The following is a 57,671-nucleotide window of genomic DNA, read 5'->3' as shown; positions in this document are numbered from 1 at the left end:
TGAGCGGCTGGCCAAGACTGAGGTAGCCGAGCCCGACGTCGGCGAGCCGGCCGAGGATGGCGTGCGCGGCCGGCGTGCGTGCCTCGCCCGCGCCGAAGAACTCCCTGGCCTCGGTCACCGACATCGCGAGCACCTCGCTGATGTCGCGGCCGCCGAGGTGGTGGTCCAGCACCGATGCCTGGAACCGCTTCCCCTCGCACTCCTCGCAGATGGTGGCGACGCCGGCCATCATCGCCAGGTCGGTGTAGATGACACCGGCGCCGTTGCAGGTGGGGCAGGCGCCCTCGGAGTTCGCGCTGAACAGCGCGGGCTTCACGCCATTGGCCTTCGCGAACGCCTTGCGGATCGGGTCGAGCAGTCCGGTGTAGGTCGCCGGGTTGCTCCGTCGCGAGCCGCGGATCGCGCCCTGGTCGATCGACACCACCCCCGCACCCGCGGGGATCGACCCGTGCACGAGCGAGCTCTTGCCGGAGCCCGCGACGCCGGTGACGACGACAAGCACCCCGAGCGGGATGTCGACGTCGACGTCGCGCAGGTTGTGCGCCGTCGCGCCGCGGATCTCCAGCGTGCCGGTGGGCGTCCGCACCGTCTCCTTGACAGTGGCCCGGTCGTCGAAATGACGGCCGGTGACGGTGCCGCTGGCCCGCAGCCCCTCGACGGTGCCCTCGAAGCAGACTGCGCCGCCCGCCGTACCGGCGCCGGGGCCGAGGTCGACGACGTGGTCGGCGATCGCGATCGTCTCCGGCTTGTGCTCCACCACGAGCACCGTGTTGCCCTTGTCCCGTAGCCGCAGCAGCAGGTCGTTCATTCGCTGGATGTCATGGGGGTGCAGGCCCGTGGTCGGCTCGTCGAAGACGTAGGTGACGTCGGTGAGTGAGGAGCCGAGGTGGCGGATCATCTTGACGCGCTGCGCCTCACCGCCCGACAGCGTGCCCGACGGCCGGTCGAGCGAGAGGTAGCCCAGCCCGATCTCCGTGAACGAGTCGAGAGTCTGCTGCAGCGTGGTGAGCAGCGGCGCCACCGACGGATCGTCGACGCCGCGGACCCAATCGGCCAGGTCGCTGATCTGCATCGCGCAGGCGTCGGCGATGCTGATCCCCTTGATCTTGGAGGACCGGGCCGCCTCGCTGAGCCGGGTGCCACCACACTCGGGACAGGAGGTGAACGTCACCGCCCGCTCCACAAAGGCCCGGACGTGCGACTGCAGCGCCTCCTTGTCCTTGGACAGCATCGACTTCTGGATCTTCGGGATCAGGCCCTCGTACGTCAGGTTGATGCCGTCGACCTTGATCTTGGTCGGCTCCTTGTAGAGCAGGTCGTGGAGCTCGGCCTTGGTGTATTCGCGGATCGGCTTGTCGGGGTCGTAGAAGCCGCAACCGCTGAAGATCCGGCCGTACCAGCCGTCCACGCTGTAGCCGGGGATCGTGAGCGCACCCTCGTTGAGCGACTTGGAGTCGTCGTAGAGCTGGGACAGGTCGATGTCGGTGACCCGGCCCATGCCCTCGCAGCGCGGGCACATGCCGCCGGTGACGGTGAAGTTGCGCTGCTCCTTCACGCTCTTCCCGCCGCGCTCGAACGAGACCGCGCCCGATCCGCTGATGGAGGCGACGTTGAAGGAGAAGGCCTGGGGCGAGCCGATGTGCGGTAGGCCGAGCCGGCTGAAGAGGATGCGCAGCATCGCGTTGGCATCGGTGACGGTGCCGACCGTTGAGCGGGGGTTGGCCCCCATCCGCTGCTGGTCGACGATGATCGCGGTCGTCAGCCCTTCGAGTACGTCGACCTCGGGCCGCGCCAGCGTCGGCATGAAGCCCTGCACGAAGGCGCTGTAGGTCTCGTTGATCATCCGCTGCGACTCCGCGGCGATCGTGCCGAACACCAGCGAGCTCTTGCCCGAGCCGGAGACGCCGGTGAACACCGTCAGCCTGCGCTTGGGGATCTCGACGCTGACGTCCTTGAGGTTGTTCCCGCGCGCGCCCTGCACGCGGATCAGATCGTGGCTGTCGGCGACGTGCAGCGTAGGCGACTGCGTCTCCGTGCTCATGGCCGTGCTCATAGTGTCTCCATCCGTTACGCGGGGCCGCCCGCGGTCTCCATCGGCGTCGCCTGCTCGATCTAACCAGTTTTGAGCAGTATGTCTGCTGCTTTGCTGTGCTTCAGCCCATGGATCCGCTGAGCCTCGGCCACGCGGCGCGCCCGACCGAGGGCGTCAAACCGGCCGGCGGTCGTCGCGCATCGGCTCCCGGCCGGGCATCTCGTTCACCTCCCGCCGGGCCAGGAAATCGACAGCCCGATCACCCTGGATGCCGATCTCGCCGTTGGCCGTTCGTCTTCAAGCCCGACGGTGGTGATGTCCACGGCGGCTACCCTACGTACGGCTCCGTGACCCGTGCTTCTCGATTCCTGACCGGTCCGGTCACCGTTGTGGGTCACCGCGAACCGGACCGGATAACGCCGGGCATGGGAACGGGCTGCCCCTCGCGGCGTCGCAGGTCGCGGGGACAGCCCGTCAGGATCGAGCTACTTCGAAAGTGGTTATCTCAGGCCCGCGTCGACGGCGCTGGTCAGGGTGCCGGGGTCACCGGACATCTCCCAGATCATCACGCCGAGCAGGTTCTTGCTGCGGAGCCACGCGGTCTTCTTGGCGATCGTCCACGTGTCGTCGAAGGTCCACCACTGGCCTCCGTTACCGGTGTAGCAGTAGGTCGCGACCGCCTGCTCGTCGTGCTTGATGGTGCATCCCGGCACGCTGGCCAGCAGGTTGCTGTACCCGCGGGTGCCCGCCTCGTCCTGGAACTGGCCGGGCGCGGCGCCGGTGGCCGACTGCCACTCACCGGACTTGCCACCGTCGGCGACCCCCTGCCAGCCACGCCCGTAGTAGGCGAGACCGATGGCGATCTTGCGGGGGTTCACACCTGCATCCAGGTAGGCCTTGACCGCGTTCTCCACGCTGAAGTGGAAGTTGTACGGGTCGTCGACGTCGGCGTACAGGTTGGCCTGGTGGCCGGCCCTGTTCGGCTCCCACGAGTTGTCGCTGCCCGAGCCGTGGAAGTCGTAGCCCTGGACGTTGAAGATGTCCATGGACTTGGCGACCTCGGCCAGGTCCCAGCCGGCCTGGATCTTCGCCGGGTCGGCGGGGGTGAACGCGGTGAGCTGGTAGCGCTTGCCGGTCTCGGTGGTGAGGGCGTCGAGCTGCTTGCGGAACTCGGCGATCAGCAGGGTGTTGTTCTGCTTGTCGTTGGCGCCGATGTGGTTGCCCGCGTGACCATCGGAACCCGGCCACTCCCAGTCGAGGTCGATGCCGTCGAAGATCCCGGCGGCGCTGCCGGGGCCACCGGCGGCGTTGTAGGTGGGCAGGTTGCCCTTGATGTAGGTGTCGATGCAGGAGGCGACGAACTTCTTCCTGGAGGCGTCGGTGGCCGCCACGTCGGAGAAGTACTTGGAGTAGGTCCAGCCGCCGAGCGAGATCAGAACCTTCAGGTTCGGGTACTTCGCCTTGAGCTTCTTGAGCTGGTTGAAGTTGCCGCGCAGCTTCTCCCAGCCGGTGTCGGCTACGCCGTCGACCGACTGGCCCGCGCTCATCGGCCTGCCGTAGTCGGCGTCCGCGTCACCGGAGCCGTCACCCTGGCTCGGGTCCTGCGGGTTGCCGGTCGTGCCCTTGGTCACACCCTGCAGACACGTCAGGTTCACCGGGTCGATGTTGCCGAAGGCGTAGTTGAGGTGGGTCAGCTTCGCCGCGGCGCCGGTGGTGTCGAGGTTGCGGACGAAGTACTGCCTGCCGTAGATGCCCCACTGGACGAAGTAACCGACCCGCGCGTAGCCGCTGCCGATGATGTCGTCGGTGGTGACCTTCACCGCGTTGCTGGCGTCCGAGACGTTGTCGTAGGTGTCGCGGGCCTTGACGGTGAAGGTGTACTCGGTGGACGGCGACAGGCCGGTCACCGTGGCCGTGGTCGAGATCGAGGTGGTGAGCAGGGTCGAGCCACTGTAGATCTCGTAGTTCGCGACTTCCTTGTTGTCCGTCGAGGCGCCCCAGGTGAGGGTGACGGTCGAGGAGGACTTCGCGGTGCTGCGCAGGTTGCTGGGCGCGGTCGGCGGCTGGGTGTCGTCACCGGCGTTGTTCGTGGTGACCTTCAGCGCGGTGCTCGCCGGAGAAAGAGTGCCCTTCCTGTCCTTGGTCTTGACGGTGAAGGTGTACTCGGTGTTCGGGGTCAGGCTGCCGACGGTCGCGGTCGTCCCGGTGACCGTGGCGGCGAGGTTGGCGCCGTTGTAGACCTGGTAGCCGACGATCGGGAGGCTTCCGGGGGTCGCGGCGTCCCATGCCAGCGAGACGGTCTTGGTGGTCTTGACCGGCGAGCGCAGGTTGCCGGGAGCACCGGGCGCCGCGTCGGCGGAGCCGTCACACTTGATGTCGTTGATCCGGCAGTTCTCCGGCTCGGCGGAGGCGCTGCTGATCGTGAACGTCGGGCTGTAGGGCTCGGTCGAGCCGTGCGCGGCGACGTTGGTGTTGTAGTGGGCCGGGCTCAGCGTGACCGAGCGGCCGCTCTGGCTGATCGAGCCGTTGTCCGCGGCGCTCGCGGTGACACCGGCGGGCAGGTCGAAAGTGATCGACCAGCCGTTGAGCGCGGCGTCGGTGTTGTTGTTGACCACGAACTTGCCACGGGTCCCGCTGGCCGAGTAGGTCGCGGTCACGGGGGCGTCCGGCGGCGGCGGGTCGCCGCTGCCGTCACAGTTGGCGTTGTTGATGGTGCACTTGGTCGGCTGAACAGCGGAGCTCAGCGTGAACGTGGGGCTGTAAGGCTCCGTGTTACCGTTCGCCTTCACGGTGTTGATGTAGAAGGCGGGCGTCAGCTTCACCTTGGTGCCTGTTTGCGAGGTGGTCGCATTCTGGGCACCACTGACGGTCACACCGGCCGGAAGCTCGAAAGTGATCGACCAACCGGTCACGGCGGTGCTGTTGGGGTTGCTCACCACGAACTTGCCCTGAGTGCCGGTGAGGGAGAAGGCGGCGGTCAGGCGGGCGGCGGCTTGGGCGGGAACCGTCAGGGCGGCCATTGCGGTCGCCATGGCGAGAACCACCAGCACAGAGGCTAATCGGCGCATACGGATGCTCTTTCCTTTAGGAAAGTTTCCTAATAATTATGCGGATAGTAACCCTGACACCCGGTGTCTACAAGACCCAAAACCGCTGTAAATGATCGGGCGCGAGCGTGCGGAGCGCGGCCCCTCCCCCAGCGCTCCCGTCACGTTCCGCCGCCGTCGCAGGTGCCCGCCGTTTGGACCGCTCCTCCGTCACGCTCGTCGCCCGCCGTGCCCGCCCCGGCCGTACCCGCGTCCCCGGGCAGCCCCCTCCTGCGAGGCATGACCAGTACGGCGAGCACGCCGAGAACCGCGACGACCAGCATCGCGAGGAAGACGTGGTGCACGGCCGACGCCAGGGCGTCGCGGGCGGCCCGCGCCTGCGGCCCGTCCAGTGCCGCGGCGACCTCGTCCACCGACGACACCGTGCCCGAGGACAGCATGGAGGCACTGGCGACCACCGCGAAGACGGCCGTGCCGACCGCGCTGCCCGCGCTGCGGAAGAACACGACCCCGCCCGTGACAACGCCGCGCCGCTCCCAGCCGACCACGGACTGCGCGCCGACCAGGCAGGAGACGGACAGCAGGCCGAGACCGAAGCCGTTGACGAACGCGCAGGCACCCGCGTAAACCAGCGGCGAGGCCGGGGACAGCAGGACGAACATCACCGACGACACGACGATGAGCGCCAGCCCGGCGAGCGCCGTGTCGCGGAAGCCGTACCTCAGGTAGAGCCGGTCGGCCAGGGCGGCGGCGAGCGGCCAGCCGATGGACTGCGTCGCGAGCGCGAACCCGGCCGCGATCGCGCCCGCGCCGAGCACTCCCTGGGCGTAGGTCGGCAGGTAGAGGGAGGGGGCTATCAGCACCATGCCGACGGCTCCGCTGCCGAGGAAGGCGCCGAGCAGCATCCGGTCGCGCCAGATCCACGGCGGCACGACCGGCTCTGACGCGTGGCGCTCCCAGCGGAAGAAGGCCGCCAACAGCGCGAGACCGAGCAGGACGGCCCACCAGAGCGCCCCCTGCAGTCCGATCATCACGGCGACGACCCCTGCCGACAACAGCGCCGTGCCGAGCAGGTCGAGGCGGTGCGGGCGCCGCTCGACCGACTCGCGCAGGAACACCGTGACCATGGCGAGCGCGGCGACCCCCACCGGCAGGTTCAGCAGGAAGATCCAGCGCCACAGCCCCAGCTCCGACAGCAGGCCGCCGAGGGTCGGCCCGAGCAGCGCCGACGTCCCCCACACCGTCGACAGCAGCGCGGAGATCCGCCCCCGCTGGGCCAGGGGGTAGATGTCGCCCGCGATCGTCTGGGTGACCGGCTGGATCGCTCCCGCGCCGACGCCCTGCAGGGCCCGCGCCGCGATGAGCGCGGGCATGCTCCAGGCGAAGCCCGCCAGGAGCGACCCGGCCAGGAAGATCGACATACCGACGAGCAGCATGGGCCTGCGCCCGTAGACGTCGGCGAGCCGCCCGTAGATCGGGGTGCACACCGCCTGGGTCAGCATGTAGATCGCGATGACCCAGGGGAACAGGGAGAAGGAGCCAAGGTCCCGCACGATCGCCGGGACGGCGGTGGCCACGATCGTGGCGTCCATCGCGGCCAGGGCCGTACTGAGCATGAGCCCGGCGACCACCGGTCCACGTCGCGTCACCGTCGGTTCCTCCTCCTGGGCCGGTCAGGACGACCGCTGCCCCTCGTCTGTGGCGTCAAGCCTCCTCACCTTGATCCGCCAGGGTCTCGACGACCCTGCGGCGGTACTCCGCCAGGTAGTCGCGAAGCACCCGCTCCGCGCCGTCGGCGTCGCCGCGCGCCGCCAGCCTGGCCAGCTCACGGTGGTAGCGCAGGCCGTGAGCCACGTGCCGCCCGACCAGGTAGCGGTTGACGACGTTGCGCAGGTCCTCGATGATCCCGATGGCGAACGGGTTGTCCGCCGCGTCGTAGAGCTCCCGGTAGAAGGCCGTCCGCTGCTCGTGCAGCGTGCCCCTCTCATGGGGCCCGTCGAGCGTCTCGCCCAGCTCACGCAGACGCGCGGCGCGGGCGGAGGTCATCCGGGCGATGGACTTGCGCAGCGCGTGCGCCTCGACCAGCTCCCGCAGCTGGTAGATCTCCCTGACCTGCTCGACGGTGAGCGTGCGCACGACCGCGCCGCGGTGCGGGTTGAAGGAGACCAGCCCCTCGGATTCGAGCTGCATCAGAGCGGTGCGCACCGGGATGCGGGAGACCCCGATGCGCTCGGCCAGATCCTCCTGCCGCAGGTGCTCGCCCGGCGCGAGCAGCCCGGTGATGATGCACTCGCGGATCACGGCGTAGGACAGCTGCCCCGCGGTGCGGGCGCCGTCCGCGGCACGACCGAGGATGTCGGCGAAGGCGGCCTCCTCAGCGGAACCGTGCGTGTGGCCCACCGCCGCCTCTCCCTTCCCGCTGCCTTGATCGTCTTTTCCTATCAGATCGGATCGAAAGACCCATCACAGCACATGCCTGGCTGTTCCCTCGGGCAGTGCCTCGACGATGATCTCGATGTCGACCTGGCTGCCGATGGCGAACCCTCCCGCCTCGAGCGCGCGGTTGAAGGTGACGCCGAAGTCCTCACGGTTCACCGACCCGGTGGCGCTGAACGCCAGCAGCGGCACCCCGCCGTCCGAGTGCGTGCCGAGGTAGCGCGCGGCCAGCTCGACCGGGCGGGTGATCCCGCGCACGGTCAGCTCGCCCACGATCGTGAAGGCCCCGTCCTCCTCCAGGCGAATCGCCTCCGAGGTGTAGGTGATCGTGGGGAACTCCTCGACATGGAGGAAGTCGGGCGAGCGCAGGTGGTCGTCGCGGCGGGCGACGCCGCTGCTGACGTTGGCCGACTCGACGCTGACGGACAGGCGCGACCCCTCCGCGGGGTCAGCGACCTCGAAGCTGCCCGTCGCCCCGTCGAAGCGGCCCCGCACCTTCGCCACGACCAGGTGCTGGATGGTGAACTGCACGCTGGTGTGCCGGGGGTCGATCTCCCAGACTCCGGCGGGGGGCCAGTTTCCGGTCGCGCCGTCCGTGATGCCGTCTGCGGTCGTGGTCATCGTGCTTCCCTTTCGATCGGTGATCCGACGATGCTGCCCCACTCGGTCCACGAGCCGTCGTAGATGCGGACGTGGTCCCAGCCGAGCAGTTCGTGCATGGTGAACCAGAGCAGGCTGGCCCGGTGGCCGAGCCTGCAGTAGGCGACGACCTGCGAGGTCTGGTCGGGCGCCGCCCCCGCGGCGCGGAAGACGCGCTCAAGCTCCTCGGGCGGCCTGATGACGAACCTCTCGTCGAGCAGGTCCTTGAAGAAGAGGTTGACGGCGCCGGGGATGCGGCCGTGCCGTTCCGCCCCGTGGTCGAAGCCCGCTCCCGGCTTGACCCGCTCGCCGCGGTACTCCTCGGGGTAGCGGCCGTCGAGCAGCAGGGTCTCCGGCGAGCCGACCAGGCCGAGCAGCTCGTCGCGGCCGATCCTGCTGGTGTCGTCGCGGGCCTCGCGCACCGGCTCGTACGGCACCGCCGTCACCTCGGGCTCCTGCGTGGACAGCTCGAACCCCGCGCGGGTCCAGGCTCCCCTGCCGCCGTTGAGCACCCGCACGTCGGCGTGGCCGTTGAGCGTCTTGAACACCCAGTAGCCGTAGGCGGCGAACTGTCCCCGCCCGCTGTAGAGCACGAGCGTGCTGTCCGGGCCGACGCCGAGCCCGCCGAGGATCGCGGCGGCCTGTTCCGGGGTGACGAACTCCCGCTCGTCGGGGTCCCAGTAGAGGTCCTTCCAGAAGACGTGCCTGGCGCCGGGGACGTGCCCGGCGGAGTACTCGTCGATGTCGGGCTCGTACTGCACCTCGACGACGACGGTCTTCGGGTCGTCGAGCCGTTCGGCGAGCCACCGGGGGTCTACAAGGGCAGCCATGCGCGCCGCCCCTCCTTCCTGGTCACGTATCCGAGACCCGGATGGGGGAAGTGGCCGAGCCCCACGAGGGTCCGGTCCTCCTCCACCCGGGCGAGGGTGCTCTCCCGAGTGGCGACGGCCAGCTCGGGGTCGAGGTCGAAACGCTGCACCCAGCCGGTCTCGTCGAGCACCACGGGGTGGTGAGCGAGGTCGCCGAGCAGGAACGCGTCGCGGTCGCCGACCACGTAGCCGGTGTGCCCCGGCGTGTGGCCCGGCAGGGCGACGGCGCGCAGCGAGGGGGTGACCCGGTGCCCGTCGTCGATGAGCTCCAGGACGCCGAGGTCCTCAAGCGGCAGCGCCTGCTGGACGATGTTGGGGTGCATCTGTTCGAGGGCGCGGTAGTGCTCCCAGTCGGCGCGGGGCACGAGGTACCTGGCGTTGCCGAAGCGGGGACGCACCGGCTCCTCCAGGACGAGGTTCCAGCCGACGTGGTCGGGGTGGAGGTGAGTGAAGACGACCAGGTCGACGTCGTCGGGGGTGAACCCCGCCTCGGCCAGCTCCGACAGCAGCCCCGCCGGGGCGGCGAGCCCGCCGGGCGGGCCGAGGTACGGCCCCCAGCCGGTGTCGACGAGGACGACCTTGGAGTCGGCGAGCACCAGATAGCCGCCGAAGTTGAGCGGCCTGCCGTCCTGCCCCTCCCACGCCTGCGCCGGCACGTCGGGGAAGTGCCACTCGCGGTTCAGCGGGTGCTCGCCGTCCCGCAGCGCGACGATCTCCGCCGCGCCCGCGCTCACACGGACAGCCATGCGAACCCCTCCCCCAGGTACGGCTCCCGCCGCACGCGCCCGGCCCCGCTCGCGGCAACGGCCCCGGTCACAGCGATGGTCACAGCGACGGCCACGCGAACCCCGCCCTCTCGCACAGTTCCCGCAGCGCCTGCCCGGCCCTGGCGGCGAGCTCGGCCTCGTCGACGCCGGTCAGCCGTCCCTCGCGCTTGAGCACGCGCCCGTCGACGAGGACGGTGTCGACGTCGGCGGGCTGCGCCGAGTGCACGACGGCGACGGCCGGGTCGGCGACGGGGGCCAGGTTGAGACGGTCGGTGCGGATCAGCACGATGTCGGCGCGCTTGCCCGGGGTGAGGGAGCCGGTGACCCCGGCCAGCCCCAGAGCGTGCGCGCCCTCCAGGGTCGCGGTGCGCAGGATCTCGCGCGGAGTGATCGCCTCCGCGTCCCCCGCCTCGGTGTTGGCCAGGCCGAGCGCGACCCGCATCGCCTGGAACGGGTCCGCGCTCGCCGCGATGGCGGTGGTGTCGAGGGAGAGGCTGGCCCGGACCCCGGCCTCGCGCAACCGCAGCAGCGGGGGCAGGCCCATGGCCAGCCGCAGCTCCGACAGCGGGCTGACCGTGATCGGGATGCCGTGCTCCGCGACCCTGACCAGGTCGGCCTCCGGCAGGTGCAGGCAGTGAGCCAGCAGCAGGTCGGGGCCGAGGAGCCCGTCGGAGTCGAGGAGCGCAACCTGGTGGATGCGCTCGACCTCGGCGCGGGTGCCCGCGCAGTGCATGGCCAGCGGCAGTCCGAGGTCGCGGGCCGCGGCGAACTCGGCGCGGTAGACCTCCCTGGCCGAGCGGGCCGGGCCGCGCACGTTCACGCCGATGGAGATCAGCGGGTCGGCGGCGTACTCGTCGCGCAGCCGCTTCACGTCGGCGAAATCCATGGCCTCGTCGAAGCCCTTGCCCCGGTCGCCCATCAGACGCCGCATCTCCTCCGCGGAGATCGAGGGGTGGGCCGAGGGGGCGCCGTAGGAGTAGTGGGCGCGCAGGCCGAGCTCGCGCAGCGCGCGCAGGTCGGCGTCCGCGTGCTCGGGGCCGAGGACGTTGTGCGCCCAGTCGTGGACGGTCGTGACGCCCGCCGCGATGCCCTCCGCCGCGGCGAGCCGTACGCCGAGGTGGGTGTCGTCGGCGGTGAAGTACGGCGCGAGTTTGCCCTTGCGGGCGAACCAGCCGTTCTGCGGGCCGTCGCCGATGACACCACGCAGCAGGGTCCCCCACAGGTGCCAGTGTGAGTCGACGAAACCCGGGATGGCGATCATGCCGGTGGCGTCGATCACCTGGGCGCCCGGCGCGTCGAGGCCGGGACCGATCGCGGCGATGCTCCCGTCGCGGACCTCGATGTCGGCCCCTTCGAGGTCGCCGAGGTGCTCGTCGACGGTGAGCGCGGTCACCCCTCTGATGAGCAGGTGGTCATTCGGAGAAGGCATTGGTGTCCCCCTTGAGCAGGCGCCAGATGTCGTGGCGCAGGTCGGTGAAACGGGAGTCGCCGCGTACGGCGTGCTCGTCGCGCGGGTAGCCGAACGGCACCTCGAACTCGGCGGCGACGCGTCCCGGCCTGGCGGAGAACACCGCGATCCGCTGGGACAGGAACAGCGCCTCGTCGACGCTGTGCGTGACGAACACGACGGTCTTGCCGGTGAGTTCCCAGATGCGCAGCAGCTCGATCTGCATCAGCTCGCGGGTCTGGGCGTCCAGCGCGCCGAACGGCTCGTCCATCAGCAGGATGTCGGGGTCGACGGCGAGCGCCCTGGCGATGCCGACCCGCTGCTGCATGCCGCCGGACAGCTCATGCGGGTGATGGCGCTCGAAGTCGGCCAGGCCGACCATCTCGATGTGCCTGCGGGCGATCTCCTCGCGTTCGGCCTTCGAGGAGACGACGCCTTCGAGGGGGAAGGCGACGTTGCCGAGCACGGTCCGCCAGGGCAGGAGCCTGAAGTCCTGGAAGACGAAGGCCCGGTCGCGTCCCGGGCCGGTGATCGGCACGCCGCCGACCCGGATCTCGCCCTCGGTGACGGGGACCAGCCCGTCGAGACACTTGAGCAGGGTCGTCTTACCGCACCCGCTCGGTCCCAGCAGGCTGACGAAGCCGCCTGAGGGGACGCTGAGCCGTACTCCGGACAGGGCATCGGTCCGCTTGCCCTTCCCGGTGTAGGACTTGCCGACACCGTCAACCTCGATCGCGGTCACGTGGTCACCTCCGGGCGCCAGGCGGACAGTCTGCGGCCGGCCCAGCCGACCAGGGCGGTGAGCAGGGCACCGACGGCCAGGGCGACGAGCGCGACGGCGAAGACCTCGTCGGCGTCGAGCCGGGCGCGGGCGTCGCCGAGCAGAGTCCCGAGGCCGGGATGGCCGACGAGGAACTGCCCGACGACGACCGCCATCAGCGCCCGCTGCACGCTGATGCGCAGCCCCGCCGCGATGTACGGCAGGGCCCCGGGCAGCACGACCTTGAGCAGGAAACGACGCCCGGTGACCTGGTAGGCGCGGGCCAGCTCGCCATAGGCCCGCACGCTCTCCCTGGTACCGGTCGCGGTCGGGAAGACCAGCATGATCGCGGTCGCGAGCACGATGGTCGCGAGCAGGAAGCCCTCGCCGATGCCGAACCAGATGATCATCAGTGGCACCAGGGCGATCAGCGGAACAGAGTAGAGCGCGACGAGGTACGGCTCCAGCGCGACGGCCAGCAGCCGGTAGCGGCCGATCAGGAACCCGGCGAGCACGCCGAGCACCGCGGCCGCCGCCCAGCCGACGAGCAGCGTGCCGACCGTCCCCGCGACCAGGGAGAGCAGGTCGCCGTCACGGGCGAGTCGCAGGAGCTCGGCGGCGACCAGGGTCGGCGACGAGGTGAAGTCCGGGCGGACCGCGCCCGCGACCTGCCATCCGGCCAGTGCCAGCGCCACCCCGGCCACGTGGAGCGGCCTGATTCCCGTGGCTCTCGCCGGGGAGGTCCAGGCCCTCTGCGAGGGGGCTTTCACGGTCTGGGAGAGAGTGGACGCCGCCTTCATCGCGTCACCTGCCAGGGGGTGAGTCGTATCTCCAGACGCCGCAGCCCGACGTTGACCGCCAGGCCGACGACCATCACCGACAGCAGCGCGGCGATGAGCTCCGCGGTGCGGAAGGCCGCGCCGAGGTTGTAGATCAGGCCGCCGATGCCGCTGGTCTCCAGGAAGAACCCGGCGAGCACCACGCCGACCAGGGCGTGCACGAGGCCCAGGCGCAGCCCGGTCAGCACGTACGGCCTGGCCGCGGGCAGCACCACGGAGCGCAGCGTCCGCCGGGGCGGCACGCAGTAGGCGCGGGCCAGCTCGACGTAGGACCGCTCGATGCCCCGCACCCCGTCGCGGACGGTGAAGAAGACCTCGAAGAAGCCGAACGCCAGGATCAGCACGATCTTGGCCAGGTCCTGCAGGCCGAACCACAGGGCGATGAGCGGGACCAGCGCGATCCTCGGGGTGAGGAACAGCGCGCCGAGCAGCGGGGACAGGAGCTGGTCAAGCGGTCGGTACCAGCCGAAGAGCAGGCCGAGCCCGACCCCGGCGACCGCGGCCACCGCCATGGCCACGGCCACCTGGACGGCGGTCTGCCCCCACGCGCGAGCCAGCTCGCCGCCGGTGAGCAGGTCGCCGGCGGCGGCGCCGACCCGGGCCGGGGTCGGCAGGATCGCCGCGGACATCCGCTGCGCGACCTGCTGCCAGATCAGCAGCAGGACGGCGAGGGTCGCGATCCTGACCGCCCAGTCACGGGCCGGGGCCATCACTTGGCGCCGAGGAAGGCGACCGCGGCCTTCTGGTAGTCGAAGGTGACCAGGTCGGCGCAGGCGTAGGCGTTCTTGATCACGCCGAACTCCTTCGAGGTCGCCAGCGTGTAGTCGCACATCTTCTGGTCGAGGCTGCCGTTGACCGGCCAGTCGTCGAGCTCGGTGACCAGGGTCTTGTAGTTGTTCTCCGCCGCCTCCGCGGACAGTCCGTCGATCTTGGCCTGAGCGAGGGCGAGCCAGCCCGCCTTGTCGTCATGGGTCCAGCGGTCCGCCTTGATCTCGGCGATGGCCAGCGCGAGGGCGAGGTCGGGGTTGGCCGCGAGCCACGAGCGGTTGACCGCCCACACGTCGTTGAGCTGGGGGTTGGCCTCCCAGCCCTTGCAGAGCACCGTGTAGGCCCCGGGCTTGGCCAGGTCCAGTTCGGCCTGCCGGAACGTCGCCGACATGCCGCCCTCGATCTTGCCCGCCTCCAGCGACTCGACGATCTGCCCGATGTTGGACAGGTGCAGGAGCTGGACGTCCTTCTTGACGTCCAGCCCGGCCTGGGCGAAGCACTTCGAGGCGGTCTGCCCCACGATCGAGGTGAGGTTCTGGGAGACCGCGAACGACTTGCCCTTGAGGTCGGCGAGGGAGGCCGCCGGGCTGCGGCCCGCGACCAGGAAGGCGTTCTTCTGGTCGTTGCCCGCGATCGCCACCAGGTCGGCGCCCGCCTCCTTGGCCGCGGCGAGACCGCCGAGCGAGACGTGGCCGACCTGCACCTGGCCGCCGATCAGCGCGGCGTTGAGCGGGGTCGAGTCCATCAGCCGGAAGTCGGCCTTGATCCCGAAGTCGCTCTCCAGCAGCTCGACGACCTTGTAGAGGCCGGTGAGGGTGGGGTTGGGGAAGGCCGCGCTGGCGACGGAGATCTGCTTGCCCTGGACCTTGGCCCGCAGTTCCTCGATCGAGGCGGGCGGCTGGACCTGAGCCTGCTGGGCGGAGGCGGTCCCCGCCGGGCTCGCCGTACCCGCCTCCGGGCCGGGAGAGGCGGGTACGGCGCCCACGTTGTCCGCGCATCCCGCAAGCAGCAGGACCGACAGGGCCAGCACGGCGCCGTGTGTTAGGCGATGGGCTCTACGCCGCATCGGTACCTCCGGGGGTGTTCTTGATCTTCTGGATTGGATACAACAGCGGCGCCGACACACCGCTCCGCCTACCCACTAAACAAGTAGGGAAAGTGCTATTACGATGACACAGATCTCCGGAAGATCGCAAACAGGCCGAAAAAATCAGACAATCAACGCAAAATCCGGCGCCAGGCGATGGGAAGGACGACCGGAAACCGAGACGAGGGGGCGCGGGTGCCCGGGAAGAATTGGATCCGATCTACCGGCGTACCGGCCGGTCGAGACCGTACCGGTACGCCGCGGCACGGTGGGTTCGCGGCCGGCCAGCGACGAACGGCCCTTGCGGAGGTGGCGGCAAGGACCACGGCTCCGGCCGACAGACGGCTGGTCTTGAGGAGCGGCGCGACGGCGGCGACCGGCCCCCTGCACAACGGCCACCGGGGAACGGCCACCGGGGGGACGGCATCGTCTTTCTCACTGGCACCCCTTGTGGAGTGGTACAGACGATTGGTACGTTCCAGATCTGTAATGCCCGGCATCTGGCGGAGTTTCGGGCTGTGGCTCTAACGTGCGCATCATGACCACCGATGGGCGCTCGACGCACATTCTCGATGTCCTGATCACCGAATTCGGTGACTCCATCAGGCGTGACCCCGCCGCCTTCCGGCGCAAGTTCAGGAAGATGGCCGCATCTCCCTTCGCCTTCTACCGTGGCAGCGCCTGCCTGTTCTATGCGGACATGACCGGCACGTTCGCCGACACGGCCTTCCTCGACGACCAGACGAGCCGGGTGTGGATCCACGGCGACCTGCACGCCGAGAACTTCGGCACCTACATGAATGCCTCCGGCGTCCTGGTCTTCAACGTCAACGACTTCGACGAGGCCTACGTCGGCCCCTACGTCTGGGACCTCAAGCGGTTCGTGGCCAGCGTCGCGCTCATCGGCTACGCCAAGGCCCTGTCGGACGAGGCGATCAGCGGGCTGGTGACCGAGTTCGCGCACGCCTACCTGACCGAGCTGACCGGCATCACGGAGGGCGGGGACGAGGCGATCGGCTCGTTGACGCTGGAGACCACCGCCGGCGTGCTGCACCGGGTGCTGCAGGTCGCCAGGCTGAACACCAGGGTCGCGCTGCTGGACGCCGAGACCACGATCGACAACTTCGACCGCAGGTTCGCCATCATGGACGGCCGCTACCCGGTCGACGAGGAGACCCGGCGGGCCGTCGAGGCGGCGTTCCAGGAATACCTCGTCACGCTTCCCGCCGTCTCCGACGTCGAGCACAAGATCAAGGACTTCGCGCTCCGCCTGGGGGTCGGCATCGGCTCCGCGGGGCTGCCGTCGTACAACATGCTGCTCGAGGGCCACACCCAGGCCCTGGAGAACGACGTCATCCTCTACATGAAGCAGGCCCAGGTCCCGGCTGTGGCCCGGCACATCACCGACGAGAAGGTGCGCGGCTACTTCAAGCACCAGGGCCACCGCACCGCCGAGTCCCAGCGGGCCCTGCAGGCCTACGCCGACCCCTGGCTCGGCTACACCACGCTGAACGGCGTCGGCCAGCTCGTCGCCGAGGTCTCCCCCTACTCCGCCGACCTCGACTGGGGTGACGTCAACGAGCCGGACGAGCTCGCCTCCGTGATCCGCGACCTTGGCCGGGCCGTGGCCCGCATGCACTCGGTCGCCGACGACGAGTCAAGCCACGACCTGGTCGACTTCTCGACCGAGGACGCGATCGTGAAGGTGATCGGCGGCGACACCGACGGTTTCACCCGCGTGCTCGTCGACTTCGCCCACGCGTACGGCGCGCAGGCCAGGACCGACCACCAGCTGTTCGTCGACCTGTTCCGCAACGGGCGCCTGCCGGGCCTGTGAAGGCACGTCCCGCACGGTCGTCGTGAACGCCTGACGGGACGGCGCGCCCTCGCCCACCCTCGGTGAGGGCGCGACCGGCACGGCATCGGGCTGTGACATGCACGGCCCCCTTCGCGATGGGGGACTCCGCGGAACCGGCCCCGTACACGTGCGCGCGTGCGGTCAGAGGGCATCCGCGAGCGCGCGGGCAAAGGTGTCCGCGGCGCCCGGCGCGTAACGCAGGAACAGGTAGGGCTCGGTGAGCTCGACCTCGATGAGGGCCGGGGAGCCGTCGGCCAGGCGGACCAGGTCGACACGGGCGTAGAGCACCTGGGGGAACTCGACGAGCACTCGCTCGGCGAGCGCGAGCTGGTCGGCGTCCGGAGTGCGGAGCTCGGCCCTGGCGTTGTCGGCGTCCGGCGCGGCCGCCTTCCCGGCGAGCATCGGGTTGCGCCGTACGGCATGGCTGAACCGTCCGCCGAAGTAGAGCAGCGAGGTCTCCCCCTCGGCCTCGACCATGTCCAGGTAAGGCTGAATCATCGCGGTCCTGCCCTCGGCCGTGAGCCTGGCGGCGTGCGCCACAGCCTTGTCCCGGTCGCCGGTCCTGATGGTGTCCCTGGCCCCCGCCGAGACCGAGGGCTTCACCACGTACTCGTCGAGGACGGGGAAATCGGCTGCCTCGCCGGGCGCGGCCCAGTAGGTGGGGATGGTCGGCACCGTCAGGCCCCGCAGATAGGTCTTGTCGGTGTTGTGCTCCAGGACGGCCGCCGGGTTGAGCAGCCGGGTGACGGACTCGACGTTGCGCGCCCATCGGAGGAACTCCGCCCGCCTGGCCACGTAGTCCCAGGGGGTGCGGACCACGACGGCGTCGAACGCGGCCCAGTCGACACCGGGATCGTCCCAGAGGACGACGCGCCCGCTAACACCGGCCTCGGCCCAGGCCTGGACGGCGATCTCCTTCTCGTCGTCGGAACCGTCCAGATCCGCGAAGGTCACATACGCCGCTGAAGCCTTCATTCATGCCCCCATGTCAGCACCAATTGAACATAAGGGACATTACACAAGTGCCCTCCCTCACCATCACCCCCGGCACGGGCGGCGGACAACGGGGCGCGGGTTCATCTCACGGTGAACCGACACCGGAGGCGAAGGGTCAGGCGGGGCGAACAGCGGAGACGCGGATCCGTCACGCAGTGAACCGACAGCGGAGCTCGGACCCGTCGCGCAGTGAGCCGACAGCGGAGGCGAAGAGTCAGGCGGAGCGGACGTGCTCGGGCTCCGGGGCCGCGGCGAGCAGCTTCGCGACCGCGTCCGCGACCTCTGCGGGCTCCCAGCGAGCCCCTCTGTCGATCTTGGGACCGCGTCTCCATCCGTCGGCCAGCGAGATGACCCCGCCCTCGACCTCGAAGACCCGTCCCGTGACGTGCGCGGAGCCCGCCGAACCGAGCCAGGCGACCAGCGGCGCCACGTTCGCCGGGTCCATGGCGTCGAACCCGTTCCCCGCTCCGGCCACCGTCGCGGCGCCCCCGCCCCCCGGCCCTGCCATTACCGTGCCGTCCCCGCGCCCGTCCCTGCGCCCGGTCGATGTGGCGGCGGGTCCGCCTGCTGGGTCGACCGCCGTGGCGGCGAGGGCCTCCTCGGTCATCCGGGTGCGCGCGGCGGGGGCGATCGCGTTCACCGTGACGCCGTAGCGGCCGAGCTCGGCCGCGGCCACCCGGGTGAGCGCCAGGACGCCCGCCTTCGCGGCGGCCTGGTTGCCCTGACCGACGGTACCGAACAGCCCCGCAGAGGAGGAGGTGTTGATCACCCGGGCGTCCACGGGGGCACCGGATCTCGACCGCTCGCGCCAGTGGGCCCCGGCGTGCCGCAGCGGCAGGAAGTGGCCCTTGAGATGGACCCGGACCACCTCGTCCCAGTCCTGCTCCGTCATCGACAGCAGCGTCCGGTCACGGAGGAACCCCGCGTTGTTCACCAGCACGTCCAGCCGCCCGTACGCGCTCAGCGCCATCTTGACCAGCCTGGCCGCGCCGCCCCAGTCGGCGACGTCGTCGCTGTTGGCCACCGCGTATCCGCCCAGGTCGCGGATCTCCTCGACCACCTGGAGCGCAGGACCTCCGGTCCGCCCGTCTCCCTCGCGCCCCGTGCCGAGGTCGTTGACCACGACCCTCGCTCCCTGCCTGGCGAACTCCAGGGCGTGTTCCCGTCCGATGCCCCGCCCGGCCCCGGTCACGATCACCACACGCCCGTCGCAGATCCCACCCATGCCAAGGTCCTTTCCGCCGCGATCCTGCAGAGTTTTCCTGGAGTTCACACGCCATGTCCAGACAAACCTCGCCGTCGTTCGGGGCCCGGCGTCGCCGTACCGAAGATCCCGGGGCGACGGCTCAGCCGTGCTGTCGGGTGCCGCGACCGGGAACGTTCACCAGGTCGCGCACCACGCACCGGCGCCGATCAGGCCCGCGTCACCACTCGCCATACCGGCGCCGTGAAGGCCCAAACATGGCGGAGGAGATGAGACGAGATCCTGCCGCCGAAAAGCAGAGGCGGCGGCAGAGATCCAGCCACCGAGAAACAGGGACAGCGGGAAGGGAACCCAGCCGACAGAGAACAGAGGCGGCGGGAGAGGTCCAGCCGCCGAAGAACGGAGACGACGGAAAGCGATCCAGTCGGCGGGAAACGGAGACCGCGGGAAGGGAACCCGGCCAGTGGGAAACAGAGACGACAGGAAAGGGACCCAACCAGCGGAAACGGAGACGGTGAGAAGGGGATCCGCTGGCGGGAAACGGAGGCGGGGGGAGGGAGGGTTGGGTCGATGGGGAGGCGCAGGACGGGGTCCGCTTCCGCTCGCGGGCGGAAGCGGGACCCCGTACCGGACGTCAGAGCTGGACGTCTCCGGCCAGAACCTCGGCGGCGGCCTGGCCGCACACCTTGGCCGACCCGTGGGTGGCGATGTGGATCGCGCCGAGGTCGGAACGGCCGGGCAGGCCCATCTCGACCACGACGGTGTCGGGACGCGCGGCCAGGAGGTGCTGCAGGGCGTCCATCTGCCAGGGGTGACGGTGCGCGTCGCGGACGACGGCGACCAGCGGGCGATCGGCCGCGGCCGCCAGGACGGCCTCGACCGCGCCGCCGGTTGCGGCCGAGGCACCCAGGCGCGTCACCGTGGTACCGGGCAGGAGCTTGCCGAGCGGCTCACCGACGCCCCAGGGCGTGTCCTTCTCGATGGCCAGATTCATCTCGGGGGCCAGTTCGAGCACGTGGGGCGGGGCGGACAGGGGAAGGGCCGCGGTCGCCGAGCGACGGGTGATCCGCAGGGCGCGCCTGGCGGCCTCGAGGCCGATGGACACCTCGCCGGGAATCGGGGGCACGGAGTCACGCCGCTGCGCGGCCGACGCCGCCCAGAGGGATAGGGCACGGACCCGCTCGGCCGCGTCGGCCAGCCTCTCCTCGGGGAGCCTGCCCTCGATGACCGCGTCCACGATCGCGTCGCGGACATCGACGGCGGTCTGCTCGTCGGCGTTCTGGCCGCCGATGCAGATCGCGTCCGCGCCTCCCGCGATGGCCAGCGCCGAGGCGCCGCCGATGCCGTACGGGCCGGAGACGGCCGTCATCTCGATGCCGTCGGTGATGATGACGCCCTCGAAACCGAGCTCGACGCGGAGCAGGTCGTGCAACACGCGGCCGCTGAGCGTCGCGGGCACGCCGGGGTCCAGCGCCGAGACCAGCAGGTGGCCTGTCATGATCGAGCGCACGCCCTCGGCGATGGACGCGCGGAAGGGCCGCAGCGCGATCTCGTGCAGTTCCTCCATGGTCGCCGGGACCAGCGGAACGCTGTGGTGGGAGTCGACGGAGGTGTCGCCGTGCCCGGGGAAGTGCTTGGCGCAGGCGGCGACGCCCGCGGACTGCAGACCGCGGATCCAGGCCGCGGTGTGCCGGGACACCAGATCGGGATCGGCGCCGAAGGACCGCAGACCGATGACCGGGTTGTCGGGATTGGAGTTGACGTCGGCCGAAGGCGCGAAGTCGAGGTTGACGCCCGCGAGGGCGAGGTCGCGGCCGAGGTCGGCGGCGAGTTCCTCGGTGAGCGCGACGTCGTCCACGACGCCGAGGGCGAAGTTGCCGGGGCGTGTGCTCCCCGCCGCGGCCTCCAGCCGCGTGACCTCCCCCGACTCCTCGTCGATGCCGACAAGGACCTGCGGGTTCTCCGCGCGGAGGGCCGCCGTGAGGTCGGCGACCTGGGAGGGAGTCGCGATGTTCCTGGAGAAGATCACCACACCGGCCAGACCGTCACCGAGACGTCTGCGGATCCAGTCAGGTGGCGACTTGCCCTCGAATCCCGGGAGAACAACCGTGTCCGCCAGACGAAGCAGCTCTTGGCCGCGCTTCATGCACCCTCCTCGCCTCACGGCCGGCCGGCATCTCATGCCGAGGACACGCGGACAACATGTTGTTTTTCAGGCGCCTCGGGAGGAAGCGCTCCCATAGGCTTGGGCGCAAATCTAATAGGAAACTTTCTTTATCGCTAGGGGTCTGACCATGGGCCTTTCGCCCAGAGCCTGCACTCTGGAGTGGCACGTGGTGCATGGGAGCGCTCCAGCGACATCAGGGGGGCGGTCATCGGGGGCCACGGGACGCGCCAGGGGGCGTCACCGCGACCGGCCCGCCAGCGGAACCAACCGCGAGACGCGCGACATCGAGGCCGTATCCGTCACGAGAGGGGGCGGCGAGAACATGCGCTTCAGAAAGACCATAGGACATGTCCAAGGAAGTGACGATTATGAGTTTTGTCGGTAAGAGGCAAGCCTCCACGCCGTTTTGTGGAAACCCGAAACCCGGCATAGGCACAGGATGACGGCCCGGCCCCAGAGGAGACCGGTCACGGCCATCAAGTCGACGCCCGCCCGCCGGCCCCCTCCCGTGCACCCCGCGCCTCCCCCACCCTCGGGCACACCATGGGCCGGGCGAGAACAACCAGGCGAGAACGCTGGACACCAGACGGGGACGCTGGACGCGGGCGAGATCTGCGGCCGGGGTCACCGGCCTTCTCCAACATTCCAAACAAACGCTTGGTAAGCAATAAAGGCCGGGATGAGCTGGCGTGTTCACACGAACAAGCGATTGCGCAAAGACTCATAATGGAAGGCGTGAACACGCGAAAGAACTCCGGCGGCACGACCACCCCCGTCAGACGCCAGGGCACGACGAAGCGCGCGGCCCCATCCGGCTCCGCCTCCGAGCGTCGCGACCACCTCGTGAAGCTCGCCGCCGAGCTCTTCGCCCGCAAGGGCTTCCAGGCGACCACCGTCCGCGAGATCGCGGAGGAGGCGGGCATCCTGTCCGGGAGCCTGTACCACCACTTCGACTCCAAGGAGACGATCGTCGACGAGGTGCTGACCACCTTTCTCGACGACCTCGTCGGCCGCTACCGCGCGGCACTGGAACAGGGGGGCGAGCCCCGCGCCATCCTGTCAGAGATGGTCCGCATCGGGTTCAGCACCCTCGAACCACACCGCGCGGCGATCACCGTCATGCAGAACGACTGGAGCTACCTGCGTTCCCTCCCCGGCGGCCGTTTCGACTACCTGGTCAAGACCGAGGACGAGGTCGAGCGCATGTGGGTCGGGCAGATCAAGCGCGGCCAGGCCGTCGGCCAGCTCCGGTCCGACGTCGACCCCAAGCTCACCTACCGCATGATCCGTGACAGCATCTGGGTCACGGTCCGCTGGTTCAGGCCCGGCGGCCGTCTGAACACCGCGGGCCTCGCCGAGCACTACGTCACGGTCCTCTTCGACGGTCTCGCGACCGGCGAGCGGACCACCCAGAAGGGATGACCCCCCTTCACGGCGCGGTGCGGGCCGCGCTCACCGAGGTGGCCGACCCGGACAAGGCTCCGGCCATGCGTGCCTACATGAAGTCGGACATGCCGTTCCTCGGAGTCCAGGCCACGCCCCGCCGTACGGCGCTGCGGAAGGTCTTCGCCGGACACCCGATCGACGACGCGGCGCAGTGGCGCGACAGCGTGCTCTCGCTGTGGCGGGAGGCCGGATACCGCGAGGAGCGCTACGCGGCGATCGAGCTGACCGGCTTCGGACGGTACCGGGGATTCCAGACCCCCGAGACCGTCCCGATGTACGAGGAGATGATCGTCACCGGAGCCTGGTGGGACTACGTCGACGAGCTCGCCATCCACCGCGTCGGCGGCCTGCTCGCCGCCTTCCCCGGCACGATGCGCCCCCTCATGCTGGAGTGGGCCCGCGACGACGACCTGTGGAAGCGCCGCACGGCCATCCTCTGCCAGAACAGGTTCAAGTCCGGCACCGACCTCGGCCTGCTCTACGCCTGCATCGAGCCGAGCCTGGCGGACACCGACTTCTTCGCCCGCAAGGCGATCGGCTGGGCGCTGCGCGAGTACGCCTGGACCGACCCCCACGAGGTGCTCCGCTACGTCGACCGTACGGGCGTCACCGGCCTGAGCCGCCGCGAGGCCCTGAAGAACCTGCCCGCCCGCGAGACCGCTCCTCGGTGAGCCCGCCCGGCACCGTCACGCCCGGCACCGTCACGCCCCATGCCGCCGCGTTCGGCCGCCACACCCGATGCCGCCGCGTTCGAGCAGCCCGCGCCAGGCGTCCCCGGGCGACCACCGTGAAGGTGCCCCCCGCCGGAAGTCAGCCGTCCGGGCCGTCCGCCGCCGGGGGGCGAGACACTACTTGATCGTGTAGGAGTCGCCGTAGACCTTCCAGGACAGCGGCGTGTTCAGGTCGAGGTTGCCCTTGTTGAGAAAGACCCGCTGCTCGGTGTCGACCCGGCTGGTGTTCTCGTGCTCCGGCTCGGCCTTCATCGCGACCTTACGGGCGTCGAGGAACGCGTGGAGATACTTGACCTCGTCACCGCCCTGCGACGGCGGCTTGGCCTTCTTCAGGGCGTTCTTCCTGATCGACCCGAAGCTGAGCGAGTCGTCCCCGTTGCCGTGCATGACGATGGCGTCGTAGTAGATGAACTGGCCGAGGGTGCGCAGGCCGTCCTTCTTGGCCTGGCTCACCGCGGGGTTGAAGTACACCCGGTCCCGCTCGTCGTCCTGCGCCTTCTGGAAGACCTTGTCCTTGGCCGCGGTGGCCCAGTCCTTGGTGTAGTTCGGGTCCAGTCCCTTGTGCGAGTCGGTGCCGTTGACCTTGCGCAGGGCGGGCAGATACTTGGCGAGCACGTTCTGCGGCGCGCGCCGGGTGTAGAGCTCGACGAGGTCGAGCATGTCCCCGGTGCCGGAGCAGAACCCGATGATCCCCGCCGTGTAGCCGCGGTCGTCGACGTCCTCGATGTACTTGTACTGCGCCTTCCAATCGAGGGAGGAGTTCTCCGCGCTGGAGACCAGCTTCATCGCGATCTCCTTCTTGACCGGGTCACTGAGGCCGGCCGCCGCAGCGGTCACATCCTCCGAGGACGCGGACGAGTCCTCAGAAGACGAGGACGGGTCCTCAGAAGACGAGGACGGGTCCTCAGAAGACGAGGACGGGTCCTCAGAAGACGGGGACGCAGAAGGGGACACAGAAGCAGAAGGGGACACAAAAGGGGACGGCGAGCGCTCCGCGGCGTGCGCGGGCCCCCCAAGAACAAGCAGGCCAGGCGCGGCGGCCAGGACGGGGGCAAGAAGGAGTCCCAGGACGCGACCGGAACGGCGATCAGACAAGGTGGGCATGTGTCTCTCCAAGGGGAGGTGGAGGTTCTCCGTCGCAGATGAAAATTCCACCCGTTGGTTAGTAAACTTTTCTAACCAACCTATCCTCAGAAACCCCAACAGTTACCCCATTCTCCATGAATCACCAAATACGATCTACCAAAGAAAGGCTGACGTCATCTGAACGCCCCCGCGGTCAGCCCTCTGCGGATCTGCCCCTGCAGGAGCGTGTAGACGACGAGCATCGGGACGATCGCCATGCCGAGCGCGGCGAACAGCGCGGGCCAGTCGGCGTCGTAGCCCGCGGCGGTCGAAATGTCGGCGATGCCCTGTGTGAGCACCCACTTGTCCCGGTCCGAGGGGAGCAGCACGAGTGGAAGCTGGTACTGGTTCCACTGGCCGAGCACGTTGAAGACGGTCACGCTGACGATGCCGGGCCTGGCCATCGGCAGCATGATCTGGAAGAACACCCGAGTGTGCGAGGCGCCGTCCACGAAGGCCGCCTCCGCCACCGTCTCCGGCAGCGTCCCGAAGAACGCCGCCAGGAAGAACACCGTGAACGGCAGCGAGCAGGCGATGTAGACCAGGATCAGGCCGCCGTGGGTGTTCAGGCCGATGAACGGGCCGATCAGCGGGAGCGCGCCCAGGTTCCGCACGACGAAGAACAGCGGGGTCAGCATCAGGTAGACCGGCAGGGCCAGCCCCGCGACGAACAGGGCGTGAACGGCCCGGTTACCGCGGAACCGGTAACGGGCGAGCGCATAGGCGGCCATCGAGCCGAACAGCATCGTGCCGAACGTGCCGCACGCCACGACGACGACGCTGTTTACCATGTACCGGCCAACGTGCGCCTGCTCCCAGGCCCGCCCCCAGTTGTCGAGACGGGGGAAGGCGGGCAGTGACCAGGCATCCGCGAAGATCTCGTCCTCACTCTTCACCGACGCCAGGAACGTCCACACGATCGGCACCGTGACCAGGACGGTCCACACCAGCAGGGCGGCGTGCGCCATGCCCGCCAGGAGCCTCGCCCCCACGGGAGCCCCTCCCCCGCGGGAACGCCCCCACCCCACCAAGGCCTCGCCTCCACCGGAACGCCCCCGCCCCGCTGAGGCCCCGCTCCCACCGGAACGCCCCCTCACCCGAGTTCGATCCGCTCACGTCGCGACAGGCGCAGAGCGAACACCGCGAACCCGACGGTGAACAGGAACAGCACCACGCCCATCGCGCAGGCGTAACCGAATCTGAAGTACTGGAAGGCGTTGCGGTAGACCTCCGCCGCCATCACGGTCGTCGAGTGGTCGGGACCACCGTGCTCGGCCGTCATCACCCACACGACGGCGAAGACGTCGAGCGCCGCGATGCCCAGGTAGACCCAGCCCGCCTGGACGGTGTCCCGCAGGAGGGGCAGCGTGATCCCGAGGAAGAGCCGTGCCCCCTCCGCACCGTCGAGGGCCGCCGCCTCGAACAGCTCACGCGGGATGGAGGCGATGCCCGCGGAGAAGAGCACCACGTAGAACCCGACCGCCTGCCAGACCAGCACGCAGAGAACCGCCCAGAGCGCGACGCCGGTTTCGGACAGGAAGCCGATCGGCTCGAACCCCATGGCGACCAGCGGGGCGTTGAGCATGCCGCTCCGGTCCGGCCTGAAGACCTGTTGGAACAGGACGGCGACCAGGACGACGGCCGGCACCTGGGGGAAGAAGAACACCACCCGGTAGAACCCTGCGCCCCGGACCGCTCCGCGCCTCGCTCCCCCGCCGCCGGTGAGCAGGCAGGCGAACAGGAGCGCGAGCGCGATGGTGAGAGGCGGCAGCAGCACCAGCAGCAGCAGATTGTGACCCGCCGCCCTGAGGAAGGCGTCGTCGTCGAGGAGCCTGCGAAAGTTGTCCGTCCCCACGAACCGCGGGGTCGCGTTCACCCCGCGCCAGTCGGTGAGCGCGACGAGGAACGCCTGCGCGCTGGGGACGATCACATAGGTCGCGTACAGCACAATCGGGACCGCCAGGAACCCCGCGACGAACCGCCTCCTGCCGTGGTCCACCCGCTACCTCGTGAACTTCCGCACCGAGGGATCGGCCCTGAGCATGTCGGCCTTGCGCTGGGCGCGGTCCACCCACTGCTCGACGGTGAGCCCGCCGTTCATCAGCTGCCCGGACACCGCGGCCACCTCGTCGTGCAGCTCGGAGTACCACTTGCGGAACAGGAACGAGACGACGTTCTCGCCCGCGGCAACGAGGGCGGCGGACGCGCTCCTCAGCCCCTGGCCGAGCACGCGGCCCTCGCTCGCCCCCTTGACGACGGTGAGCGTGGAGACCGCCTCGGTGAACCTCCCCGCCGCCTGCCTGGAGAGCATCGCCCGGAGGTACTCAAGGCCCGCTCTGGGATTGGCCGACCCCGCGGGCACGATGTACTCCTCGCCGGGCTGGGCGTGCAGCGTGCCGTACGGCATGGCGTCGGAGGGCCCGAAGTCGGGCAGCGGGAACATGGCGTAGCCGAAGCCCTCCGGGGCCGAGCCCCGCTGCTCGTTCTCCAGCCAGGACCCACAGGGCAGCATGGCGACCCGCCCCCTGTTCTGCGCGGTCTGGGTCTGGACGTGGTCGAGGCCCGCGGTGCCCTGGAGGAGGTACTTCGCCCCGATCTCGGCGAACGCGGCCGCGGCCTGCCTGACGGGCTCGGCCCGCCAGGCGCCCTCCTCGAGATTGTCGATGTCTCTCAGCACCTGCCTGCCGCCGATCTTCGCGGCGAGGGTGAGAATAGCCTCGTAGATGTACTGGGGGTGTCTGCCCGCGTAGGTGAACGGCGCGATCCCGCCCGACCGCTTGATGCTCTCGCAGAGCTCGAGGAACCGCGCCCACGTCCTGGGCACCTGCCAGCCCTCGGCCTCGAAAAGGCTGCGGGAGTACCAGATGCCCCAGACGGTGTTCGTGTAGTTCATGACGTACGGCCTGCCGTCGTAGCTGCCCAGCTCGATCGCCACGGGATCGACGGTCTCGCGCACCGTGACGGCGGGGTCGTCCCAGCTCGGCGCATCGTAGAGCGGTGTCAGATCGGTGAGCTGGCCGTCCTGGACCAGCGCGCCGAACTCCATGGCGCCGGCGCCGGAGTTGTCGACGACCTCGGGCGGGTCGCCTCCGGCGAAACGCGGCTGGAGGGTCTTGGCGATCTCCTTGGTCGCGTTGTGCCTGATCCCGAGCCTCGGGAACCTGCTCGCGACCAGCGGCTCGTGGATGGTCCTGGCGTAGCCGTCACCGAGGCCTCCGTCGAAGATCCAGACCTCGAGGGGGCCGTCTTCGACGAGGCCGAGGGGGTTGGCGGCGCTGGTCGCGCCGGAGGCGGGGGCGCGGGGTGCGGGGCCGGGGTTACCGACGCACGCGGACAGCGCGGGCGGGCAGAGCCCGGCCAGGACGGCACCGCGCAGCAGCTCGCGCCGGGACGGCCGGGCCGCGCCGCTCTCCGGACCAGCACTCACGGCCACCCCCACCGCAACGGACAGTAATGATCACATTACTGTCCGTTGCCAGAACGAGCAAGAGGCCCGGGTACACTGGGAGTAGTTAGGGAGTGCGCACCTATTAGCTAGTTATACTATCTAATTATGCGGATATCCCAGCTCAGCGCCACGTCGGGCGTTCCCATCCCCACGATCAAGTACTACCTGCGCGAAGGTCTGCTCCCCTCTGGCGAACAGACCTCGGCCACCAGGGCGGAGTACGGCGAGGCCCACGTGCGCAGGTTGCGGCTGATCCGCGCGTTGCTCGAGGTCGGACGGCTGCCCATCGCCTCCATCGGCCGGGTGCTCGCCGCCGTCGACGACGAGAAGCTGAGCATGCACCGCGTGCTGGGCACCGCCCACTACGCCATCGCCCCCGCCGTCGCCCCCCACGCCGACGACGAGGACTGGCGGCGTGCCCGCGCCGAGGCCGACCGCCTGATCTCCGACCTCGGCTGGCGGATAGAGCCGTGGGCCCCGACCCGCAACGAGCTGGCCCAGGCCGTCCACACCCTCAGCAGTCTCGGCATGCCCGCGACCGGCGAGGCCCTGCAGCCGTACGCGAAGGCCGCGGCCGCGCTGGTCGAGCACGAGATCGACACCATCCCCCTGGACGGCCCCCGCGAGACGGCGGTCGAGGCCCTGGTCGTCGGCACCGTCGTGCACGGCCGGGTCCTCGACGTCCTGCGCCGTCTCGCCCACGAGTCCGCCTCGGCCCGTGTTTTCGAGATCGGCGACACGGAGCAGGACCGATCGGCATGATGGTGACTCCCCGGCGAAAGTGGCGAAGGAGCGGCGGTGGCCAAGCCGATCAGTTACGCCGACGCGGTCCGGATGCCGGGTGACGAGCCCGTCGTCACCGCACTACCGGGCACGGAAGGTCATCACGGCGTACCGCAGGCCGTACGGGCTCACCTGGCCGGAGTGACAGGACTCACACGGACCCGCACTGATCTCCATATGAGCAGCTCAAAGCCTATGAACAAGGATGTTTAACGCTTTTCCCAAGAGTTCGCCCGGCTGACCGGAGCTGAGTAACATCCCGTTCACACAAGGGCAACAGATGCGAAATCGCGACTTGCGACTCTTTGAGGGCAGCAGACCCCTCCCTCCTCAAGGATTCCGGCGATGACCTTCAAGGCTGAGTACATCTGGATCGACGGCACCGAGCCGACCGCGAAGCTCCGTTCGAAGACGAGGATCCTGGCCGACGGCGCGGAGCTCCCGATCTGGGGCTTCGACGGGTCCAGCACCAACCAGGCCGACGGCGGCGCCTCCGACCGCGTGCTCAAGCCGGTGTTCACCTGTCCGGACCCGATCCGCGGCGGCGCCAATGTGCTGGTGCTCTGCGAGGTCCTCGACATCGACATGACCCCGCACTCCAGCAACACCCGCGCCGCCCTCGTCGAGGTCGCCGAGAAGTTCGCCGACCAGGAGTCCTGGTTCGGCATCGAGCAGGAGTACACCTTCTTCAAGGAGGGTCGCCCGCTCGGCTTCCCGATCGGCGGCTTCCCCGCCCCGCAGGGCGGTTACTACTGCGGCGTCGGCGCCGACGAGGTCTTCGGCCGCGAGGTCGTCGAGAAGCACCTCGACCTGTGCCTCGAGGCCGGTCTGGCGATCTCCGGCATCAACGCCGAGGTCATGCCCGGTCAGTGGGAGTTCCAGGTTGGCCCGGCGGGCCCGATCGAGGTGGCCGACCACCTGTGGATCGCCCGCTGGCTGCTCTACCGCGTCGCCGAGGACTTCAACATCGCCGCCACGCTCGACGCCAAGCCGGTGAAGGGCGACTGGAACGGCGCCGGCGCGCACACCAACTTCTCGACCAAGGCGATGCGCGAGGGCTACGACCCGATCATCACCGCCTGCGAGGCCCTCGCCGCGAACGCTCCCGAGCACGTCAAGCACTACGGCGCCGGCATCGAGGAGCGCCTCACCGGCCACCACGAGACCGCCCCGTGGAACAAGTTCAGCTACGGCGTCTCCGACCGCGGTGCCTCCGTCCGCATCCCGTGGCAGGTCGAGGTGGAGAAGAAGGGCTACATCGAGGACCGTCGCCCCAACGCCAACGTCGACCCCTACCTGGTGACGCGTCTCATCGTCGACACCTGCTGCTCCGCTCTGGAGAAGGCCGGCCAGGTCTGATCCGCGCACGCGAGGCCGCGACCACCCTGCCGGGGGTGGCCGCGGCCTTCCGCGTTGTCTGGGGTCCTTCCGCGGTGCCCTGAGCGGAGTTCAGGAGCGCCGGGCTCCCGGAGGCGGACGCGGGAGCGCTGGTCAGGGGCCATTCATGACGGTCGTTTCCAGCGGCATACTCCAAAACGACCAACACTGCGCCAAATAATGTGCTTTAGGACAACGCTAAACAGGTGCCGTGAGCCGTACCATAACTGCGATGCGGGACGTCGTTGAGCAATTGCAGCGCCTGGGCATGTCGGGTTACGAGGCCAAGGCGTATGTCACGTTGGTGGTCGCTGGTCAGCCCATCAACGGTTATGAGGTGGCCAAACGCTCAGGCGTGCCACGGAGCACCGTCTACGAGACACTGGGCAAGCTGGTCGCCAAGGGCGCGGCCTACGAGCTGCGTGGCCCCGAGGAGGCCGTCGGTTACCTGCCTCTGCCGCCAAGATCACTGCTCGAGCGCATGCGCAGGGAGTTCGACGACTCGATCGAGTCGCTGCAGGCCTCGCTGCCCACGATCGTGGCTCCTCCAGGGGCGCACATAATCCACAACCTCAAGGGCACGGAGGCGGTGCTCGCACGGGCGGAGGACGTGGTCGCCGCTGCGCGCACCGACCTGTTCCTGTCGATCTGGCCCGACGAGATGAAACAGCTTTCCCCGTTGGTCAGCCGGGCAGTCGAGCGCGGGGTCGAGGTGTCGGTCGTGCACTTCGGACCGGCCGAGGCCCCGATCGGCTACCTGTACGAACACCGCTTCCCCGTGCCCGACTCGGTCGCGAACAACCTGGGCTGCAGCCTCCTGGTGGTCGTCGGCGACGGCAAGGAGGTCCTGATCGGCGGGTTCGTGAACGGCTCCGCCTGGGGCGTCTACACCGAGGACCCGGCCGTGGTGCTGATGTCGGTCGAGTACATCAAGCACGACATCGCCCTGCAGATCATCGCCGACCGGATGGGCCACGACTCGCTGCACAAGTTCTGGAGCAACGATCCGGATCTGATGCGCCTGCGCGCCGCCCACGGCCATCCGGCCGCCCTGCTCCGGGCCGTGGGGATGCCTGACCTGTGACGGTTGGAGCAGGTGATCGCCGTCGCGGAATATGACATCCTTCATAAAGAGGGTGTCATACGATCGGGGGAAGGCGGATCATGGACAAACCGGTCATCGTAACGGTCGATGACGATCCGGGCGTCTCGCGTGCCGTCGCACGTGACCTGAGGCGCCGGTACGGCCAGTCCTACCGCATCGTCAGGGCCGACACCGCGACGCAGGGCATGGACAGCGTGCGCGAGATGCGGCTACGTGGCGACGACGTCGCGGCGATCCTGGCCGACTATCGGATGCCCCAGATGAACGGCGTGGAGTTCCTGGAACAGGCGATGGACCTGTATCCATACGCCAGGCGCGTGCTGCTCACCGCCTACGCCGACACGGAGGCGGCGATCCAGGCGATCAACGTCGTGGACCTCGACCACTACATGCTCAAGCCGTGGGACCCGCCGGAGGAGAAGTTCTACCCGGTGCTCGACTCGCTGCTCGACGCCTGGCAGCGGGCCGAGCGGCGCGAGTCCGACGAACTGCGGGTTGTCGGGGCACGCTGGTCGGCGAGGTCGTACGAGGTCCGCGACTTCCTGTCCCGCAACCAGGTGCCCTACCGCTGGCTGCTGGCCGACTCCCCCGAGGGCGCGCAGTTGCTCGCCGCCGCGGGCGAGGACGAGGAGGGCGGCGAGGTCAGCCCGGCCAGGCTGCCACTGGTCATCACCGGCGAGGGCACGAAGCTCACCGCCCCCGACACCTCGACGCTGGCCGCGGCCGTCGGCCTGTCCACCGCTCCCGCGACCGACTTCTACGACCTGATCGTCATCGGCGGCGGCCCCGGCGGGCTCGGCGCCGCGGTCTACGGGGCATCGGAGGGGCTGCGCACGGTGATGGTCGAGCAGCACGCCTCCGGCGGACAGGCGGGCCAGAGCTCCCGCATCGAGAACTACCTGGGCTTCCCCGACGGCGTCTCCGGTGCGCAGCTCGCCGACCGCGCCCGCCGCCAGGCCCTGAAGTTCGGCGCCGAGCTGTTGACCGCCCGTACGGTCACCAGCCTGGAGGTCAAGGGTCAAGCCCGGGTCGTCGGCTTCGCCGACGGAGGCAGCATCGCCGCGCACACCGTGATCCTCGCCACCGGCGTCTCCTACCGCAGGCTGACCGCCCCGGGGCTCGACGACTTCGTGGGCCGGGGAACCTACTACGGCGCCGCGGTGACCGAGGCGCCCGAGTGCCGCGACCGGGAGGTCTACATCGTCGGCGCGGCCAACTCGGCCGGGCAGGGCGCGGTCTACCTGTCCGGGTACGCCTGCAAGGTCCATCTGATCGTCAGGGGCGACGGGCTCGAAAGGTCCATGTCGCACTACCTGATCGAGCAGATCTCGCAGATCGGGAACATCGAGGTGCACACCGAGACCGAGGTGGTCGGCGCGGAGGGCGGCGACCACCTGGAACGGCTCACCCTCAAGGGCCCCGAGGGCGAGCGCACGGTCGAGACCGAGTGGCTGTTCGTCTTCATCGGCGCCGAGCCGTACACCGACTGGCTCGGTGACACGATCGAGCGGGACAGGAGAGGCTTCGTCCTCACCGGGCCCGACCTGACCGCGGCGGGGAGCCGCCCTCGCAACTGGCCGCTACGGCGTGAGCCGTACCACCTGGAGACCAACGTGCCCGGCGTGTTCGCCGCCGGGGACGTCAGGGCCGACTCGATCAAACGGGTCGCCTCCGCGGTGGGCGAGGGAGCCATGGCCGTCGCCCTGGTGCACCGCTACCTGGAGAAGACATGACCGGACGGGAACCCGAGAACGGCGGGGACGGCGAGGACGGCGAGGACACGACCGGGGACGGGAGCTCCCCGGGGCGCCGTCCCTGGGCCGTGGGTGACGAAGGAGGCCTCATGACCAGCACGGACGTGCTACGCGGGCTGTTCCTGTTCGAGAAACTCGACGACGAGAAGCTGCAGTGGCTGGCCACGTACGGCGAGGAGCGCGAGTTCGACGCGGGCGAGATGATCATCCGGCAGGGCGATCCCGCCGAGTGCTTCGTCGTGCTCATCGACGGCGAGATCGTCATGTCCACCGACACCCCGGCGGGGCTGGTGACCATGACCCCGACCTCGCAGGTCGGCGTCTACGCCGGGGCGACCCTGGCCTACTTGGGCGAGCGCGCCCCGGAGACCTACGCCCACTCGCTGCGCGCGATCAAGCCCTCGCGGCTCTTCGTGCTCCCCGCGAAGAAGTACGGCAAGATCCTCACCGAGTGGTTCCCAATGGCGGTGCACCTGCTCGATGGAGTGCGTCTCGGCGGCCTCGCCCAGCGGGAGCTCATCGACAGGCGGCAGCGGCTGACCGCGCTCGGCACGATCACCGCCGGGCTCACCCACGAGCTCAACAACCCGGCGGCGGCGGCCGTGCGCGCGGTCGGCGAGCTACGAGACAAGATCAAAACGGCCCGGCGGGAGCTCGCCGACCTGGCGGAGAGCGGCATCCCGCCAAAGCGGCTGCGCGCGCTGGTCGACCTGCAGGAGAGCTGCGCGGAGAGCGTCGGAAACGTGCCCGCGCGCACCCCGCTCGAGACCTCCGACGCCGAGGACGAGCTGGGCGACGCCCTTGAGGAGGCCGGGATCGAGGACGGCTGGGAGCTGGCGTCACCACTGGTGAGCGCCGGGTTCGGGCCGGAGAGCCTGGAGAAGGTCAGGACGAAGGTCGGACAGGAGCATCTGGCAGGCGCGGTGCGCTGGCTGTCGGAGGCCATCGAAATCTCCCAGATGCTCGACGAGGTGACCGACGCGACCGAGCGGATCACCACGCTGCTCGCCTCGGCCAAGCAGTACTCCCAGATGGACCGCGCGCCGTACCAGACGATCGACGTGCGGGAGTTGCTGGACAGCACGCTCACCATGTTCCGTGGCAAGATCCCGCCAGGAATCACCGTGGCCACCGACTACGCCCCCGACCTGCCGCCGCTGCCCGGCTACGCCGGAGAGCTCAACCAGGTGTGGACCAACCTGATCCACAACGCACTGGACGCGATGGCGGGCAACGGCACGCTCACCGTCCGCACCCGCCTCGAACACGAGACCACCGCGCTGATCGAGATCTGCGACACGGGGCCCGGCGTTCCCGAGCACCTGCGTGAGCGGATCTTCGAGCCGTTCTTCACGACGAAGGCCGTCGGCCAGGGGACGGGCCTCGGCCTGGACATCTCCTTCCGCATCGTCGCGGGCCGCCACGGCGGCGACCTGCGCGTCGAGTCGGTGCCCGGGAACACCCGCTTCCAGGTACGGCTGCCGCTCACCGAACTTCCCACCTGAGGACCTAGGCGGGAAGGGAGGCCGTGAGGCCCGGGACGCCCCGGCGGGGACGTCAGGCCCTGGAAGTCTCCCCTTCAGCCGTGGAGGAGCCCCCTCAGCCGTGGACGCCGCCGACCATGTCCATCAGGCGCTTCAGGACACGGTCTCCCGAGGCGCGGACGCCGTCGTGCTCCCACTCGTTGGTCACCCAGGTCCGCACGTTGCCGACCGTGCGGGCGGTCCGCACGGACAGGTCCTCGTCGACGTACATGTCGTCGTAGTAGACGACGGCCGCGACCGGGACCCGGTTGGCGGCCAACCGCGCCGGGTCGTAGAGAGCGGGCCAGGCGGAGTCGGCGGCGAGAATCTCCGCGGCGCCCTTGAAGGGGCGCAGCGCCGAGATCTCGTCGAACATCCAGGGATAGATCATCTCTCCGGTGGGAAGCAGGGGCAGGGCGTCCTCGGCGAACTCTGCGGGCAGCAACCGGTGCGCGGCCCACGCGGTCGCGGCCCCCTGGGCGTAGATCGGCTCATGTAGGACCGCGTAGAGCGGGTTGCCGACGAAGCCGGTGGCCATCATGGCCTCGTAGAGGAACAGGTCGGAGAGCTTGCCGCCGGTCCACGCCTCGTCAAGGACCCAGTGCAGGTAGTCGGCGCCGTCGCTCATCCCCAGGCAGGTGCCCATGGTCTGCAGGCGGCGCACGCTCAGCACATCACCGTCGGGGAGCCTGACCTCCTCGCGGCGCAGGTGGGCGGCGATCGCGTCCAGCCTGGCCGAGTCCTCGGGGTAGCGGGCGAAGAACCGGTCCACCTTGCCGCGAACCCGAGGATAGGTGCGGGAGTAGACGTCGTCGGCGGTCGCGTCGAGCCCGGGAAGCCCTCCGGACACGTAACAGGCCACCAGCCCTTCGGGAGCCCTGGAGAGGTAGGTCACCGTGATGAACCCGCCGTAGCTCTGGCCGAGAGTCTCCCACGGCCGGTCACCGGCGAGCTCACGCCGGATCACCTCGGCGTCCGCGACGATCGCGTCAGCGCGGAAGTGCCTCAAACGGGCGGCCAGCTCGGCGTCCGTTCCGGTCACCGTCTTGGCGGTGAGGGGGGTGCTGCGGCCCGTCCCCCGCTGGTCGAGCAGGAGCACCCGGTGGGTCTTCAACGCGTGTCCGAGCCAGCCGTCCGCCGACGCCGGTCTGGGAGACTTGCCGCCCGGACCGCCCTGGAAGTAGACCAGCCATGGCAGATCCCGGTCCTGCTTCGCCGGGTCGACCGCCTCGCGGGCGAAGACCTCGATCGTCTCGCCATCTGGGGCGGCGTGATCGAGGGGGACGGTGAACACGTGGTCGGTGAGAGCCACACCGGGCAGAAGGACGGTCATCTGCGGATTTTATTGCTGTGCTTATTTGCGACGCCTGGCGGCGTCGCGGGCTTGGGCGCCCCCGGTGCCGGTGTCTTCCCTCGTCGCTCATCCGCTTCGCTCCTTCGCTCCTCAGTCCAGACACCGGCGCGCCCAAGCCAAAAACAGTCCCAACGGGATGGGGTGGGGCGGGTCCCAGTCCGGACATCGGGTTGGCCAAGCCGTAGCCGGAACGGCCGCCGGTGTGCCCGGGTCGGGTCCTGCCGAAGGGGGTGACCATAAATGCAACACAAAATGAAAAGCTGCGATACTCCACCCCGTGGACTTTCTCGTGCTGGGTTCCCTGACGATTACTTATCAGGGGCAGTCCACCGCCCCCAGCGCCGCCAAAGATCGTGCCTTCCTCGGCGAGCTGCTCGCCCATCCCGGCGAGCTGGTCTCGACCGAGCATCTCGCCAATGCCCTCTGGCCCGACCGGCTGCCCGCCGATCCGGCGAACGCGGTCCAGGTACGGGCCTCCCGACTGCGCGCACTGCTGCGTTCCATCACCGCTCCCGCCGAGGCGGAACCGGTGCTGTACAGCCGGTCAGGCGGCTACGGGCTCAACCTTGGCGAAACGGGCACCGACTTATCGCGCCTGCAGGAGGCGCTGTCCCTGGCCGACCACGCGGAGACTCACGAGGCCGCGGCGAAGGCGCTGCGGGAGGGACTGGCGCTATGGCGGGGCGAGCCGTTCAGCGACGTACCGCAGACGCCGTGTGTCCTCGAGCAGGTGGCGCACGCGCAGGAGCTGCGCCTGTCGGCCATGGAGGCGTACGCGGAGGTGAGCCTGTCGGGGGCGGGAATCCCCGCGACCATGGTCGCCGACCTGGTCGCGCTGGCGAACCGTAATCCGCTGCGTGAGCCGTTGCACCACCAGCTGATGCGCGTCCTGCACGCGACCGGCAGGTCCGCTGAGGCGCTCACGCTCTACGAACGACTCCGCAGGACCCTGCGCGACGAGCTCGGCACCGATCCGAGGCCGGAACTGCGCGGCCTGCACCAGGAGATCCTGGCTGCCGGGCCTGATTCGCCGGACCCGGCCGTCCTCACCCAGGAGAGCGGATCGGCCGTCCCGTCCCACGCACGGGACGGGAAGCGTGAGGCCGGATCCCGCGAGAGCGGGGCGGGGCCAGAGGACGGCGAAGACGGAACCTCTCGGAAAGGCGAAGGCGGAACCTCTCCGGAAGGCGGTGATGGTGAAGGGGGAATCCTTCGGGAGGACGATGATCGCGAGGAGGGAACGCCTCAGGAGGATGGTGACGGCCAGGGCGGAGCCCATCGGGAGGGCGGTGACGGCGAGGCCGGCGTGCCGCAGGCGGTGGGGCGCCGGGGGCCGGGACTTCTGGGGTCGCGCGCACGCCGTACCGCGCTCGCCGTCGCGATCGCCTGCCTGGCCGCGATCGGCGTCTACCTGTGGCTGGGGCGTCCTGTCCAGAGTCCCCCCGAGTCCCACCTGGTCCGTCCCATCCCCGGCGACAAGTCGCGGCTCGCCAAGGACGTGACCTACCCCGACGGCAGCACGGTCCGGGTCGGCGAGAAGTTCGTCAAGACCTGGCAGCTCGACAACGTCGGCACGGTCCCCTGGCGGGACCGCTTCCTGTACCGCCAGTGGCCGTGGGACGGCGAGGATCTGTGCCAGACGGAGCGGAGCGTACGGCTGCCCGACACGGATCCGGGCGGGTCGGCCCTGGTGAGCGTGGAGGTGCAGGCACCGAAGGAACCGACGAGATGCAAGGTCTACTGGAAGATGGTCGACAGGGACGGCAACCACTACATGCCCCAGCTCAGCGGCATCTTCTTCGACGTCACGGTCGTCCCCTGAGAAACAGGCCGGGGACGGGCGAACCTGATCATGGGGGGCCGGACAGCCCACAATCCGGACGCGGGGGCGGCATCCGGACGCAGCTCGCGAGATGCTATAGATCATGACTGAGTTCTACGACGTGATTTTCGACCGGCGGGACGTGCGCGGAGAGTTCACCGGGGAGGCCGTACCCGACCAGGTCCTGCTGCGGATCCTGGAGGCCGCGCACGCCGCGCCCAGTGTCGGCCTCTCGCAGCCATGGGACTTCATCGTGATACGCGACCGGGATCTCCGCGACGCGTTCGCCGACCACGTCCAGGAGGAGCGCGCCGTCTTCGCGGTCTCCCTTGAGGCGGAGCGGGCCGACATGTTCGCCACGATCAAGGTCGACGGGGCCCGCGAGTCGACGCTCTCCATCGTCGTCACCTATGACCCGCAGCGCGGGGCACCCGCCGTTCTCGGGCGGCACTCGATCGCGGACGCCGGGCTCTACTCGGTCTGCCTGGCGATCCAGAATCTCTGGCTGGCGGCCACCGCGGAGGGCCTGGGGGTCGGCTGGGTCTCCTTCTACCGTGAGGACTTCGTCACCGACCTGCTCGGCATCCCCGACGGTATCCGTCCCGTCGCCTGGCTCTGTGTGGGACCCGTGACCCATCGCGAGACCGTTCCCGACCTCGAACGCAAGGGGTGGCGCAAACGTGTCCCCCTGTCCGACCTCATCCACCAGGACGGCTGGAAGAGGCGCTGAGGGCGAGCTTCTCACAGGGGTGGACGATGACGGCGGTACACGGATGGTGCGATCCCCGGTTCTCGCGGGCGCGCGAGGTGTTCACCGGAAACTTCACCGACAATGTGGAAGCGGCCTTTCCCATGAAATTCCTGAATCGTGACAACCGGCGGTGGGGGTGAGACCGTCGAACAAGCGACGGCGCTCGGAGGGGACTCAATGGTTCCGGGATACCACGAGGTTCGAGAACTCGGCGCGGGAGGCGGCGGCCGGGTGGTGCTGGCCACCTACGCCGCGACCGGTGCCTATGTGGCGATCAAGTATCTGAACACGGCCCTGAGGCAGGACCACAGGTTTCTGGTGCGCTTCCGTGAGGAGGCGCGCGTCATGGTGGAGTTGCACGATCCGAACGTGGTCCAGTTCTACGAGTACTACGAGGACGTGCTGGACGCCGCGATCGTCATGGAGCTGGTCGACGGGGTCGCGCTCAGGAGGATTCTGGCCGACCACGGCACCACGAGCCCCGAGGCCGCGCTCGTCGTGCTCAAGGGCTCGCTGCTGGGCCTGGCGTTCGCGCACTCCGCCGGGATCGTGCACCGCGACTACAAGCCGGAGAACGTGCTGATCCAGGCCGACGGCAGCAGCAAGCTGACCGACTTCGGCATCGCCACCCGCACCGGGGAGGCGGGAGCCCCGGAAGGCACCCCTCCCTACATGGCCCCCGAGCAGTGGGCCGGGTATCCGGCGACCACGGCGAGCGACGTCTACGCGGCCACATGTGTGTTCTTCGAGTGCCTCACCGGGCGCAGGCCGTACCGGGCCGACCACCAGGCGGCGCTGATGCACCAGCACCAGAGCGCGCCGATCCCGCTGGACGCGGTGCCGAGCTCGGTGCGGGGACTGGTCGCGCGCGGCATGGCGAAGAACCCGGTGGACCGGCCCGCGACGGCTGAGGCGTTCCTCCTGGAGCTGGAGACGGCCGCCGTCTCCGCGTACGGGCCCGAGTGGGAGCAACGGGGGCGGCGGCACCTCGCAGAGCTGGCCACGCTACTGGCGCTGACGTTCCCGCTGGCCAGACCGGCTCCGAGGGTGAGCACCTCACTGGCACGGAGCGTGGTCGGCCGCGTCGGCGGGATACGGCGCCCGCGCCTCGGTCCCCGGCTCCTGGCCGGAGTCGCCGTGATCACGGTCGCGGTCACCGTCGGCCTGGTCGCCTCGAGTCAGTCGCCCGACAGGCTCTCGGCAGACACGATCTTCACTCCGTCGCCGAGACCATCCTCCGCCGAGGAGACCCCGCCGAACGGCACGGAGGGGGGTTCTCCCCCGCCCGAGCCCGTCACCCCTCCGGGACCGTCACGGAGCGGCACGCAGCGGACCTCGTCCTCGTCGGGGACCACCAATCCGAGCCGCCCGAACCACTCCTCTCCCTCGTCCCACCCAACCCCGGAGACCAGCTCGAAGCCGCCGGTCTCGCCCTCCGCGACCCCGCGGCCGACCCGGACGCCGACCAGAACTCCGACGCCGACTCCGACCGTGACGCCAACCGTGACCCCGACATCGCCCCCGGTACCCAGGCACGCGGTCAGCGATCTCGCGATCACCCGGATGGACGCGGGCGGGGCGACGGTCACCCTGCGCGCGTCGACCCCGGCGGACGTCGTGCTGACCGTCAGGTTCGCCGAAGGGCGCGACCGCGACCATCTGACAGAGGTGCCCGCGCGCAGCTTCACACTCACCGGAGCCGACGCCTACTCGCAGCCGGTCCTGTACGCCTTCACCGCCCCCGCCTGCGAGCAGACCCTCTACCGCCGGGTCACGGTCTCCACGTCGCCCCGGTTCTCCGGAGGAGAGGTGAGCCGTACGACGGAGGTCAAGGGCGGGCCGTGCCCGGCTCCCGCGGTGCAGAGCGTGGACATCGCCTCCTGGGACGGCAGCGCGGCGACCGTCAAGGTCCGCGCGGGAGGTCCCGGCAAGGTACGGCTCACCGCCGCCTTCACCCGTAAGGACGGTGAGGGGGCCGCCAGGACGCTGAGCACCGTCACCAGGACCCTGTCCGGCGAAACCGGCTACACCGTGGATCTCTCCGGGCCCGCGGCGGAGATCCCCTGCGGCAAGCGGGCTGTGCTCGGGATCACGGTCACCACCGACCGCCCCTCCGCCAACGGCGCCCAGTACGCGGAGAGGGTGGTCGAGGGCGAGGAGTGCGCGCCGCCCGCCGTCACGATCACTTCCTTCAACGGCACCACGGTCGGCTTCCGGGTCAGGACCTCGGACACCTCGCCGGTGACCGTGAAGCTGTCGTTCTCCCAGAAAGTCGTCGGCGACGAGGGCGGACCGACCACGACCAGCCAGACGCTGGAGCTGTCAGGCCACACCGACTACTCGCGCGAGGTCGCCGGCGTGTTCGCCCAGCTACCCGAGTGCGGCCGGTACGCCACGCGGACCGTGGTGATCACCACGGTGCCCCAGGGCGAGAGGCGGTCCAGCGAGGCGCGGATCACCCTTCCCTCCTGCGGGCACGACCCCGAACCGAGCCCCTCGGATTCCGAGGAGCCGACGGAGGAGGACCCCTCCTCCTCCCAGGGGGAGGGATAGGGCGACCTACGGCTGGTCCGGCGGGTCCGCGGCCGGATCAGCCTTCGGGGCGTGGCTCGACGTCCAGTACGGCCTTGCCGGACACCCGGCGCCCGAGCAGGGCCTCGGCCGCCTCTGTGACGCGGTCCCAGGTGTCGCGCAGGCCGATCTCCGGAGAGAGCCTGCCCTCCGCGACGAACCCGACCAGCGTGGCCAGCCCGTGCCCCCGCGCCGCCGAGCCGACGGAGGGCTCTCATCCGGCCTCGGGGCACCAGATCCGACATTCGGCGGATCTTTTTCGTTGAGGCGTTTAGAGTGGAAAAATCATGAAAACGCCTCTGACGTCGGCTTTCGCCGCCCGGTGTGCCCCGGATCTCCCCGACGCACGTCCCGGCCCGTCTTGACCTTCCCTTTAGGGGAGGTAACCTCCCTCGTCACGGAAGACAACTGACCAATGGTGCCGCCACACGTGTCCCGATCGTCACTCTGATCGGTCCCCGTGAACGCGCCATCGCTCAACCCCCATCTTCCGACGGCCAGGTCGCGAGGGCGGCGCGACCATGATTCGACGGCCGTCGGAGGGTGACCGGAAACTTCCCGATGACACCTGAGATGCACAAGTTCATCGAACTGCTGGAGAGCCAGCTCGGATACTCCGAGAGAGGGGGCGGCTACACCAAGTTCGGTCACTGGTACGGCAACAACGTCGAGTTCGACGCCGACTACAGCGCGGCCCCCTGGTGCGACATGTACCTGTCGTGGGCGGCGAAGAAGCTGGGCTACGAGGACTGGATCGGCCAGTTCGCCTACACCGTCCACCACGCCGAGTGGTTCCGGCAGCAGGACGCCTGGGGCACCGTCCCCAAGCCGGGTGCCATCGTGTTCTTCGACTGGAGCGGCTCGAAGAAAATCGACGGCATCGACCACGTCGGGATCGTCACCGGGGTCGAGGGCCGGAAGATCCACACCATCGAGGGCAACATCGACGGCGGGGTCGCCAAGCGCAAGCTGCGCGAAACCGACAAGGTCGTGGGATACGGGTACCCGGAAAAGATCAAGGCCCGTCTCGAGAAGGAGGCGGCCCAGCAGCAGGAGATCATCTCCGGCGACGCGCGCCCCGCCAACTCCGTGGCCCTCTCCCAGAGCCCCGGCCTGCTGTCGATGGTCCCGCCCGCCCCGGTGCGGGAGACCGTGACGCCCGCCAGGCCGGCCCACGCCAAGATCGGCAGGCACGCCAAGCCGGAGGCCGAGTCCTCCTCGAGTCCCTCCGCGGGGAACAGGCCGTCCGGAAGCGAGGGGAAGGCCACCCAGACGGCCGCCCAGGGTGGCGCGCGGGCCGTGGAGACCCCGGCCCCGCAGACCTCCGCGGGCCGTACCGGCAAGCACGCCAAGCCCGCGACCGCGGACACCAACGCGGTCGCCGCCGCCCCCGCCGCGACGAGCAGCGGCCTCTCGCCGGACTCCTCACAGCTCGGCAGCCCCGCGATCCTCGCGCCGGTCCTGCTGGCCGCGGTCGCCATCATCGCCCACGCCAGGACCAGGCAGTCGAAGGCGCGGCCCGCGTTCGCCTCCGCGGCCGCGGCACCCGCCCGTCCCTCCCGCCGGGCTCCCGGCCGCCGCCGCGCCCCCGGACGCCGCAGGATCACCGGGAACGCGCCCGTCCTCGCCGAGCGGTGTGAGACCGTCCTGCCGGTCGTCGCGGACACCACGCTCCGGCCGGCCACGACCGCCGAGTTCCCCTCGGTCACGACCTCGCTCTCGCACGTCGAGGAGTCCGGCCTCCGCCCAGCCGGAACCTCGGGCGTCCGGGAGAGGCGTCTCGGGGACCTCGCCCCCGTCGCGAGAACCAGCCTCACCCGCGTCGAGAGGGCGGCCTCCCCGACCAGCGTGACCCGTGCCGTGGAGACCGGAGCGGCCGACCGCCGCCACGACGGTCCCCGCCTGCCCTACCAGGGCAGGCGCCGCCTCCGCGAGCGCCCGGTGGTCGAGTCGTCCACCTTCGTCCAGGACGCTCCGCTGCGCGGCAGACGGCACCGCAGGGCCGAGCCGGTGGTCAGCACGACCATGCGGACCACGCGCGCCCCGTACCCGGCCCGCACCGCGCCCGCCGTCCCGGACACGGCCGTTCCCGCCCTCGCGGCGCCCCTGCCCGCCGAACCCGGTGACCTCCTGGTCCACCGCGGCTACCAGGGACGCCGCAGGGCGACGGTGCCCGCCTGATCAGCGCTGCTCGGGCGGGCGCTGCCCCATGGTGCGGCGCAGTTCCTCAAGTTCCGCCTCGAGCCCGGCGATCCGGGTGTTCGCCCCCGGCCCCTGAGCCTGCCGCGGGGCGCCGTACTGCGGCGACTGAGGGCGTACCGCCCGGGTGTCCTCGGGCGCGGCGGGGAGCGGGTACGGCGGCCGCTGCTGGTAGGGCTGCTGTGGCACGCCGTAAGGCTGGCCGGGGTGCGCCGCGGGCTGGCCGTACTGCCCGCCGTGTCCCTGCGGCAGGTAGCCGGGCTGGGCGCCGTACGGCGCGGGCGGGAACGAGGAGGGCTGGACCTTCGACCGGCTCTTGCCCCTGACGACGGCGACCAGCGTGCCGAGCACGAACAGGGCGACCAGCCCGCCGCCGCCCCACAGCACCCACGGCAGGACCGAGGAGGAGCTCTCGTCCTTGCCCGCGGTGATGGCCTGCTGGGAGTCGGTGATGTATCTGGCGACGTAGGGGTGGTTCGGCTGCAGCGCCTGCACCTCGCGGAACTTGGGCAGCGCCTCGGAGTAGTGGTTGGCGAAGAACAGGTCGAGCGCCTCGTTGTAGGTCTTCGTCGTCACCGACTCGGCGGGCTTGACGTTCTTCTCGTTGAGCTTCTCCCTGACGATGCTGACCGGCAGCACGAAGCTCTCCCCCTCGGTCGAGCCGCCGTCCTGCTGGATCAGCCCTCCGACCAGGATGCCGATGACGTTGCCGTCCTTGCTGAACACCGGGCCACCGGAGTTGCCGGGGTAGGAGGGAGCCTGGGTCTGGATGTACGGCACGCCCTCCGGGGTCTGGCGGCCGGCGTTGTACGGGCCCTCGGTGAAGGCCGGGTCGAGTTTGGACTCGATGTTGAAGATCGACGTCTGCGTCACCGTGCCGGGGAACCCGCTGATGTAGAGCGTGTCACCGACCCGCACGTCCGAGTCCTGGCCGAGTGGCACGGTCGGCAGGTTGTTCTGCCCGTTGGCCTTGAGGATCGCGACGTCCTTGCCGGGGTAGACCGTACCCTTCGCGACCAGCTCGATGGGCACCGTCTTCGCGGTCTTGTCGACGCCGCCGCCCGGCAGGCTCTGCAGCAGCGAGAGGGAGCTCTTGACGTTGCGGATCTTGATGTTGTCCGCGTTCCAGGTTTGGAAGATCTTGGAGGCCGTCCTGACGATCTCCTCGTCCGAGGCGACGTCGCCGAGGTCGGCGATCAGGTCGGCGGCGTCCTTCTTGTTGACCTCGGTGAGCGCCTGCGCCGCGAACGTCTGCGCCAGCTCGGTCTCCTCCTGGCCGACGCAGTGAGCCGCGGTCACCATGTAGCCGTCCGGCGTCACCCACCAGCCCGTGCACAGGCCGCCCGCCGTAGCCTCGACGACCCGCTCCGGCGAGCCCGGCGAGAAGTAGCGTCCCGGCTCCTTGGCCATCTGCTGGACGACCCACCGGTAGATGCTGTTCTCGTCCGACGAGATCTTGCCCGACTGGACGGCGTCGACCCCTCGCTGGGTCAGCGTCCTGATCGCGTCCAGGTTCGCCACCGGAGTCGGCACTGCGACGTCCGCGGTGTAGGACACCGAGGTCAGTTGCACGGCCGGGTGCGTCCTGGCCGCCAGCCACGTTCCCACAGGAACATCCAGGTCCTTCGGCTTCGCCATGGCGACGCCCGGCAGGGCCAACACCCCGGCCAGGACAAGCCCGGCGACGGCGCTGAGTCTTCCCCACATTTTCGTACTCTCCCCAAAACTCGCTTCCCAGGGCGAGAGCATGACGGGGCCGACTTGGGGAGGACTTGGAAGCGACTGGGAGAAACCGGAGCCGGAAACCTGCTGATCAGGGTCGATCTCCGAGTTCCGAACCAGCGCTTTCAACCGCAGAACATATACGCGTTTCATGGAGTCCACCGAGGAGCGCGGCGATGAAACGCGGGCCTGACATAGATCACATCCGCCGGAAAGTCGCGAAGATCATGGACATTCCTCGGAGGTCCATATATGTGCCCCGCGCTCAGGAGCAATTTCGATCAATCGCACCGGAGTTGATCATCGACCTTCGGGCGATCTACCTAGCCTAAGACGGTCACCCTGGCCAAAGGACGGTCCCGCCTGTCAGTCCGGCCACCGTACGGCGCTCACCCCGTCGATCTGGGCTGGACCGTCCTGCGAATCCGTCCCATCGGGATCCGGCGCGTCCGGCGGCACGGTCGGCCTTGCGGGCTCCGGCTCACCCTGCTCCTCGGAACCGACCGTGATCACCACCGTGGTGTCCGGCCCGACACACCCGCCGGGCGCGACGCTCTGCGCCAGCACCGTCCCCGCCTGCGACGGGTCGTCGACGGACCGGGAACGTTCCGCTACGGCGAGGCCCGCCGCCGCCAGCGCGTCCCTCGCGTCCCGCCGGTTCCTGCCGACGAGCGAGGGCACCTCCGCGCCCGGCCTGGACACGACCAGTGTCACCTCACTACCGGGGGAGACATGCGTGCCGGGAGCCGGGGCACTGGTGAGCACCTGGCCGCCCTGCTGGCCGGAGCAGCGCGTGACGATCTTCCCGGCGATCAGCTTCGCCTGAGCGAGCATCCTCTCCGCGGACGCCCTGCGCAGCCCCGCCAGGGCGGGCACCCGTACGCCGGCCGAGACCTCCAGGTCGATCCTGGTTCCCCGCTTCACCCTGGTCAGCGCCTGCGGCCAGCTCCTGAGCACCCGCCCGACCAGCTGATCCGAGTCCGCGGAGGTGAACTCCCCCGCGCTCAGCCCGGCTCTCCTGATCAGACGCAACGCCTGCGAACGGTTCAGCCCCGCGAGCACCGGCACCCGGATCTTCGAGCCGGACCGCGACGGTGGGGGCGCGGGCACCGTCGTACCGACGCCGGGGCCTGGCGCGGGGTGGGTCGTGCGGGGCGCTCCGCCGGGCCCCGGCGTCGGCCCCTCCCGAACACCGAGATCCGCCGCCGGCCCGATCCGTCTGCTCTTCCCATCCCTGTCGCCCCCGCTCAACGCGGGGGTCAGCGTGCCCACCAGTACGGCCGTGCTCACCAGCAGCGCGCCAGAGACCGCGACCGAGACTCTGGCGACCGTCCCACCCCTGCGGAAGCGCGGCTCGGAAGGCTCCTCGGAAGCCTCCGGGCTGGACGACTCCCACACAGAGGCCTCCCGCATGGAGACCCCCCGAACAGACGACTCCCGCACAGAAGCCTCCCGAACAGACGACTCCCGCACAGAAGCCTCCCGAACGGACGACTCCCGCACGAGCGCCGCGGAAGCGGGCTGGAACACCGCTGTCCGCCCATCGCGGCCGTCGTGGCCGATGGGGGCTCCTTCTCCGTCCTCCCCCTCGAGCAGGGCGAGCAGCAGCTCCCTGCTGGTCGGGCGGTTGCGTGCGTCCTTCTCCAGGCAGGCCCCGACCAGCGCCCCGAGCCGTCCGCCGAGGCTGCCGAGACGCGGGGGCGCGGTGAGGATCCGGTGCAGCACGGCCGCGACCGAGTCTTGGCCGAAAGGGGCCTGGGCGTTGGCGGCGAAGCACATCGTGGCGCCCCAGGAGAAGACGTCGGCCGCCGGGTCGATCTCCGTCCCCTCGACCTGCTCGGGCGCCATGTAGGCGGGGGTGCCCGCACCGCGCCCACTCTGCGTCGCGCCCGGGTCCAGTGCCCTGGCCAGCCCGAAGTCGATGACCCTCGGCCCGTCGGGACCGAGCAGCACGTTCTGCGGTTTGAAGTCGCGATGCACGATCCCCGCCCTGTGGATGGCGGCGAGGGCGGTGGCCGTACCGATGGCCAGGCGCTCAAGCGCGCCTCCCCTGCGCGGGCCGCCGACCGTGACCTCACTCTGGAGCGACGGGCCCTCGACGTACTCGCTGACGATGTAGGGCCGGTCGCCGTCCAGCCCGGCGTCGATCACCTGGGCCAGGCAGAACCTGGCGACCTGCTTGGCCAGCTCGACCTCGCGCAGGAAGAGCGCCGGGTCCTCCGCGGGCGGTGTGCGCAGCAGCTTGAGCGCGTACGGCTCGGAACCGGTCGCGGGGCGCGTTCCGAGGTAGACCACGCCCTGGCCGCCCTCGCCCAGGCGGCCGAGCAGGTCGTATCCGCCGAGCGTTTCCGGGTCCCCCGCCTTGAGCGGCTGCGCATACGGCACGCGAGCCCCCCTTTCACCGCGCTTCCCGATCGAGAGGAGATATGCCGTCGCGCGAGGGCGATGAACCGCCCCAAGCCATCACCGTGACGTCCTTGTGACTCTCACACCCCACCTTCCCTGTGACAGTCACCCCGCCCCATGCCCACTCCCCGCCGTCCGCCACCGTTCGTCAAGAGGACCGATCAGGCACGGACGAACCCCCAAAACGGGTGAACCGGCTTGAACACATCGTTATCCGGAGCAAGACCCGCCCCAACCACACCGGCTGGGACTGGTTTTTGGCTGGGCGCGCCGTGTCTGGACTGAGGAGCGAAGGAGCGGAGCGGATGAGCGACGAGGGAAGACACCGGCACCGGGGGCGCCCAAGCCCCGCGACGCCGCCAGGCGTCGCAAAGAAACGCAGTAACCTGACGAGGTGCTAGAACAGATCACGGCCACCCGCTACGTGACCCCCCTGCGGGAGGGCGGCTCACTTCCCGGCGTGGTCGAGGCGGATGACCTCGGTACCTATGTCGTGAAGTTCCGGGGCGCGGGGCAGGGGCGCCGGGTGCTCGTCGCGGAGATCATCTCCGCCGAGCTGGCCAGGAGGCTCGGTTTCCGCACCCCCGACCTGAAGGTGATCGACGTCGATCCGCAGCTCGGCGCCAGGGAGCCGGACGAGGAGATCCAGGACCTGCTCCAGGCCAGCGCCGGTCTCAACCTGGCGGTCGACTTCCTGCCCGCCGCGCTCGGCTTCGAGCCGCTCACCTGGCCCCCGGACCCCGATTTCGCCTCCCGGCTGCTCTGGTTCGACGCCCTCATCCACAACGTGGACCGGAGCTGGCGCAACCCGAACCTCCTGGTCTGGCACGGCGAGACCTGGCTGATCGACCACGGCGCGGCCCTGTGGTTCCACCACAACTGGCCGACCGCCGACCCGCAGCGCCCCTTCGACGCGAGCGACCACGTGCTGGCCCCGTTCGCGACCCGGGTCGCGGAGGCGGACGCCGAGCTGAGCGAGAAGATCACCAGAGACTTCCTCGACGGCGTGGTCGACGAGGTCCCCGACGAGTGGCTGGAGGACGAGCCCGGGTTCGACGGGGCCGAAGCCGTACGACAAGCGTATGTCGAGCACCTGCTGGCCAGGGCGCAGGCCCCGCGCGCGTGGCTGCCCGAGCCCTCGCTCGCGCCCAGGCAGGACAGGAAGACCGGCTCGGTCGGCGCGTTCTGGAGGGACAACCGGTGAGAGACGTCTATGAGTACGCCGTGATCCGGGTCGTCCCTCGCGTCGAGCGCGGAGAGCTGATCAACGCCGGGGTGCTGCTGTACTGCCAGCCCCGCGACTACCTGTGCGCCAGGGTCGAGCTGGACGAGGCACGACTGCACGCGCTCGACGCGCACGCGGACCTCGACGGGGTACGCCACGCGCTCGACGCCTATCGGCGCTCCTGCCTCGGCGAGGAGGGGCCGCTGACGAAGGAGTCGCTCGGCAGCCGGTTCCGCTGGCTGACCGCCCCGCGCAGCACGATCGTGCAGACGGGCCCGGTGCACGCGGGGCTCACCGCGGACCCGGAGGCCGAGCTGGAGCACCTGGTGACCCGCCTGGTCCGCACCCTGTAGTCCGGGTCCCGCGCGCCGGGCCGGGACTCAGAGGGAGTCAGGGCTCGCGGTTCAGAAGAGCACCGACATGAAGGTGCCGACCTCTTTGAACCCCGCCTTCCGGTAGGCGGCCCTGGCGGGGGCGTTGTAGTCGTTGACGTACAGCGAGACCACGGGCGCGAAGCAGTCGAGCGCGTGCTTGACCACCGCGGCCATGCCCGCGACCGCGTGCCCCCTGCCGCGCAGGTCGGGGTGGACCCAGACCCCCTGGACCTGGCACGCCTGCGGCGTCACGGCGCCGATCTCGGCCTTGAAGACGACCCTGCCGTTCTCGATCCGCGCGTAGGACCGGCCGATGCGGATCAGCTCGGCGACCCGGGAACGGTAGAGGGCACCGCCGTCGCCCGCCTCGGGAGAGACGCCGACCTCCTCGGTGAACATCGCCACGCAGGCCGGGAGCAGGATCTCGAACTCCTCCGGCCGAACCCGCCTGACCAGGGGGTCGACCGGGACCGGGGAGGGCTCGGTCACCTCCATCACCGGCTGGGCCCAGCGGATGGCCCGGGCGGCGCCCCAGTAGGGCTGGAGCCGTTCCCACAGCGCTTCAACGGCCTCTGACGGGCCGACGATCGAGGAACAACGACGGCCTTGCTTGCGGGCCCGGTCGGCGAAGGCGTGCACGGCGTCGGAGCACGCGTTCACCGGGACCAGGTTGGCTCCCGCGTAACAGAGCGAGGTGAGGCCGCCGCGCGAGCCGAACCCCCACATCTGGCCGCCGAGCCTGGCCGGGCTGAGTCCGACGGCACGAACCCTGGAGGCGACGAAAACGTTGGCGACGGGATCGGCGTCCAGGAGCGCCAGCACCTCGTCACGGTCGTTGTCGTCGAGCACACGCGACGCCATTGTGCGCAGCATCACGCGCCCAGCCTACGCGACCCCCACGATTTTGGCAGGAACCAACACAGAGCCTGTCATCTACCCTGATCGGTCCTCGTTCCCACTCGAGCGGCGACCGACGGCTCCGGGGTTCCCTGGCACCGGGCGTCCGGCCCCTGCGCCGGGCGGACGGGCTGACCGAAGACGGTGCCGTCCTTGAGGTAGGCCGCCAGCCTGCGGTCGACGCAGTGGTTCCCGCCGAGCGCGACCCCGTGGTTGCCGCCCGTGACGGCCAGCAGCCGGGCACCGCCGAACAGCCCGCGCATGCGCATCGCCCCCGGGTACGGCGTCGCGGCGTCACGCTCGGACTGGATGAGCATGATGGGCGGCAGTTTCGCGTTGTCCCTGAGCCTCACCGGGGTGCCGCCCTTCTCCGGCCAGAACGCGCACGGGGCGTTGTACCAGGCGTTCGGCCAGGTGAGGAAGGGTGCCCTGGCGTGCAGCCTGGACATGTCCGCCCGCCACCTGCCCCACTCTCGCGGCCAGGCGACGTCACGGCACTGCACCCCGAGGTAGACGGCGTAGCCGTTCTCGTCCTTCGCGTCGTTCTCGGCGTACCTGCGGTACGCGCCGAGCAGCGGGGCGGTGTCCCCCCTCTTGACGTAGGCGGAGAAGGCTCTGGCGAGCTGGGGCCAGATGAGGTCGGAGTAACCGCCTACGGTGTAGATGTCGTCCAGCTCGCTGGGGCCGATCACCCCGCCCGCGGGCCGGGTGCGAAGCCGCTCACGCATGGCGTACCAGGCGAAGGACACCGCCTTGCCTGTGCCGCCAAGTTTGTAGACGTCGTTGTGGCGGGCCGTCCAGCGGAGGAAGTCCTGGTGCCGCCGGTTGAAGGCGACATCCTGGGCCAGGTTCGCGCCGTACCAGACGCCCGCGGGGTCGACCACGCTGTCCAGGACCAGCCGCTTCACCCGGTCGGGGAAGAGGCTCGCGTAGACCGCACCGAGGTAGGTGCCGTAGGAGTACCCCAGGTAGCTGATCTTCTGCTCGCCCAGCGCCTCCCTGATCGCGTCCATGTCCCTGGCGGAGTTCTCCGTGGTCAGATGCGGCAGCATCCAGCCCCACCGGTTCTCACACGCCTCGGCGTACTGGCGGGCCCGGCCGAGCAGCACGGCCTCCTCTTTGGCGTCGCCCGGCACGTTGTCGGGGCGGGGCGGGGTGTAGTACTTGCCGGGGTCGACGCACCGGAGCGCGGGCTCACTGTCACCGACCCCGCGAGGGTCGAAGCCGATCACGTCGAACCGGTCGGCGAGCCCGGCGGGGAGCTGCGCGGCGACCTGCTTGGCCAGCCCGAGTCCCGAAGCCCCCGGGCCTCCGGGGTTGACCAGCAGCACGCCCAGGTGGTTGTGGTCCCGTGACGCCTTCCCCTTGACCCGGTTCAGGGCCAGGCTGATGGTCTGGTACGGGTCGCCGTAGTCGAGCGGCACCCGCAGGGAGGCGCACTCGACCGTGGGGCTCGCCGGTTCCGCGGGTTTTTCCGTGGGGTTGGGGAGCACGTTCTGGACCAGCGCCCCCTTGTCCGGTTTGTCGCAGGGCCCCCAGACCAGCTCGTCCCGTCCCTGTGCGGCCGCTCCCTGCGGTGCGCCGACGGTGACGGCCAGCATTGCGACGCCCGCGACAGCCCCGACAACCCTTTTCACGAACTCCCCCTACTCCGACGGCAGAGGCGATGTTCTCCCAGGCGGTGGCGGGATCACCGGCGGTACGGCCAGATCCTTACCATTCTGTAGCCAGTGAATTGCTATCTGTAACCAATAAGGGAGAGTCAGGCCGCCGACCACAGGCCGGCGTAACGGCCGCCCATGGCCAGGAGATCCTCGTGGCTGCCGTCCTCGACGACGCGCCCTCCGTGCAGGACCACGACACGGTCGGCTCTGGCCGCGGTGGTGAGACGGTGCGCCACGATGACGGTCGTGCGCCGCCTGGTGAGGCGCTCCCTGGCCGCGAGCACGGCCGCCTCCGCCGCCGGGTCGAGCGCGGCCGTCGCCTCGTCGAGCAGCAGGAGGTCGGGATCGGCGAGTTCCGCGCGGGCCAGCGCGACGAGCTGTTGCTGGCCTGCGGACAGGCCCCTGCCGTACTCGCCGACGGGTTGCCTGAAGCCCAGTGGCAGGGACGCGGCCATCGTCAGGGCGTCGACCCTGCGGGCGGCCTCCTCGATGTCGGCGGGCCCCGCGTCCGGCCTGGGGTAGCCGATGTTGCTCGCGAGGTCTCCGGTGAACAGGCAGGGCTCCTGGGGCACGACGCCGAGCCGCCGCCGGTATCGCGAGGGCGGGTAACGCCGGAGGTCGACGCCGTCGACCAGCACGCGGCCCTCGTCGGGATCGTAGAACCGGGCGATCAGTTTGACCAGGGTCGACTTGCCCGCTCCCGTCGCCCCGACGACCGCGACCGTCTCCCCCGGCCCGATGCGCAGCGAGACGTCGTGGAGCGCGGGCTCTCCCGAGCCCGGATACCGGAAGGTGACGTGCGAGAGCTCTATCTCGCCACGCAGCCTGGCCGGGACCGGGACGGGACGTTCCGGGCTCGCCACCGACGGGCGGGTGCGCAGCAACTCGGTGATCCGCCGCATCCCGGCCGAGGCCTGCTGGTAGGAGTCGAGCACCGTTGACAGCTGCTGGATCGGGGAGAACAGCCGGGTGAGATAGAGCAGGAAGGCCAGGAGCACCCCGACCGTCATCTCCCCTCCGGCCACCCTGAGCGAGCCCGCAACCAGGACGGCGGCGTAGGCGACGTCGAAGAGCAGGGCGACGGTTGGGGAGAAGAGGGCGAGATACCTGCCCGCCCTGAGCCTGGAGCGCCGGTAGGCGTCGCTGCGCTGGGAGAACCGGCGGGCCGAGCGCTCCTCTGCACCGTGCGCCTGGGCCACCCGCAGCCCGGAGACGCCCTCCTGCAGCTCGGCGTTGACCACGCCGTCGCGCTCCCTGGCCTCGTCGTACGCGCTCGAGGAGAAGCGACGGTAGACCAGGACGGCGACGGCGAGCGGCGGCAGCACGGCGAAGGCGACCAACGCCAGCGAGAGGTCGGCGAGCAGCAGCGTCACCGTGACGCCCAGCAGTGTGAGGGTCTCGACCAGCGCCGTAGCCAGCCCCGTCGTCACGAACGCGGACAGGGCCTCGACGTCCGAGGTCATCCTCGTCATGATCTGACCTGCCCGCTGGCGCTCGTGGTAGTCGAGCCCGAGCCTCTGCAGGTGAGCGAAGCTCCGTAACCGCAGCAGGTAGAGCACGGTTTCCCCGGCGCGCGTCGTGACCACTGTCTGGGCCGCGACCGACAGGCCGTTGACCAGTACGGCCAGCAGCGCGAGGCCGCTCACGGCCCACAGCACCTGCCGGGTCCCCGTCGAGACTCCCTCGTCGACCCCGTAGCGGATCAGGGTCGGCAGGGCGATGGAGGTCAGGCCGCCCAGGACCATGAGAGCCGCGCCCACGGCGAGCGACCGGCGCACCGGCCGGACGACGTGGCCGACCCCGGACTCCCCGCCGGGGGCGGCGACGTCCAGGCCCTGCGGCAGCCTGGGCACCGCTTCCGCGGGCGGCAGCGCGGCCGACCACGGTGAGGCGCCCTGCTCCGTGCCGGTGTCCGGGACTTCGGCGACGGGCCAGAGCCCCGCAGTGACGCCCTCCCGCCGGGACGGCTCCGCCTCCTCCACGGGTCTCCCCCCGGGCTGCCCGGTCTCCTCCCTCGATTCCCTCGATTCCCCGAGTGCCCCCGACTCCCCTGATCCTCCCGGTTTTCCCGGCGACGCCCCCCGCCCGGCCTGTGGCGCCTCCGATCCGGCCAGGAACTCCCCCGGCCCGGCCAGCAACGACGTGAACAGCGCGCAGCGCGCCTCGAGCTCCCGCCGGGTGCCGACGTCGACCACGCGGCCCCGGTCGAGCACCGCGATCCGGTCGGCGAGGGCGAGGGTCGAGCGGCGGCGCGCGATGAGGAGGGTGGTGCGCTCCCCGGTGACGTCCCGCAGGGCGGTGTGGACGGCCGCCTCGGTCCGGGTGTCGAGGGCGGAGGTCGCGTCGTCCAGGACAAGCACCCTGGGGTTGGACAGCAGGGCGCGAGCCAGGGCGACGCGTTGCCGCTGGCCGCCGGACAGGGTGATGCCGCGGTCGCCGATCACCGTGTCGTAGCCCAGCGGGAGCGCGTCGACGAAGTCGTGCACCGCCGCCTTCCTCGCGGCGGCCTCGACGTCCGCGTCCGTCGCGCCCGGCAGGCCGTAGGCGATGTTGGCCCTGATGGTGTCGGAGAACAGGAACGACTCCTCGAAGACGATCCCGACGGCCGCGCGCAGGTCATGCAGTCTCAGTTCCCTGACGTCCGTCTCCGCTCCGGGCGGCCCGAGGCGGACCGAGCCCGCGTGCGCGTCGTAGAAGCGAGGCAGCAGCAGCGACAGCGTCGACTTGCCGGAACCGGTCGCGCCGACGATCGCCAGTGTCTCGCCGGGGCTCACGGTCAGCGTGACGTCGCGCAGCACGGGCTCCTGGAGCGAGTAGCCGAAGGACACCCGCTCCAGCCGTACGGCGAGCGGCCCCTCCGGCAGGTCACGGGGTTCGTCCGGCTCGACGACCACGGGGTTGGCGTCGACGAGCTCGTAGATCCGGTCCGCCGCGACGCGGCCGGTCTGGACGGTCAGGGCGAGTTGCCCGACCGCTGCCGCCGGGCCCGCCAGCGAGGCGAAGTAGCTGGAGAAGGCCAGGAACGTGCCGAGGCTCAGTGTCCCGTTCATGACGAGCCAGCCCCCGAACCCGAGAAGGGCCACCTGTCCGAGGCCGGGCAGCCCGGCCAGCGCGATGATGGAACGCGCCCTGAGAGCGGCCACCCGGAGCTGCTCGGCGAACAGCCGGAGCGCGAGCAGCCGGAACCCGCCGACCTCGCGGGACTCCTGCCCGAAGCCCTTGACCACGCGGATTCCGGCCACCCGTTCCGCGATGTGCTGCACGACCTCGGTCGCGCGCTCCCTTGCCGACCAGGTCGCGGGAAGCAGGACTTTCCCGGTGCGCAGGGTCACCGCCGCCAGCAGGGCGAACAGTAGGACGGCGACGAGGGTGAGCGGCACGGAGAGCAGGACCATCGCCCCCAGCGCGAAGATCCCCATGGCCAGGGCGCCTGCGATCGCGGTCGTCTCGGTGAGGAAGCGCTGCACCGCCTGGAGGTCGACGATCGCGCGTGAGATCACCTGCCCGGTGCGCAGGCTGTCCTGCCTGACGCCGTCGAGCCGCTGCACCGACTCGAACACGGCGCGCCGCAGATCGTGCTGAACCCCAAGGGCGAGCGTCTCCGTGGCGTACTGGGAGAGGAAGGAACCGGCGAACCGCAGGGTGGCCAGCCCGAGCAGCACGCCCAGGACGGCGCCCGTCGCCGCGCCGCGCCCCGCGACCGCGTCGTCGACCACGGCCCTGGCGACGAGCGGGCCGACCACGCCCAGCGCGATGATCAGCAGTGACGAGACGGCGACGAGCCCAACGGCCAGCCGATGCCGCAGACACTGTCCGGCGAGCCTCCTGATCGCCCCTCGCGGCTCCTGCCGCCCGTCAGGCGGGGCCACGCGACGGCACGAGGATCCCGGCAGAGATCATGTCGTTCATGACGTCGGTGACGTCGGCCTCTGCCACGGCCTGGTCGACGGAGAACTCCCTGAGCAGGGCCTCGACGGCCTCCGCCGGGTCTCCGGAGGTGAGCAGCGTCCTCAGCACGGTCAGCCCGCTCGGGTTGAGGTTGAAGTACTCGCCTCGTACCTCGTCGAGGAGTACCAGTCCGTAGTCGGTTTCCACCTGGCGTATGTGGGGGGCGAGCGTGTACATCGATCCTCCGTTTCGTGCCGCCGTTCTGGTCACTTCCCGCGGGCGGCGCGGCTGGTTTCTGACAGTCCCCGAAGAACGGCGCATGCCTTCACGGGTGGCGCCCGGTCACGCACACGGCGATCCCTCCTGGACTGGCGCCCAGCGGGACGGTGGAGACGACCGTGTCGGTCTCTGTGCTGATGACGGAGATGTCATCGCTCTCACGGTTCGTCACATAGACGTGGCGGCCGTCCGGGCTGATCGCCAGGTTCTCCGGGTTCCTCCCGACGCCGATCGCGGCCTCGACGTCGCCGTCGGCGGTGTCGATGACCACGACGACGTCGGTGTAGTAGCTCGTGACGTAGCAGCGCCCGCCGTCCGGGGTGACCACGACCCCGAACGGCCCCGGCTCGGCCGGGAGGGTGGCGAGGACCGTGTTCGTGGCCGTCTCGATGACGCTGACGCCGCTGGTCCCGCCCGAGTTCGCGGAGTTGGTCACGTAGACCCGCGCGCCGTCCGGCGCCACGGCGACGCCGTTCGGGTTGACGCCGGTCGGGATGACGGCGGTGACGGTGTCCGTGGCCGTGTCGACCACGGAGACGTCGTGGCCCTCGAAGTTGGTCACGTAGAGGCGGCGGCCGTCCGGGCTGACGGCCGGGTTGCCGGGGTTGGCGCCGACCGGGATCGTACGGACGACCCTCAAACTCGCCGTTTCGACCACGGAGACGTCGTCACCGTTGTAGTTGGTGACGTAGAGGCGTTTGCCGTCCGGGGCCGCGGCGACGCCCCCGGGACCGCGGCCGACCGGGATCGTCGCGGTGACGCCCCACGTGCCGGAGTCGAGGACGGAGAGCGTGCCGTCGTGGAAGTTCGCCACGTACACCGCCTCACCGTCCGGCGAGGCGGTGATTCCGAAGGGCGTCGCGCCCACCGCCGTCCTGGCCACCACCTCGTTCGCCACCGGGTCGACCACGAGGGTGGTCGCCGTCATCAGCGTCGGCACGCAGAGCCTCACCCGTGGGGAATCGGGCACGTCGTCACCTCCTCGTCCTCAGAGCCGCCCTGCCCCTGCCCGCCTCCCGGACCGCCCGGCGCCTCCCCGCCTGCCGTACCGCTCGGCGTCTCCCATGCCTTCCCCGCAGGCCGCCTCTCCCAGGTGACCGGCAGCTCGGTCACCCCCTGCAGGCTCAGCGGAGGCTTTGCGGGCAGCCGCTCAGCGGACACGGCGAGCCGCAGGGTGGGGACGCGCTCGAACAGCGTCAGCAACGCCACCTCCAGTTCCAGCCGGGCGAGGTGCTGCCCCAGGCACAGGTGCGGGCCGTGGCCGAAGGCCACCTGGCCTCTGGGCCGCCGGGACAGGTCGAGGACGTCCGGGTCGGGAAACGCCTCGCCGTCACGGTTCGCCGCGGCGGTCGACAGGACGACCGCGTCCCCGGAGCGGATGGTCGAGCCCGCCACCTCGATGTCGGCCTTCGCCAGCCGCAACAGGACGTCGGCGACGGACAGGTAGCGCAGCAGTTCCTCGACCGCGTCCGGTATGAGGGACGGGTCGTCGCGTAACCGGCGCAGCTCCTCCGGGTGCTCCAGGAGCGTCAGCACCCCCAGCGAGATCATGTTCTCGGTGGTCTCGTGCCCGGCGACCAGCAGCATCATCACCGTGGCGAGCGCCCTCCTGTGTGTCAGCTCGCCCTCGCGCACTCTCGTGACCAGCCCGGCGAGCAGGCCGGTTCCCGCGTCCTCCGCGTCGCCGAGCAGCAACCGCTCCACGTGAGGTTGCAGTTCCCCCAGCCCCCGGTTCCCCCGTCCCAGGCACTCGGAGAACAGCGCCCGTTCCCTTTCCGGCACGCCCAGGATCTCGGTGAGCATCACGGCGGGAAGAGCGGCGGCGAACACCGGGACCAGGTCGACGGGCGGCTCCTCGGCCAGCAGCCGGTCCAGGAGCCCGTCGACGGCCCGCTGGATCGCGGGCCGCAGCGCGGAGACGCGGCCGGGGCCGAACTCCCGGCTCAGCATCCGGCGGTTGACGCCGTGCTCCGGCGAGTCCATCTGGACGAACGACTGGGATTCCCTCAGGACCTCGGGGCCGAGCCTGAGGTCGGGCGGTATGTGTTCCAGCTCGGGATACCGGGGGTCGGTGACGTCCGCGGAGATCCTGGAGTCGGCGAGCAGCGCCCGTGTCTCGGCGTGCCCGGTGACCAGCCAGGCGGGGCGGCCGCCCGCCAGGGTCACCCGCGCGAGCGGTCCGTGCTCACGCAGCTTCGCGTAGCCGGGAGGCGGATGGTAGGGGCACCCGCGCGGCATCGGGAAGTCTGGAACGCCGGCCGTCGGGACGTTTGGAGCGCCGGCCGGCCGGGCGTCGGAGGCACCGGCCGGC

Annotated in this window: 42 protein-coding genes (1 of these 42 running past the window's edge); 14 read left to right on the top strand and 28 right to left on the bottom strand. The window is 70.1% G+C overall.

Annotated elements, in window-relative coordinates:
* From AB0395_RS15055 to AB0395_RS15000, 12 genes are all read right to left on the bottom strand, one after another.
* A protein-coding gene (locus AB0395_RS15055) for an excinuclease ABC subunit UvrA (protein ID WP_366280870.1) crosses the window boundary here: on the bottom strand, positions 1-2,053 show its 5' portion. Its footprint begins 338 nt before the window's first position; 2,053 of the gene's 2,391 nt are visible here — the first part of the coding sequence; it begins with the start codon at positions 2,051-2,053; its stop codon lies beyond the left edge, outside the window.
* 479 nt (positions 2,054-2,532) lie between these two features.
* Positions 2,533-5,100, bottom strand: coding sequence for a glycosyl hydrolase family 18 protein (locus AB0395_RS15050; RefSeq protein ID WP_366280868.1), 2,568 nt, complete (start codon positions 5,098-5,100; stop codon positions 2,533-2,535).
* A gap of 140 nt (positions 5,101-5,240) precedes the next feature.
* Positions 5,241-6,728: an MFS transporter gene (locus tag AB0395_RS15045; RefSeq protein WP_366280866.1), complete on the bottom strand. Its 1,488-nt coding sequence runs from the start codon at positions 6,726-6,728 to the stop codon at positions 5,241-5,243.
* Positions 6,729-6,783: 55 nt separating this feature from the next.
* Entirely contained in the window at positions 6,784-7,479 is a 696-nt protein-coding gene (locus AB0395_RS15040) for a GntR family transcriptional regulator (RefSeq protein WP_366280865.1), read from the bottom strand.
* A 63-nt stretch (positions 7,480-7,542) separates the two neighbouring features.
* Positions 7,543-8,136 (bottom strand): YceI family protein, encoded by a 594-nt coding sequence (locus AB0395_RS15035; protein ID WP_366280864.1) that lies wholly within the window; start codon positions 8,134-8,136, stop codon positions 7,543-7,545.
* Entirely contained in the window at positions 8,133-8,984 is an 852-nt protein-coding gene (locus tag AB0395_RS15030; protein WP_366280862.1) for a sulfurtransferase, read from the bottom strand. Before AB0395_RS15030 ends, AB0395_RS15035 begins: the two co-directional genes overlap by 4 nt.
* On the bottom strand, positions 8,969-9,769 hold the full coding sequence (locus tag AB0395_RS15025) for an MBL fold metallo-hydrolase (protein ID WP_366280860.1): 801 nt from the start codon (positions 9,767-9,769) through the stop codon (positions 8,969-8,971). The genes AB0395_RS15030 and AB0395_RS15025 overlap by 16 nt, the downstream gene beginning before the upstream one ends.
* A 79-nt stretch (positions 9,770-9,848) precedes the next feature.
* Entirely contained in the window at positions 9,849-11,219 is a 1,371-nt protein-coding gene (locus AB0395_RS15020; RefSeq protein ID WP_366280858.1) for an amidohydrolase family protein, read from the bottom strand.
* The gene (locus tag AB0395_RS15015) at positions 11,203-11,979 is read right to left on the bottom strand and encodes an ABC transporter ATP-binding protein (protein WP_366280856.1); all 777 of its coding nucleotides are present in this window, start codon (positions 11,977-11,979) and stop codon (positions 11,203-11,205) included. Before AB0395_RS15015 ends, AB0395_RS15020 begins: the two co-directional genes overlap by 17 nt.
* On the bottom strand, positions 11,976-12,797 hold the full coding sequence (locus tag AB0395_RS15010) for an ABC transporter permease (protein ID WP_366280854.1): 822 nt from the start codon (positions 12,795-12,797) through the stop codon (positions 11,976-11,978). The genes AB0395_RS15015 and AB0395_RS15010 overlap by 4 nt, the downstream gene beginning before the upstream one ends.
* Complete coding sequence (locus AB0395_RS15005; RefSeq protein ID WP_366280853.1) at positions 12,794-13,546, bottom strand: ABC transporter permease subunit; 753 nt, start codon at positions 13,544-13,546, stop codon at positions 12,794-12,796. Before AB0395_RS15005 ends, AB0395_RS15010 begins: the two co-directional genes overlap by 4 nt.
* Positions 13,546-14,634, bottom strand: coding sequence for a PhnD/SsuA/transferrin family substrate-binding protein (locus tag AB0395_RS15000; RefSeq protein WP_366280851.1), 1,089 nt, complete (start codon positions 14,632-14,634; stop codon positions 13,546-13,548). Before AB0395_RS15000 ends, AB0395_RS15005 begins: the two co-directional genes overlap by 1 nt.
* Before the next feature lie 595 nt (positions 14,635-15,229).
* On the opposite strand from AB0395_RS15000, the gene AB0395_RS14995 reads away from it, so the two are divergent.
* Positions 15,230-16,528 carry a DUF2252 domain-containing protein gene (locus AB0395_RS14995; RefSeq protein WP_366280850.1) on the top strand — a complete coding sequence of 433 codons (1,299 nt, stop codon included), beginning with the start codon at positions 15,230-15,232 and terminating at the stop codon, positions 16,526-16,528.
* A gap of 162 nt (positions 16,529-16,690) precedes the next feature.
* Here the strand turns inward: AB0395_RS14995 and AB0395_RS14990 are convergent, their stop codons facing one another.
* The 3 genes from AB0395_RS14990 to AB0395_RS14980 all read right to left on the bottom strand — a co-directional run bounded on the left by AB0395_RS14990 (position 16,691) and on the right by AB0395_RS14980 (position 20,895).
* Positions 16,691-17,524, bottom strand: coding sequence for a hypothetical protein (locus tag AB0395_RS14990; RefSeq protein WP_366280848.1), 834 nt, complete (start codon positions 17,522-17,524; stop codon positions 16,691-16,693).
* Positions 17,525-17,759: 235 nt separating this feature from the next.
* Positions 17,760-18,770 (bottom strand): SDR family oxidoreductase, encoded by a 1,011-nt coding sequence (locus AB0395_RS14985; RefSeq protein ID WP_366280846.1) that lies wholly within the window; start codon positions 18,768-18,770, stop codon positions 17,760-17,762.
* Positions 18,771-19,383: 613 nt separating this feature from the next.
* Positions 19,384-20,895 (bottom strand): glycoside hydrolase family 3 N-terminal domain-containing protein, encoded by a 1,512-nt coding sequence (locus tag AB0395_RS14980; protein WP_366280845.1) that lies wholly within the window; start codon positions 20,893-20,895, stop codon positions 19,384-19,386.
* 756 nt (positions 20,896-21,651) lie between these two features.
* Here AB0395_RS14980 and AB0395_RS14975 point away from each other — a divergent pair.
* Both AB0395_RS14975 and AB0395_RS14970 read left to right on the top strand, forming a co-directional pair.
* The gene (locus tag AB0395_RS14975) at positions 21,652-22,338 is read left to right on the top strand and encodes a TetR/AcrR family transcriptional regulator (RefSeq protein WP_366280843.1); all 687 of its coding nucleotides are present in this window, start codon (positions 21,652-21,654) and stop codon (positions 22,336-22,338) included.
* On the top strand, positions 22,335-23,033 hold the full coding sequence (locus AB0395_RS14970; protein ID WP_366280842.1) for a DNA alkylation repair protein: 699 nt from the start codon (positions 22,335-22,337) through the stop codon (positions 23,031-23,033). The genes AB0395_RS14975 and AB0395_RS14970 overlap by 4 nt, the downstream gene beginning before the upstream one ends.
* A gap of 177 nt (positions 23,034-23,210) precedes the next feature.
* Here AB0395_RS14970 and AB0395_RS14965 read toward each other — a convergent pair whose 3' ends face one another.
* From AB0395_RS14965 to ngcE, 4 genes are all read right to left on the bottom strand, one after another.
* A complete protein-coding gene (locus AB0395_RS14965; protein ID WP_366280840.1) occupies positions 23,211-23,879 on the bottom strand; it encodes a chitosanase in 669 nt (222 codons plus the stop codon).
* A gap of 473 nt (positions 23,880-24,352) precedes the next feature.
* Positions 24,353-25,210 (bottom strand): carbohydrate ABC transporter permease, encoded by an 858-nt coding sequence (locus AB0395_RS14960; RefSeq protein WP_366280838.1) that lies wholly within the window; start codon positions 25,208-25,210, stop codon positions 24,353-24,355.
* A gap of 101 nt (positions 25,211-25,311) precedes the next feature.
* Complete coding sequence (locus tag AB0395_RS14955) at positions 25,312-26,217, bottom strand: sugar ABC transporter permease (protein WP_366280836.1); 906 nt, start codon at positions 26,215-26,217, stop codon at positions 25,312-25,314.
* A gap of 3 nt (positions 26,218-26,220) precedes the next feature.
* Entirely contained in the window at positions 26,221-27,645 is a 1,425-nt protein-coding gene (gene ngcE / locus AB0395_RS14950) for an N-acetylglucosamine/diacetylchitobiose ABC transporter substrate-binding protein (protein ID WP_366280834.1), read from the bottom strand.
* A gap of 126 nt (positions 27,646-27,771) precedes the next feature.
* On the opposite strand from ngcE, the gene AB0395_RS14945 reads away from it, so the two are divergent.
* From AB0395_RS14945 to AB0395_RS14925, 5 genes are all read left to right on the top strand, one after another.
* Positions 27,772-28,428, top strand: a complete 657-nt coding sequence (locus AB0395_RS14945; protein ID WP_366280833.1) for a MerR family transcriptional regulator — start codon at positions 27,772-27,774, stop codon at positions 28,426-28,428.
* 366 nt (positions 28,429-28,794) lie between these two features.
* Positions 28,795-29,808 carry a glutamine synthetase gene (glnII, locus tag AB0395_RS14940; protein ID WP_366280831.1) on the top strand — a complete coding sequence of 338 codons (1,014 nt, stop codon included), beginning with the start codon at positions 28,795-28,797 and terminating at the stop codon, positions 29,806-29,808.
* A gap of 250 nt (positions 29,809-30,058) precedes the next feature.
* The gene (locus tag AB0395_RS14935) at positions 30,059-30,910 is read left to right on the top strand and encodes a helix-turn-helix domain-containing protein (RefSeq protein ID WP_366280829.1); all 852 of its coding nucleotides are present in this window, start codon (positions 30,059-30,061) and stop codon (positions 30,908-30,910) included.
* Between the two features lie 80 nt (positions 30,911-30,990).
* Complete coding sequence (locus AB0395_RS14930; RefSeq protein ID WP_366280828.1) at positions 30,991-32,664, top strand: FAD-dependent oxidoreductase; 1,674 nt, start codon at positions 30,991-30,993, stop codon at positions 32,662-32,664.
* Positions 32,661-34,190 (top strand): ATP-binding protein, encoded by a 1,530-nt coding sequence (locus tag AB0395_RS14925; RefSeq protein WP_366280827.1) that lies wholly within the window; start codon positions 32,661-32,663, stop codon positions 34,188-34,190. The genes AB0395_RS14930 and AB0395_RS14925 overlap by 4 nt, the downstream gene beginning before the upstream one ends.
* A 94-nt stretch (positions 34,191-34,284) precedes the next feature.
* Here the strand turns inward: AB0395_RS14925 and AB0395_RS14920 are convergent, their stop codons facing one another.
* On the bottom strand, positions 34,285-35,541 hold the full coding sequence (locus AB0395_RS14920) for an alpha/beta fold hydrolase (RefSeq protein ID WP_366280825.1): 1,257 nt from the start codon (positions 35,539-35,541) through the stop codon (positions 34,285-34,287).
* Between the two features lie 298 nt (positions 35,542-35,839).
* Between AB0395_RS14920 and AB0395_RS14915 the strand changes: the two genes are divergently transcribed.
* The 4 genes from AB0395_RS14915 to AB0395_RS14900 all read left to right on the top strand — a co-directional run bounded on the left by AB0395_RS14915 (position 35,840) and on the right by AB0395_RS14900 (position 42,887).
* The gene (locus AB0395_RS14915; RefSeq protein ID WP_366280824.1) at positions 35,840-37,384 is read left to right on the top strand and encodes a BTAD domain-containing putative transcriptional regulator; all 1,545 of its coding nucleotides are present in this window, start codon (positions 35,840-35,842) and stop codon (positions 37,382-37,384) included.
* Positions 37,385-37,487: 103 nt separating this feature from the next.
* The gene (gene bluB / locus AB0395_RS14910; protein WP_366280823.1) at positions 37,488-38,114 is read left to right on the top strand and encodes a 5,6-dimethylbenzimidazole synthase; all 627 of its coding nucleotides are present in this window, start codon (positions 37,488-37,490) and stop codon (positions 38,112-38,114) included.
* Positions 38,115-38,312: 198 nt separating this feature from the next.
* The gene (locus tag AB0395_RS14905) at positions 38,313-40,688 is read left to right on the top strand and encodes a protein kinase (RefSeq protein ID WP_366280822.1); all 2,376 of its coding nucleotides are present in this window, start codon (positions 38,313-38,315) and stop codon (positions 40,686-40,688) included.
* Positions 40,689-41,279: 591 nt separating this feature from the next.
* The gene (locus AB0395_RS14900) at positions 41,280-42,887 is read left to right on the top strand and encodes a CHAP domain-containing protein (protein ID WP_366280821.1); all 1,608 of its coding nucleotides are present in this window, start codon (positions 41,280-41,282) and stop codon (positions 42,885-42,887) included.
* Here AB0395_RS14900 and AB0395_RS14895 read toward each other — a convergent pair whose 3' ends face one another.
* Positions 42,888-44,612, bottom strand: coding sequence for a serine protease (locus AB0395_RS14895; protein ID WP_366280819.1), 1,725 nt, complete (start codon positions 44,610-44,612; stop codon positions 42,888-42,890). It lies immediately after the preceding gene.
* Positions 44,613-44,993: 381 nt separating this feature from the next.
* Positions 44,994-47,012: a PASTA domain-containing protein gene (locus AB0395_RS14890; protein WP_366280818.1), complete on the bottom strand. Its 2,019-nt coding sequence runs from the start codon at positions 47,010-47,012 to the stop codon at positions 44,994-44,996.
* A 415-nt stretch (positions 47,013-47,427) separates the two neighbouring features.
* On the opposite strand from AB0395_RS14890, the gene AB0395_RS14885 reads away from it, so the two are divergent.
* Together AB0395_RS14885 and AB0395_RS14880 are read left to right on the top strand one after the other, a co-directional pair.
* Positions 47,428-48,237: a HipA family kinase gene (locus AB0395_RS14885; RefSeq protein WP_366280816.1), complete on the top strand. Its 810-nt coding sequence runs from the start codon at positions 47,428-47,430 to the stop codon at positions 48,235-48,237.
* Positions 48,234-48,611, top strand: a complete 378-nt coding sequence (locus tag AB0395_RS14880; RefSeq protein ID WP_366280815.1) for a DUF3037 domain-containing protein — start codon at positions 48,234-48,236, stop codon at positions 48,609-48,611. Before AB0395_RS14885 ends, AB0395_RS14880 begins: the two co-directional genes overlap by 4 nt.
* Before the next feature lie 51 nt (positions 48,612-48,662).
* Here AB0395_RS14880 and AB0395_RS14875 read toward each other — a convergent pair whose 3' ends face one another.
* The 6 genes from AB0395_RS14875 to AB0395_RS14850 form a co-directional block, all read right to left on the bottom strand.
* Positions 48,663-49,505 (bottom strand): GNAT family N-acetyltransferase, encoded by an 843-nt coding sequence (locus tag AB0395_RS14875; protein ID WP_366280981.1) that lies wholly within the window; start codon positions 49,503-49,505, stop codon positions 48,663-48,665.
* A 56-nt stretch (positions 49,506-49,561) separates the two neighbouring features.
* Positions 49,562-51,166, bottom strand: coding sequence for an alpha/beta hydrolase (locus tag AB0395_RS14870; protein ID WP_366280813.1), 1,605 nt, complete (start codon positions 51,164-51,166; stop codon positions 49,562-49,564).
* Positions 51,167-51,291: 125 nt separating this feature from the next.
* The gene (locus AB0395_RS14865) at positions 51,292-55,062 is read right to left on the bottom strand and encodes an ABC transporter ATP-binding protein (protein WP_366280811.1); all 3,771 of its coding nucleotides are present in this window, start codon (positions 55,060-55,062) and stop codon (positions 51,292-51,294) included.
* Positions 55,049-55,318 (bottom strand): lasso peptide biosynthesis PqqD family chaperone, encoded by a 270-nt coding sequence (locus tag AB0395_RS14860; RefSeq protein ID WP_366280809.1) that lies wholly within the window; start codon positions 55,316-55,318, stop codon positions 55,049-55,051. Before AB0395_RS14860 ends, AB0395_RS14865 begins: the two co-directional genes overlap by 14 nt.
* Before the next feature lie 88 nt (positions 55,319-55,406).
* The gene (locus AB0395_RS14855; RefSeq protein WP_366280808.1) at positions 55,407-56,330 is read right to left on the bottom strand and encodes a beta-propeller fold lactonase family protein; all 924 of its coding nucleotides are present in this window, start codon (positions 56,328-56,330) and stop codon (positions 55,407-55,409) included.
* Positions 56,309-57,671 (bottom strand): cytochrome P450 (locus tag AB0395_RS14850; RefSeq protein WP_366280806.1); only part of this gene is annotated, 1,363 nt, incomplete at its 5' end. The genes AB0395_RS14850 and AB0395_RS14855, both read right to left, overlap by 22 nt.

The organism is Streptosporangium sp. NPDC051023 (assembly GCF_040689595.1).
GTDB lineage: Bacteria > Actinomycetota > Actinomycetes > Streptosporangiales > Streptosporangiaceae > Streptosporangium.
The sequence above is the reverse complement of the archived record's forward strand: the minus strand, read 5'-3'. Positions and strand labels throughout refer to the sequence as shown.

Bases quoted from the DNA above. Each gene is read 5' to 3' on its own strand.
- AB0395_RS15050 (WP_366280868.1), bottom strand. From the start codon at position 5,100: ATGCGCCGATTAGCCTCTGTGCTGGTGGTTCTCGCCATGGCGACCGCA.
- AB0395_RS15035 (WP_366280864.1), bottom strand. From the start codon at position 8,136: ATGACCACGACCGCAGACGGCATCACGGACGGCGCGACCGGAAACTGG.
- AB0395_RS15030 (WP_366280862.1), bottom strand. From the start codon at position 8,984: ATGGCTGCCCTTGTAGACCCCCGGTGGCTCGCCGAACGGCTCGACGAC.
- AB0395_RS15025 (WP_366280860.1), bottom strand. From the start codon at position 9,769: ATGGCTGTCCGTGTGAGCGCGGGCGCGGCGGAGATCGTCGCGCTGCGG.
- AB0395_RS15020 (WP_366280858.1), bottom strand. From the start codon at position 11,219: ATGCCTTCTCCGAATGACCACCTGCTCATCAGAGGGGTGACCGCGCTC.
- AB0395_RS15010 (WP_366280854.1), bottom strand. From the start codon at position 12,797: ATGAAGGCGGCGTCCACTCTCTCCCAGACCGTGAAAGCCCCCTCGCAG.
- AB0395_RS15005 (WP_366280853.1), bottom strand. From the start codon at position 13,546: ATGGCCCCGGCCCGTGACTGGGCGGTCAGGATCGCGACCCTCGCCGTC.
- AB0395_RS14995 (WP_366280850.1), top strand. From the start codon at position 15,230: ATGACCACCGATGGGCGCTCGACGCACATTCTCGATGTCCTGATCACC.
- AB0395_RS14990 (WP_366280848.1), bottom strand. From the start codon at position 17,524: ATGAAGGCTTCAGCGGCGTATGTGACCTTCGCGGATCTGGACGGTTCC.
- AB0395_RS14985 (WP_366280846.1), bottom strand. From the start codon at position 18,770: ATGGGTGGGATCTGCGACGGGCGTGTGGTGATCGTGACCGGGGCCGGG.
- AB0395_RS14980 (WP_366280845.1), bottom strand. From the start codon at position 20,895: ATGAAGCGCGGCCAAGAGCTGCTTCGTCTGGCGGACACGGTTGTTCTC.
- AB0395_RS14970 (WP_366280842.1), top strand. From the start codon at position 22,335: ATGACCCCCCTTCACGGCGCGGTGCGGGCCGCGCTCACCGAGGTGGCC.
- AB0395_RS14965 (WP_366280840.1), bottom strand. From the start codon at position 23,879: ATGAAGCTGGTCTCCAGCGCGGAGAACTCCTCCCTCGATTGGAAGGCG.
- AB0395_RS14945 (WP_366280833.1), top strand. From the start codon at position 27,772: ATGCGGATATCCCAGCTCAGCGCCACGTCGGGCGTTCCCATCCCCACG.
- glnII (WP_366280831.1), top strand. From the start codon at position 28,795: ATGACCTTCAAGGCTGAGTACATCTGGATCGACGGCACCGAGCCGACC.
- AB0395_RS14935 (WP_366280829.1), top strand. From the start codon at position 30,059: ATGCGGGACGTCGTTGAGCAATTGCAGCGCCTGGGCATGTCGGGTTAC.
- AB0395_RS14930 (WP_366280828.1), top strand. From the start codon at position 30,991: ATGGACAAACCGGTCATCGTAACGGTCGATGACGATCCGGGCGTCTCG.
- AB0395_RS14925 (WP_366280827.1), top strand. From the start codon at position 32,661: ATGACCGGACGGGAACCCGAGAACGGCGGGGACGGCGAGGACGGCGAG.
- AB0395_RS14920 (WP_366280825.1), bottom strand. From the start codon at position 35,541: ATGACCGTCCTTCTGCCCGGTGTGGCTCTCACCGACCACGTGTTCACC.
- bluB (WP_366280823.1), top strand. From the start codon at position 37,488: ATGACTGAGTTCTACGACGTGATTTTCGACCGGCGGGACGTGCGCGGA.
- AB0395_RS14905 (WP_366280822.1), top strand. From the start codon at position 38,313: ATGGTTCCGGGATACCACGAGGTTCGAGAACTCGGCGCGGGAGGCGGC.
- AB0395_RS14900 (WP_366280821.1), top strand. From the start codon at position 41,280: ATGCACAAGTTCATCGAACTGCTGGAGAGCCAGCTCGGATACTCCGAG.
- AB0395_RS14895 (WP_366280819.1), bottom strand. From the start codon at position 44,612: ATGTGGGGAAGACTCAGCGCCGTCGCCGGGCTTGTCCTGGCCGGGGTG.
- AB0395_RS14875 (WP_366280981.1), bottom strand. From the start codon at position 49,505: ATGCTGCGCACAATGGCGTCGCGTGTGCTCGACGACAACGACCGTGAC.
- AB0395_RS14860 (WP_366280809.1), bottom strand. From the start codon at position 55,318: ATGTACACGCTCGCCCCCCACATACGCCAGGTGGAAACCGACTACGGA.